Source organism: Pseudomonas sp. KH_024_B2, from assembly GCF_057839965.1.
Genome location: NZ_CM174502.1, coordinates 4,797,293 through 4,854,963, shown reverse-complemented (window position 1 = coordinate 4,854,963; position 57,671 = coordinate 4,797,293). Strand labels below are relative to the sequence as shown.

The window sequence follows — 57,671 nt, the reverse complement described above, 5'->3', positions numbered from 1 at the left end:
GGGATGCACCACCGCCCGAAGCTGGTCGAGCGTGACGTCACCATTGGCGGCGACGCTGACCGTAAACACCAGCAGGCTGGTCGTGGCCGTGCGGCCTTCGACCACGCCGCCGTTGAGCGACAGGTTTACTGCCTCGCCCGTGGCCGTGTCGGTCAGGCCGGAAGCTCCCGCGACCACGCCTAGCGCATAGGTCAGGGTGCCCGCGCCATCAGCGCCAAACGCCGAGTTGAAGTTGGCGGCAAAGTTCTCGGTGGCATCGGTCGTCAGGACTGTTTCATCCACCGTCAGCGTCGGCTCCTCGCCGGTGGTGCTAATGCTTGGCCCGTCGTCCTTGAACACCAGGTTCGAACCGATGTTGAGGGTTGCCTGAACGCTGTCGCCGTCCCCATCGGTTGTGGTCGCCGTCAGTGTCACCAGATCGTCCGAGGTCAGGCTCGTCGAGTCATCAGGGTTGGTGGCATCGGGATGCACCACTGCGCGCAGCTGATCGAGCGTGACGTCACCATTGGCGGCGACGCTGACCGTGAACACCAGCAGGCTGGTGGTGGCCGTGCGGCCTTCGACCACGGTGCCGTTGAGCGACAGGTTCACCGCCTCGCCGGTGGCCGTGTCGGTCAGTCCGGAGGCACCCGCCACCACGCCCAGCGCATAGGTCAGTGTGCCAGCGCCATCGGCGCCAAACGCCGAGCTGAAGTTGGCGGCAAAGCTCTTGGTATCGTTGGTCGCCAGCACCGTTTCGTCCACCGTCAGCGCCGGCTCCTCACCGGTGGTGCTGATGCTCGGCCCGTCGTCCTCGAAGATCATCTTGGAGCCGATTTCGGCGATCGTAGTAGAGGCTTGGCGCAGCGTGAAACCGCCGATATCAAAATCGGCGTGGTCATTGCCCCTGGCGTCGAGAGCCGCACCGTTCTCGACGAGTACGCGGTTGTGATCCGCCGTTGTGGTGTATTCAATCTGGTAGCCGGCTTTAACGCCGGTGATGGTTGCAACCCCATTAGCGAAGCTGATGCCAATGGCCGGATCATTCACCGATCCGTCTGAATTCTCGATCACCAGCCCGGTGCTGATGTTGATGACGCTAATATGGGTGATGGCAACCGGCGAATCGCCCGTATAGCCGTTGATGAAATTCACGCCAGGTTCAGCAGCGGTGCTGAATGCGCTGACTTTTACGACAGCACTCTTGCCGCTTTGCAACTGCACGACGTCGAAACTGGCCGACGTCGCATTGTAGACGCTGGTAAAGTCGATGTTGGACTCAACATCCGCTTCGTTTTGACTGAGGTTGGGAACGGTCACATCCTGCCTGGCACCCGTGACGAACGAAAAGCGGATGCCTTCCTGTTCCACAATCATCTGGTTGTTGGTGCCGATGGTGGTCGGGCCACCGCCCTGGCTGGTATTGATCGTGTCGCCAGTGTTTATATTGGCGCCGCTTGACTGGTCTGCGGGGTCCTTGCCGGTGGCGATGATGGTGGGATCCGTGATCCGCACGACACCATTGACCGTTTCAGTTGCCGGGTTCAATTTCGTGAACATCAGGAAGAGGTTCTGACCGGAGGGCGCACCGGCCAGACTGAATCCCAGGTCCTGATCGACTCCGATGAACACCTTATCCAGCAGATTGAGCGAATCATCGGGGTTCGTCATATCTGGATGCTTGAGCGGTTGGTACGCCACGGTCCAGATCTTGCCGCCCGTGACCGGTGATCCGGTTTCTTCAATAAAGGCAGCGAACACGATTGCGCCATCTGCGGCCCCGGCTCGGCCCACAAGGATGTTGTTGTTCGTATCGGTATAGAGAAGGATGCTGGTGCCATCGAGGGTATCCAGTCCGCTGTCCACGCCATCGAGTGGTGCACCAGCGCTGTCGACGAAGCTGATATCGGTAATGCCGGACGCGTCGGTGAGGGTGAACGCATTGCTGCCCGTGTCGCCCACCGCACCGGTATAGCCACTCAAGGCCGCACCCGTCGCGGTACCTGCCCCAAGTGCGGTCAAACGGGTAGCGAAGGTCGAGGGCAGGGACGCCACCAGAATGTCGTTGTCGTCAGCGTCTCCCGCAGGGCTTGGCGTGGCGGTGGCGTTCTGCAACCCGGCCGTTTCGTCCAGCGAAACGTCCTCGCCGGGCGTCACGGCGCTAAGAGCGCTGGCCGTAGCCGACGTTGTCATCATTGAGTCGAGGGTTGGAGTGTATAGGGGTCGGATCGCTCGTTAGCGATGAGTTTTTTTGGTGAGTAGTCATGACTTTCTCCCAATCAATTTCAGCACCGAAGCCGGACCGTGGACCTACAACTATGGATAAAGCGCCGGAGGTTGAACATTGGCCGATACTCCCAAGCGGGATGGGAGTTTCAGACTACTTGGGAGGGGGAAACGGGATGAGGACGCGAAGTGAACCCCCGAAGCTTGTCTGGCCTGGTTGGCTCAGGAACGAAGCGGCCCAAATGAAAACGGCCTGGCCCCTTGTGGGAGCCAGGCCGTGTGCCCGCAGCGGCGTTCAGACAATGTCAGTGCTGTCTATGTTGGTCACACCGACCAACTGGATGATGTTGGTGATACCATTGCCGTCGCCGTCGAATGCCAGGTAGCCGTCGCCTCCAACGACGCCGAAGTAGTAGTTTTTCGTGTCCAGCGCGATATCGGCGGCGGCTGTGAACGCCGCCAGGTTGGTGGCCGGTGCCAGCTCTTCGGTGTAGTTCGTCAGCGAACCCGCCGCCGTGAAGTTGAGCGTGTCAATGCCGGTGGCAAAGCCGCCATCGATGACAGTCAAGACCATGGAGAGCAGCCCATCGACGTCGGTGTCGCCGATCACGAACGTGTCCGCATCCGCCGCTGAGGCCGTCACGCCGTCGCCGCCAACAATCGTCACGTCCAGGGTTTGCGTAGCCGTCGCGTCACCGTCGGCATCCGCCAGCACCACATCGAAGGTCAGGTGGGCGTCCGGTGTCGTCGAGGCCACGAAACCGATGTTGACGATCTTGATGGGTTCGTTGTTCCCCTCAGTCGTGGCGCCGCCGAAAGCTATCTGGCCATCGGGTGTTGCGCCCTCAAAAACATTCGGAGTCGCGGGATTGTCGATGACCCCATTGAGCTGGTACCCGGTCCCGCTTGTGCCTTGGGTCGAGGTCACCACTTGCGCGCCCTGGATCGAGTAGTGTTCTCCGGTGAAGTTGTAGTCATTGCTCTCGAAGACCACGATGCCGTTTTGTGCCTGAGCCACGAATCCGTAGGCGGGCACATTGGCATTGAGAACGTCGTCATTACCGGCTGAGTTTCCAACAATGAAGGTCCGATTGATTGTAAGCGCGGGGTTATTGTCATCAACCAGCTTCAATACCACCAGCATGTCTTTGCCAGCGCCAGGGCCGGCCTGTGTGAACTCGATAAAGATCGCCTTGCTCGAGGCCCTGGTCAAGGTAGGATCATTGGTGAACCCTTTGGGATTTTCGGCGAAAAAGTCCAGATCAATCACCTCGTCCGATTGGAGCGTGTCGCTGGCAGCGCCAATCGAAGCCGATGAGACCGTGACATACCGTCGATCATTCGAGAACAAGCCTGTGGCGGTGTCGTAAGCGAAGGTTTGGGCCGTCCCGTTAATCACGCCGAATCCCTCGAACTGCACAAAGAAGTTGCTGGCAAGCGTCATCACCGAGACCGGCGGATTCGATCCAACGGTCGTGCCTAAGTTGAGCGCATAGCCCTGAAGGGGGTTACCAGGCGTCGAGGTGTTCAGGATGCTGAAGCTCTCAATCTCCTGAGCCAGTTTCAAGGTATAGGTGTCAGCCACCTTGTCAAAGGTCAGCGTGCCGGTGGCGTTGCTGGTCGCTCCCTGCGCCGGATTGTTGGACACGTAGGTGAAGCCCACGTTGAACACCGCCTGGCTATCCGTCTCCGAGACCCAAGTCACCACCTTGTTGGTGATGGCGTTCGCACCTACCGTGACGCCCGTGAGGGCCACGGACAGGAAGTCGGAGTTCGGCGTGAGACCCGCTGGATCACTGTAAGGCGCCACATGCTTGTCCGCGCCAATCGAGTAAGCGAAGACGCCCGTTCCACCGACATCCGTCACAGGCGGCGAGTTGCTGGTGTTCGCGTAGACCAGACTCGACTTGGCCGTCACGACCGGGGTGTCGTCATCGACGTTGATCCCCAGCGTGCCATCGGCCGTATCGCCATCACCATCGGTCACCCGGTAGTTGATGGTGAAGGCCTGGTTGTTCTCGGTCAGGCCCGCCGCATGGAGGATCGGGTTGTTTTGCACCACCGTGTAGGCGCCGGTTCCCGGAACCATCGTTAAGGTCAGGACCGTGGTCAGAACGCCGTTCTGGGTTTGCTTGACCAACAGACTGGTGCTATCGGCCACATAGCTGAAGCCTGTGGGCGCTCCGCTGGTCAGATAGGCCACTGTGCCGGCGCCGTCCGCGCCAAAGACGTGGCCCAGCGTGCCGTTCACGTTATCCGAGTCGGCATCGTCGTTCGTGCCGCCAGGATTACCCGTGAGCGCGTCGTCGTCCAGCAGCACCGTTGCATTGGCAGATACCGATGGCCCATCGTCGGCAAAGCGAACGTTGCCGCCCAGGTCCACGTCCTCGCTGTCGCTGGCGGTGTCGCCATCGCCGTCAGTGCTGAGCGCGGTGCCGGTGAGCTTGATCAGGTTGTTGGCCAATACCGCGAACTGGTCGTCAAAGGGTGCGGTGGTCGGGGTCTCCAGGGCGTGGTCAATCTCGGCGTACTGGGTCAGCGTGACGATGCCGGCATTGGCCCCGCTGGGCACCACCCCGATCGAGAAGATGGTATTGCCCGTGGTGATGCCGACTGCGCTGAGGGCGGTCGAACCGACGATCAGGCCGCTGACGTTGTACAGGTTGATCTGCACGCCGTTGCTGTCCAGCAAGGAGTCACTGCCATCCGCGCCGTACAGGCTCAGGACGTAGCTCTTGACGGTGGTGCCAGCTCCGTCGGCGCCATAGACCGGCAGGTTGCCGAAGACGCCGCTGAAGTCCACCGTGGTGGCGGCGCTGTCCTGGGCCGTGGGGTTGCCATCGGTCTCTGCGTCCTGGGTGGTCAGCAAGATTGCGCTTTCGTTGGTGGCGCTGACGGTCACGCTGGGGCCATCGTCGGCAAAGCGAACGTTGCCGCCCAGGTCCACGTCCTCGCTGTCGGTGGCGGTGTCGCCATCGCCGTCAGTGCTGAGCGCGGTGCCGGTGAGCTTGACCAGGTTGTTGGCCAATACCGCGAACTGGTCGTCAAAGGGGGCGGTGGTCGGGTTCTCCAGGGCGTGGTCAATCTCGGCGTACTGGGTCAGCGTGACGATGCCGGCATTGGCCCCGCTGGGCACCACCCCGATCGAGAAGATGGTATTGCCCGTGGTGATGCCGACTGCGCTGAGGGCGGTCGAACCGACGATCAGGCCGCTGACGTTGTACAGGTTGATCTGCACGCCGTTGCTGTCCAGCAAGGAGTCACTGCCATCCGCGCCGTACAGGCTCAGGACGTAGCTCTTGACGGTGGTGCCAGCTCCGTCGGCGCCATAGACCGGCAGGTTGCTGAAGACGCCGCTGAAGTCCAGCGTGGTGGCGGCGCTGTCCTGGGCCGTGGGGTTGCCATCGGTCTCTGCGTCCTGGGTGGTCAGCAAGATTGCGCTTTCGTTGGTGGCGCTGACGGTCACGCTGGGCCCGTCATCCTGGAACGTCAGCGCCGAGAACAGATTCGGTGTGACATTGGAATTGACCAGGGCGAAGCCGCCAATGTCGAAGGGGGCGTCGAAGTTGGTGTCGGTCGAACCGATGTTGTCGATCAGCACCCGGTTGTGTGGGACGTCGGTGTTGTAGGCGATCAGGTCGTCGGCTTCCAGGCCTTTGATCTCCACGGTTTTGTCGGAGAACGTGACCGTGATGCCGCTCAGCGTGGTGGGGTTCGTTCCGATATCGACCTTGTCAAACACCAGGGTCTCACCCGGAACCGCATTCTTGCCGTGCCCGCTGGGCTGGGTGGTGATGGTGACCTTGGTGACGGTAACCGCCGTGTTGTTGTGCAGGTTGTCGATGAAATCAGTACGTGGCATGTAAGGCGTTGTGTAGGCGCTGATCTTCAGCGTGGATTTATCGCCCGAGGACGATTGGACAACGGAAAAACTGGCCTCATTGCTCTCGTAGAGCGAGGCGAAGTCGATGTTGGCTTCCACGTCCGCGTCGCCCTGGCTCAGGTTGGGAACCGTGAAGTTGGTGTTGGCCCCCTTCGCGAAGGTGAAGTACAAGCCGGTGCCTTCCACGATTTGCTGGCTGTTGGTGCCCAGGGTGGTGGGGCCGCCGCCTTGGCCGGTGTTGACGGTGTCGCCGCTGGTGATGGCCGGAGCATTGGGCTCGGACTGGTTGATCGGGTTCTTGCCGGTGACGATGATCACCGCGTCGGCCAGGCTGGGGGTTCCATCACCGTACATCAGGAACAGGTTCTGGCCTGAAGGCGCGCCTGCCAGCGAGAAGTCGCTGCGATTGCTGACCGTGACATGGAGGTTGTACAGGCTCAAGGCGTCGTCGGGGTTGGTGGTAATCGGGTGCTTGATTTCCTCGTACTGCACCAGCCAGACCTTGGAGCCCACGGCGTTCAGATCGGAGGTCTGGGCGGCACCGGAAGCGTCCGTGGGTTGCAGGTATGCAGCGAATACGACGTCGCCGGAGGCGTTTGCCGTGCCGTCGGCATTGGCCTTGCGGCCGAACACGACGTTGTTCTCATCAATGCCCAGGTCGGCGCCTGTATAGCTGTAGAGGTAGATTTTGCGGCCGTCGACGGTCAGCAGGGAGACGCCAGGCGCAGACAGTGCCTCTTCCCCAAGCAGCGGACCCCCCGTGGAATTGGTGAAGGCCAGATCGGTGACATCGGCCCCGAAACCGCTGAGCATGGAACTGCCATCAGGGTCGGCGGAGGTGCCGTTGCTCACGGCTACGGTGACGTTGACCCCGGTGAGATTCTGCACCACCACGGCATTCAAAAGAGTGTCGAATGCAAGTACGCCGGTGTCGATGAAGCCCAGACCATCTTCAACGTCGTTGCCTGTGCTGTCGCTGCCGCCGGCCGTCGCGTTCTGCAAACCCGACGTCTCGTCGATGATCAGTGTTCCGGTGATGGTGATAGCCATGATTTACTCCCGAAAATTTCCGGTCATCGAGGCCTGACCGTGGACCTTTTTCTGCTATAGGCCGCAACTATGGATAAGCGCCGGGGATTGCGCATCGGCCGATACTCCCAGGCGGGGTGGGAGTTTCAGACTACTTGGGAGGGGGAAACGGGATGAGTGCGAAGTGAACCCCCCGAAGCTCGTCTGGCCTGGTTGGCTCGCCCAAATGAAAACGGCCGGGCCCCTTGTGGGAGCCAGGCCGTGTGCCCTCAGTGGTTTTCAGACAATGTCAGTGCTTGCGATGTCGGTCACACCGACCAACTGGATGATGGTGGTGATACCATTGCCGTCCCCGTCGAATGCCAGGTAGCCGTCGCCTCCAACGACGCCGAAGTAGTAGTCCGTCGTGCCGTCCAGCGCGGTATCGGCGGCGGCTGTGAACGCCGCCAGGTTGGTGGCCGCCGGTATCAGCACTTCGGTGTAGTTCGTCCCCGAACCCGGCGCCGTGAAGTTGAGCGTGTCAATACCGGTGGCAAAGCCGCCATCGATGACAGTCAAGACCATGGAGAGCAGCCCGTCGACGTCGGTGTCGGCGATCACGAACGTGTCCGCACCCGTTGAGGCCGTCACGCGGTCGTCGCCAACAATCGTCACGTCCAGGGTTTGCGTAGCCGTCGCGTCACCGTCGGCATCCGCCAGCACCACATCGAAGGTCAGGTGGGCGTCCGGTGTCGTCGAGGCCACGAAACCGATGTTGACGATCTTGATGGGTTCGTTGTTCCCCTCAGTCGTGGCGCCGCCGAAAGCTATCTGGCCATCGGGTGTTGCGCCCTCAAAAACATTCGGAGTCGCGGGATTGTCGATGACCCCATTGAGCTGGTACCCGGTCCCGCTTGTGCCTTGGGTCGAGGTCACCACTTGCGCGCCCTGGATCGAGTAGTGTTCTCCGGTGAAGTTGTAGTCATTGCTCTCGAAGACCACGATGCCGTTTTGTGCCTGAGCCACGAATCCGTAGGCGGGCACATTGGCATTGAGAACGTCGTCATTACCGGCTGAGTTTCCAACAATGAAGGTCCGATTGATTGTAAGCGCGGGGTTATTGTCATCAACCAGCTTCAATACCACCAGCATGTCTTTGCCAGCGCCAGGGCCGGCCTGTGTGAACTCGATAAAGATCGCCTTGCTCGAGGCCCTGGTCAAGGTAGGATCATTGGTGAACCCTTTGGGATTTTCGGCGAAAAAGTCCAGATCAATCACCTCGTCCGATTGGAGCGTGTCGCTGGCAGCGCCAATCGAAGCCGATGAGACCGTGACATACCGTCGATCATTCGAGAACAAGCCTGTGGCGGTGTCGTAAGCGAAGGTTTGGGCCGTCCCGTTAATCACGCCGAATCCCTCGAACTGCACAAAGAAGTTGCTGGCAAGCGTCATCACCGAGACCGGCGGATTCGATCCAACGGTCGTGCCTAAGTTGAGCGCATAGCCCTGAAGGGGGTTACCAGGCGTCGAGGTGTTCAGGATGCTGAAGCTCTCAATCTCCTGAGCCAGTTTCAAGGTATAGGTGTCAGCCACCTTGTCAAAGATCAGCGTGCCGGTGGCGTTGCTGGTCGCTCCCTGCGCCGGATTGTTGGACACGTAGGTGAAGCCCACGTTGAACACCGCCTGGCTATCCGTCTCCGAGACCCAAGTCACCACCTTGTTGGTGATGGCGTTCGCACCTACCGTGACGCCCGTGAGGGCCACGGACAGGAAGTCGGAGTTCGGCGTGAGACCCGCTGGATCACTGTAAGGCGCCACATGCTTGTCCGCGCCAATCGAGTAAGCGAAGACGCCCGTTCCACCGACATCCGTCACAGGCGGCGAGTTGCTGGTGTTCGCGTAGACCAGACTCGACTTGGCCGTCACGACCGGGGTGTCGTCATCGACGTTGATCCCCAGCGTGCCATCGGCCGTATCGCCATCACCATCGGTCACCCGGTAGTTGATGGTGAACGCCTGGTTGTTCTCGGTCAGGCCCGCCGCATGGAGGATCGGGTTGTTTTGCACCACCGTGTAGGCGCCGGATCCCGGAACCATCGTTAAGGTCAGGACCGTGGTCAGAACGCCGTTCTGGGTTTGCTTGACCAACAGACTGGTGCTATCGGCCACATAGCTGAAGCCTGTGGGCGCTCCGCTGGTCAGATAGGCCACCGTGCCGGCGCCGTCCGCGCCAAAGACGTGGCCCAGCGTGCCGTTCACGTTATCCGAGTCGGCATCGTCGTTCGTGCCGCCAGGATTACCCGTGAGCGCGTCGTCGTCCAGCAGCACCGTTGCATTGGCAGATACCGATGGCCCATCGTCGGCAAAGCGAACGTTGCCGCCCAGGTCCACGTCCTCGCTGTCGCTGGCGGTGTCGCCATCGCCGTCAGTGCTGAGCGCGGTGCCGGTGAGCTTGATCAGGTTGTTGGCCAATACCGCGAACTGGTCGTCAAAGGGTGCGGTGGTCGGGGTCTCCAGGGCGTGGTCAATCTCGGCGTACTGGGTCAGCGTGACGATGCCGGCATTGGCCCCGCTGGGCACCACCCCGATCGAGAAGATGGTATTGCCCGTGGTGATGCCGACTGCGCTGAGGGCGGTCGAACCGACGATCAGGCCGCTGACGTTGTACAGGTTGATCTGCACGCCGTTGCTGTCCAGCAAGGAGTCACTGCCATCCGCGCCGTACAGGCTCAGGACGTAGCTCTTGACGGTGGTGCCAGCTCCGTCGGCGCCATAGACCGGCAGGTTGCCGAAGACGCCGCTGAAGTCCACCGTGGTGGCGGCGCTGTCCTGGGCCGTGGGGTTGCCATCGGTCTCTGCGTCCTGGGTGGTCAGCAAGATTGTGCTTTCGTTGGTGGCGCTGACGGTCACGCTGGGGCCATCGTCGGCAAAGCGAACGTTGCCGCCCAGGTCCACGTCCTCGCTGTCGGTGGCGGTGTCGCCATCGCCGTCAGTGCTGAGCGCGGTGCCGGTGAGCTTGACCAGGTTGTTGGCCAATACCGCGAACTGGTCGTCAAAGGGGGCGGTGGTCGGGTTCTCCAGGGCGTGGTCAATCTCGGCGTACTGGGTCAGCGTGACGATGCCGGCATTGGCCCCGCTGGGCACCACCCCGATCGAGAAGATGGTATTGCCCGTGGTGATGCCGACTGCGCTGAGGGCGGTCGAACCGACGATCAGGCCGCTGACGTTGTACAGGTTGATCTGCACGCCGTTGCTGTCCAGCAAGGAGTCACTGCCATCCGCGCCGTACAGGCTCAGGACGTAGCTCTTGACGGTGGTGCCAGCTCCGTCGGCGCCATAGATCGGCAGGTTGCCGAAGACGCCGCTGAAGTCCAGCGTGGTGGCGGCGCTGTCCTGGGCCGTGGGGTTGCCATCGGTCTCTGCGTCCTGGGTGGTCAGCAAGATTGCGCTTTCGTTGGTGGCGCTGACGGTCACGCTGGGGCCATCGTCGGCAAAGCGAACGTTGCCGCCCAGGTCCACGTCCTCGCTGTCGCTGGCGGTGTCGCCATCGCCGTCAGTGCTGAGCGCGGTGCCGGTGAGCTTGATCAGGTTGTTGGCCAATACCGCGAACTGGTCGTCAAAGGGTGCGGTGGTCGGGGTCTCCAGGGCGTGGTCAATCTCGGCGTACTGGGTCAGCGTGACGATGCCGGCATTGGCCCCGCTGGGCACCACCCCGATCGAGAAGATGGTATTGCCCGTGGTGATGCCGACTGCGCTGAGGGCGGTCGAACCGACGATCAGGCCGCTGACGTTGTACAGGTTGATCTGCACGCCGTTGCTGTCCAGCAAGGAGTCACTGCCATCCGCGCCGTACAGGCTCAGGACGTAGCTCTTGACGGTGGTGCCAGCTCCGTCGGCGCCATAGACCGGCAGGTTGCCGAAGACGCCGCTGAAGTCCACCGTGGTGGCGGCGCTGTCCTGGGCCGTGGGGTTGCCATCGGTCTCTGCGTCCTGGGTGGTCAGCAAGATTGCGCTTTCGTTGGTGGCGCTGACGGTCACGCTGGGGCCATCGTCGGCAAAGCGAACGTTGCCGCCCAGGTCCACGTCCTCGCTGTCGGTGGCGGTGTCGCCATCGCCGTCAGTGCTGAGCGCGGTGCCGGTGAGCTTGACCAGGTTGTTGGCCAATACCGCGAACTGGTCGTCAAAGGGTGCGGTGGTCGGGGTCTCCAGGGCGTGGTCAATCTCGGCGTACTGGGTCAGCGTGACGATGCCGGCATTGGCCCCGCTGGGCACCACCCCGATCGAGAAGATGGTATTGCCCGTGGTGATGCCGACTGCGCTGAGGGCGGTCGAACCGACGATCAGGCCGCTGACGTTGTACAGGTTGATCTGCACGCCGTTGCTGTCCAGCAAGGAGTCACTGCCATCCGCGCCGTACAGGCTCAGGACGTAGCTCTTGACGGTGGTGCCAGCTCCGTCGGCGCCATAGACCGGCAGGTTGCCGAAGACGCCGCTGAAGTCCACCGTGGTGGCGGCGCTGTCCTGGGCCGTGGGGTTGCCATCGGTCTCTGCGTCCTGGGTGGTCAGCAAGATTGCGCTTTCGTTGGTGGCGCTGACGGTCACGCTGGGGCCATCGTCGGCAAAGCGAACGTTGCCGCCCAGGTCCACGTCCTCGCTGTCGGTGGCGGTGTCGCCATCGCCGTCAGTGCTGAGCGCGGTGCCGGTGAGCTTGACCAGGTTGTTGGCCAATACCGCGAACTGGTCGTCAAAGGGGGCGGTGGTCGGGTTCTCCAGGGCGTGGTCAATCTCGGCGTACTGGGTCAGCGTGACGATGCCGGCATTGGCCCCGCTGGGCACCACCCCGATCGAGAAGATGGTATTGCCCGTGGTGATGCCGACTGCGCTGAGGGCGGTCGAACCGACGATCAGGCCGCTGACGTTGTACAGGTTGATCTGCACGCCGTTGCTGTCCAGCAAGGAGTCACTGCCATCCGCGCCGTACAGGCTCAGGACGTAGCTCTTGACGGTGGTGCCAGCTCCGTCGGCGCCATAGATCGGCAGATTGCCGAAGACGCTGCTGAAGTCCAGCGTGGTGGCGGCGCTGTCCTGGGCCGTGGGGTTGCCATCGGTCTCTGCGTCCTGGGTGGTCAGCAAAACAGCGCTTTCGTTGGTGGCGCTGACGGTCACGCTGGGGCCATCGTCGGCAAAGCGAACGTTGCCGCCCAGGTCCACGTCCTCGCTGTCGGTGGCGGTGTCGCCATCGCCGTCAGTGCTGAGCGCGGTGCCGGTGAGCTTGACCAGGTTGTTGGCCAATATCGCGAACTGGTCGTCAAAGGGTGCGGTGGTCGGGTTCTCCAGGGCGTGGTCAATCTCGGCGTACTGGGTCAGCGTGACGATGCCGGCATTGGTCCCGCTGGGCACCACCCCGATCGAGAAGATGGTATTGCCCGTGGTGATGCCGACTGCGTTGAGGGCGGTCGAACCGACGATCAGGCCGCTGACGTTGTACAGGTTGATCTGCACGCCGTTGCTGTCCAGCAAGGAGTCACTGCCATCCGCGCCATACAGGCTCAGGGCGTAGCTCATGGTCGTGGGGTTGACCAGGGCAGGGCCGTCAGTACCATAGCTCGGCAGATTGCCGAAGACGCCGCTGAAGTCCACCGTGGTGGCGGCGCTGTCCTGGTCCGTGGGGTTGCCATCGGTCTCTGCGTCCTGGGTGGTCAGCAAAACAGCGCTTTCGTTGGTGGCGCTGACGGTCACGCTGGGCCCGTCATCCTGGAACGTCAGCGCCGAGAACAGATTCGGTGTGACATTGGAATTGACCAGGGCGAAGCCACCAATGTCGAAGGGGGCGTCGAAGTTGGTGTCGGTCGAACCGATGTTGTCGATCAGCACCCGGTTGTGTGGGACGTCGGTGTTGTAGGCGATCAGGTCGTCGGCTTCCAGGCCTTTGATCTCCACGGTCTTGTCGTCGGAGAACGTGACCGTGATGCCGCTCAGCGTGGTGGGGTTCGTTCCGATAACGACCTTGTCAAACACCAGGGTCTCACCCGGAACCGCATTCTTGCCGTGCCCGGTGGGCTGGGTGGTGATGGCGACCTTGTTGACTTCAACCGCCGTGTTGTTGTGCAGGTTGTCGATGAAAGCAGCACGTGGATTATAAGCCGTTGTGTAGGCGCTGATCTTCAGCGTGGATTTATCGCCCGAGGACGATTGGACAACGGAAAAACTGGCCCCATTGCTCTCGTAGAGCGAGGCGAAGTCGATTTTGGCCTCCACGTCCGCTTCGTTCTGGTCCAGGAATCCAACTGAGGTCATCGAATGGTCAGCGTTGACCGTGAAGTCCGGGTTCGCGCCCTTCGCGAAGGTGAAGTACAAGCCGGTGCCTGCCACGATTTGCTGGCTGTTGGTGCCCAGGGTGGTGGGGCCGCCGCCCTGGCCGGTGTTGACGGTGTCGCCGCTGGTGATGGCCGGAGCATTGGGCTCGGACTGGTTGATCGGGTTCTTGCCGGTGACGATGATCACCGCGTCGGCCAGGCTGGGGGTTCCATCACCGTACATCAGGAACAGGTTCTGGCCTGAAGGCGCGCCTGCCAGCGAGAAGTCGCTGCGATTGCTGACCGTGACATGGAGGTTGTACAGGCTCAAGGCGTCGTCGGGGTTGGTGGTAATCGGGTGCTTGATTTCCTCGTACTGCACCAGCCAGACCTTGGAGCCCACGGCGTTCAGATCGGAGGTCTGGGCGGCACCGGAAGCGTCCGTGGGTTGCAGGTATGCAGCGAATACGACGTCGCCGGAGGCGTTTGCCGTGCCGTCGGCATTGGCCTTGCGGCCGAACACGACGTTGTTCTCATCAATGCCCAGGTCGGCGCCTGTATAGCTGTAGAGGTAGATTTTGCGGCCGTCGACGGTCAGCAGGGAGACGCCAGGCGCAGACAGTGCCTCTTCCCCAAGCAGCGGACCCCCCGTGGAATTGGTGAAGGCCAGATCGGTGACATCGGCCCCGAAACCGCTGAGCATGGAACTGCCATCAGGGTCGGCGGAGGTGCCGTTGCTCACGGCTACGGTGACGTTGACCCCGGTGAGATTCTGCACCACCACGGCATTCAAAAGAGTGTCGAATGCAAGTACGCCGGTGTCGATGAAGCCCAGACCATCTTCAACGTCGTTGCCTGTGCTGTCGCTGCCGCCGGCCGTCGCGTTCTGCAAACCCGACGTCTCGTCGATGATCAGTGTTCCGGTGATGGTGATAGCCATGATTTACTCCCGAAAATTTCCGGTCATCGAGGCCTGACCGTGGACCTTTTTCTGCTATAGGCCGCAACTATGGATAAGCGCCGGGGATTGCGCATCGGCCGATACTCCCAGGCGGGGTGGGAGTTTCAGACTACTTGGGAGGGGGAAACGGGATGAGGACGCGAAGTGAACCCCCCGAAGCTCGTCTGGCCTGGTTGGCTCGCCCAAATGAAAACGGCCGGGCCCCTTGTGGGAGCCAGGCCGTGTGCCCTCAGTGGTTTTCAGACAATGTCAGTGCTTGCGATGTCGGTCACACCGACCAACTGGATGATGGTGGTGATACCATTGCCGTCCCCGTCGAATGCCAGGTAGCCGTCGCCTCCAACGACGCCGAAGTAGTAGTCCGTCGTGCCGTCCAGCGCGGTATCGGCGGCGGCTGTGAACGCCGCCAGGTTGGTGGCCGCCGGTATCAGCACTTCGGTGTAGTTCGTCCCCGAACCCGGCGCCGTGAAGTTGAGCGTGTCAATACCGGTGGCAAAGCCGCCATCGATGACAGTCAAGACCATGGAGAGCAGCCCGTCGACGTCGGTGTCGGCGATCACGAACGTGTCCGCACCCGTTGAGGCCGTCACGCGGTCGTCGCCAACAATCGTCACGTCCAGGGTTTGCGTAGCCGTCGCGTCACCGTCGGCATCCGCCAGCACCACATCGAAGGTCAGGTGGGCGTCCGGTGTCGTCGAGGCCACGAAACCGATGTTGACGATCTTGATGGGTTCGTTGTTCCCCTCAGTCGTGGCGCCGCCGAAAGCTATCTGGCCATCGGGTGTTGCGCCCTCAAAAACATTCGGAGTCGCGGGATTGTCGATGACCCCATTGAGCTGGTACCCGGTCCCGCTTGTGCCTTGGGTCGAGGTCACCACTTGCGCGCCCTGGATCGAGTAGTGTTCTCCGGTGAAGTTGTAGTCATTGCTCTCGAAGACCACGATGCCGTTTTGTGCCTGAGCCACGAATCCGTAGGCGGGCACATTGGCATTGAGAACGTCGTCATTACCGGCTGAGTTTCCAACAATGAAGGTCCGATTGATTGTAAGCGCGGGGTTATTGTCATCAACCAGCTTCAATACCACCAGCATGTCTTTGCCAGCGCCAGGGCCGGCCTGTGTGAACTCGATAAAGATCGCCTTGCTCGAGGCCCTGGTCAAGGTAGGATCATTGGTGAACCCTTTGGGATTTTCGGCGAAAAAGTCCAGATCAATCACCTCGTCCGATTGGAGCGTGTCGCTGGCAGCGCCAATCGAAGCCGATGAGACCGTGACATACCGTCGATCATTCGAGAACAAGCCTGTGGCGGTGTCGTAAGCGAAGGTTTGGGCCGTCCCGTTAATCACGCCGAATCCCTCGAACTGCACAAAGAAGTTGCTGGCAAGCGTCATCACCGAGACCGGCGGATTCGATCCAACGGTCGTGCCTAAGTTGAGCGCATAGCCCTGAAGGGGGTTACCAGGCGTCGAGGTGTTCAGGATGCTGAAGCTCTCAATCTCCTGAGCCAGTTTCAAGGTATAGGTGTCAGCCACCTTGTCAAAGGTCAGCGTGCCGGTGGCGTTGCTGGTCGCTCCCTGCGCCGGATTGTTGGACACGTAGGTGAAGCCCACGTTGAACACCGCCTGGCTATCCGTCTCCGAGACCCAAGTCACCACCTTGTTGGTGATGGCGTTCGCACCTACCGTGACGCCCGTGAGGGCCACGGACAGGAAGTCGGAGTTCGGCGTGAGACCCGCTGGATCACTGTAAGGCGCCACATGCTTGTCCGCGCCAATCGAGTAAGCGAAGACGCCCGTTCCACCGACATCCGTCACAGGCGGCGAGTTGCTGGTGTTCGCGTAGACCAGACTCGACTTGGCCGTCACGACCGGGGTGTCGTCATCGACGTTGATCCCCAGCGTGCCATCGGCCGTATCGCCATCACCATCGGTCACCCGGTAGTTGATGGTGAAGGCCTGGTTGTTCTCGGTCAGGCCCGGCGCATGGAGGATCGGGTTGTTTTGCACCACCGTGTAGGCGCCGGTTCCCGGAACCATCGTTAAGGTCAGGACCGTGGTCAGAACGCCGTTCTGGGTTTGCTTGACCAACAGACTGGTGCTATCGGCCACATAGCTGAAGCCTGTGGGCGCTCCGCTGGTCAGATAGGCCACTGTGCCGGCGCCGTCCGCGCCAAAGTCGTGGCCCAGAGTGCCGCTTACGTTAAGCGAGTCTGCATCGTCGTTCGTGCCGCCAGGATTGCCGCCCGTGAGTGCGTCGTCGTCGAGCAGCACCGTGTTGTTGGCTGAAGTCGCAGGCCCGTCATCCTGGAACGTCAGCTCCGAGAACAGATTCGGTGTGACATTGGAATTGACCAGGCGGAAGCCACCAATGTCGAAGGGGGCGTCGAAGTTGGTGTCGGTCGAACCGATGTTGTCGATCAGCACCCGGGTGTGTGGGCCGTCGGTGTTGTAGGCGATCAGGTCGTCGACTTCCAGGCCTTTGATCACCACGGTGTTGGCGGAGAACGTGACCGTGATGCCGCTCAGCGTGGTGGGGGTCGTTCCGATACTGCCCTTGTCAAACACCAGGGTCTCACCCGGAACCGTATTCTTGCCGTGCCCGGTGGGCTGGGTGGTGATGGAGACCTTGGTGACGGTAACCGCCGTGTTGTTGTGCAGGTTGTCGATGAAATCAACACCTGGCATTAAAGGCGTTGTGTAGGCGCTGATCTCCAGCGTGGATTTATCGCCCGAGGCCGATTGGACAACGGAAAAACTGGCCCCATTGCTGCCGTAGAGCGAGGTGAAGTCGATGTTGGCTTCCTCGTCCGCTTGGTTCTGGTCCAGGTTGGGAACCGTGAAGTTGGTGTTGGCCCCCTTCGCGAAGGTGAAGTACATGCCGCTGCCTTCCACGATTTGCTGGCTGTTGGTGCCCAGGGTGGTGGGGCCGCCGCCCTGGCCGGTGTTGACGGTGTCGCCGTCGGTGATGGCGGAGGGATCGCTGGACTGGTTGATCGGGTTCTTGCCGGTGACGATGATCACCGCGTCGGTCGCGCTGGGCGTTCCATCGCCGTACATCAGGAACAGGTTCTGGCCTGAAGGCGCGCCTGCCAGCGAGAAGTCACTTTGATTGCTGACCGAGACGTGGAGGTTGTACAGGCTCAAGGCGTCGTCGGGGTTGGTGGTAATCGGGTGCTTGATTTCCTCGTACTGCACCAGCCAGACCTTGGAGCCCACGGCGTTCAGATCGGAGGTCTGGACGGCACCGGAAGCGTCCGTGGGTTGCAGGTACGCGGCGAATACGACGTCGCCGGTGGCGTTTGCCGAGCCGTCGGCATTGGCCTTGCGGCCGAACACGACGTTGTTCTCATCAATGCCCAGGTCGGCGCCTGTATAGCTGTAGAGGTAGATTTTGCGGCCGTCGACGGTCAGCAGGGAGACGCCAGGCGCAGACAGTGCCTCTTCCCCAAGCAGCGGACCCCCCGTGGAATTGGTGAAGGCCAGATCGGTGACATCGGCCCCGAAACCGCTGAGCATGGAACTGCCATCAGGGTCGGCGGAGGTGCCGTTGCTCACGGCTACGGTGACGTTGACCCCGGTGAGATTCTGCACCACCACGGCATTCAAAAGAGTGTCGAATGCAGATACGCCGGTGTTGATGAAGCCCAGACCATCGTTAACGTCGTTGCCTGTGATGTCGCTGCCGCCGGCCGTCGCGTTCTGCAAACCCGACGTCTCGTCGACGATCAGTGTTCCGGTGATAGTGATAGCCATGATGTACTCCCGAAAAATTCCGGTCATCGAGGCCTGACCGTGGACCTTTTTCTGCTATAGGCCGCAACTATGGATAAGCGCCGGGGATTGCGCATCGGCCGATACTCCCAAGCGGGGTGGGAGTTTCAGACTACTTGGGAGGGGGAAACGGGATGAGGACGCGAAGGAGCGGCGCCGCCTATTCCGTTTGTGAATGAGGACATGGCGTCGGTGCTCAAGGCCGCCCGGGCTTTAACCGCCAGCGCGTCGAGCTGAATTTGAGCCAGCTCAGGCGGCCGGGTGCGGGGGGGCAACTGTGAGGATTGGGGAGGGGAAGCCGGGGCGACCCAACTCCCGACATTAACAGCGCTTTTGCCTGTTGTCCGGCTTTTTTTGTGAATGAAAATTTATCTTTTTTTAGGGGTTGAATTGTTCTGCGCGCAGCCCGACTCTGTAAGTAAGAGGTCACGGTCATTACGCCAACGGGCCAACCGGGGAACCTCTCGCGAGCTAGCTGAAATAAGGGATGAACTATGCAAATCCAAGTCAATAGCGATAACCATATTCAAAGCAGCATCCGACTGGAGGAGTGGGTACGTACTACCATTGAGAGCACGCTCGAACGTTACGAAGAAGACCTGACACGGGTCGAGGTTCACCTGCGGGACGAGAACGGTGACAAACCCGGTCCCCACGATATGCGTTGCCAACTTGAGGCACGCCCAAAAGGCCATCAACCGATTTCGGTCACCCATAAAGCCGAGAGCCTGGAGCTGGCCATCGAAGGGGCGGCGACCAAACTGGAACATGCGCTGGAACACCTGTACGGCAAATTGCGTGGTAAACCACGTGCCGCTGTGGTGCCGCTTGAGACAGGTGCTCATGCCGATGCGCTGCTTGAAGATGAATTTCTCGAGAACGAACAGGCTGCGCTCAACGGCTGAGGCCTGAGTCGGCTTTTACCTTCCAACTGAAAAACGGGCCTGCATTGCAGGCCCGTTCTTGTTTTCGGGGTTTAGTGATTCCTGTGTCCGGCTCTAGACGCCATTGAATCAGAACGCCACCGACGTCTGCACATACACCGTCCGTGGTTCCCCCACGTACTTGCCCTTGTTGTTGTCATCGAACGAGCGGGTGAAGTACTGGTGGTTGAGGATGTTTTTCACCCCCACCGCCACATTCAAGTCCGACAGTTTCGGCCCGAAGTCATACGTCGCGCGGCTACGAAACAGCATGTAGCCCGGAATCGTGCCGGTGCTGCCATCAGCGCTCTCGGCCGAGGTGTTGGCGTTGTCGGCGAACTGGTCGCTCTGGTAGCTGCTGTCCAGGTTCAGTTTCCACGCGCCTTCGGTATAACCGACACCGATCGTGCCTTTGTGAGCCGGTTCTTTGTGTCCATGGGGGATTCGCGGCAGGTGTCGGTGTCGAGCACCCTGGAGTTCTGAAGGTAGACCGCGTCATCGTTCATCGCGAGCAAGCTCGCTCCCACAGGGAATGTGTGTCGATCATAGAGATCTGGCTTGACACCTATCCTGTGTGGGAGCGAGCTTGCTCGCGATAGCGGCCTCCCAGACACCCACAACCTTACAGGGTCGCCGCACTAGCGCAAAAACGCCTGCCGATACTCCCCAGGCGTTCCACCCACCGCTTGCCGGAAGCGGTTGGTGAAATGACTGGCGCTGGCAAAACCACAGGCCAGCGCGATTTCGCCCAGCGGCTGCGACGTCGTGCGCAGTAATTGCCGCGCATGGGCCAGACGCCGGGCCAACACGTACTGATGAGGCGGCAGGCCAAAACTTTCACGAAACATCCGCGCGAAGTGGTATTCCGACAACGCACAGCACCCGGCCAGTTGCCCAAGGCTGATGGGCTCGGCCAATTGGCTGTCGATGTACTCCACCAGCTGCCGCCGTTGGTGCGCGGCCAACCCGCCCTTGAGCCGTAAACCCTGGCGCTGCCCGACCTGGCTGAGCAACGTATGGCTGAGCAGTTCGTGGGCCAGGCTGCTGGTCAGCAGACGCTCTGCGGGTTCGTTCCAGTTCAGCTGGATCAACTGCCGAAACCGTCGGGCTTGCAGCGGATCGTCGAGGAAGGTGCTTTCCTGCAATTGCAGTTCACGGGGTTCGCGGTCCAGCAGGGTGATGCAACCGAGGGCAAATTGCTCCGGGCTGAAGTACAGGTGGGCCAGGCGGATTTCGCCGTTGATCACCCAGGCTGACTGGTGCTCGGCGGGCAGAATGCAGAGTTTGTCCGGGCCACCCTTGGTGTCGGGGTGTTCACGGCGAAAGGTGCCGGTGCCGCCGGCGATGTAGCAGGACAAGGTGTGATGGCTCGGCGCTTCGTAGTCCTGGGCATCGTGATGGTTGCTCCACAAGGCTGCAGCCATGCCGTCACCGAGCTCGGCGCTGTGCTCGAGACGAGCATTGGGCGAGCGGTTCAGGGCTTGAAAGACTTGCAGGTTTTCCAGTGTGGGCATGGTCGTCCTCTCCAACGCTTTGCATCCTACTCCGTAGCCTTGGCGCTGTGAGTCGACGATCCGACAAAAGCGCAAGTTTATGCAAGCGCCTCGACGCATTGGGGCCTGAGACTGATCGCCATACTCAGGAGCCCTCACCATGAACATCACGTTATACCTGCTCACCGTGCTGATCTGGGGCACCACCTGGATCGCCCTCAAGCTGCAACTGGGTGTGGTGGCGATTCCAGTGTCGATCGTCTATCGCTTCGGTCTGGCGGCGCTGGTGCTGTTCGTCATATTGCTGCTCAGCCAGCGCCTGCAAGTCATGAATCGTCGCGGGCATCTGCTCTGCCTGGCCCAGGGCCTGTGCCTGTTCTGCGTCAACTTCATGTGCTTCTTGTACGCCAGCCAATGGATTCCCAGCGGCCTGGTCGCCGTGGTGTTTTCCACTGCGACGTTATGGAATGCCCTGAATGCTCGGGTGTTCTTCGGTCAGCAAATTGCCCGTAATGTGCTGATGGGCGGGGCGCTGGGCCTGCTGGGCCTGGGCTTTCTGTTCTGGCCAGAACTGGGCGACCACACCGCCAGCCCGCAAACCTTGCTCGGTCTGGGGTTGGCGCTGCTGGGAACCATGTGCTTCTCGGCCGGCAACATGCTCTCGAGCCTGCAACAGAAAGCCGGCCTCAAACCATTGACCACCAACGCCTGGGGCATGGCCTATGGCGCTGCGATGCTGTCGGTTTACTGCCTGGTCAATGGCATCCCCTTCGCAATGGAGTGGAACGCGCGCTACGTCGGTTCGTTGCTGTATCTGGTGATTCCAGGCTCGGTGATTGGCTTCACCGCCTACCTGACCCTGGTCGGGCGCATGGGCCCGGAGCGGGCCGCGTATTGCACGGTGTTGTTCCCGGTGGTGGCGCTGAATGTTTCGGCGTTTGCCGAGGGCTACCAGTGGACTGCACCAGCACTCGCCGGGTTGGTGCTGGTGATGCTGGGTAACGTGTTGGTGTTTCGCAAGCCCAGGCCGTTGCTGATCGGGACAAGCAAATTGGCGTGAGCCAACGCTTTATCGAATGACCGCCCGTGTAGCCGTTGGTCAAAACCCACGGGCGGTGCTTATTACTCGATCTTCAATACTAGAAAAACAAGCGCGAACATCAGGAAGTTCAGAACGCTCTGAGACCATTGCGTGACGTTCCACTGTGGGGATTCATCCATATCGAACCATTCAACGCCAATAAGCTGCAGGCAGACATAGTAAATAAAAATGCCAATCATCAGGCCGACAATTGAAAATTGTTTAGCCTCGTGAAACTCCAGGTGCGTTCCATTGATAGTTTTGTATAGTTGGTAAGTGCCGATCAGGCAACTCAGGGTAAATGTAACTTCAAGTGTTATGAACGCCCAATAAACCCGATGATGCAGAAGGGGCGAGGTAATCGCTCGATAACGCCGTGTATTGTTTTCCGAGACCGTGTCCATGCTCAGTACGTGTCCGACATATTCAAGGGCGGCCGCAAAAACTGAGTGCAACACCTGACCTTTCCGGTACGGTGTTGCCCCTATGTCCTATAACGAACTCAGCGTCGAAGAACGCGTCACCATCCAGCTCGGCCAAGCCCAAGGCTTTAGTCAGCGAAGGATCGCCCGTTTGATCAACCGAGCGCCCTCGACGGTAAGCCGGGAGCTGCGCCGCAACCGAGAAGCCTGTGGCCGCTATTCGGTACGTGCTGCCCAGCACTACATGCAGGTTCGCCGCCGCAGCTGTCGACCCAAACGTAAGCTGCTGCCGGGCAGCGAACGTTTCGAGTTAGTGACTCATATGCTGCGTGAGCGTTTGTCTCCCGAGCAAATTGCCGGCAAGCTACGCAGCATGAACATACCCAGCCTCAAAGAAGCCTACGTCTGCCGCGAGACGATCTACACCGCGATCTACGCCCTGCCGGTCGGTGAGCTTCGCAAGGAGCTGATCATCTGCCTGCGCCAAGGCAAAACGGCCCGTAGGCCTCGCTCTGGTGGAGTGGATCGGCGAGGCCAGATCCCCGAAATGGTCAGCATTCACGTGCGCCCACCCGAGATTGAAGACCGGTTGATGCCGGGACATTGGGAAGGCGATCTGATCAAGGGCAAAGCCAACGCCTCGTCTGTAGGCACCCTGGTGGAACGTACCAGTGGTTACTTGATGCTGGTGAAAATGAATGATGCGACGGCGACCTCTGCGATGGAGGGCTTCAGTGCGGCGCTCAATCGCATGCCGCTGGCGATGCGTAAAAGCATGACCTACGACCAGGGCCGGGAGATGGCGCGGCACGTCGAAATTACCCAGAAGACCGGTGTGGCCATCTATTTCTGTGACCCGCACAGCCCTTGGCAGCGCGGCAGCAACGAAAATATCAACGGGCTGATCCGCCAGTACTTGCCCAAGGGGACTGACTTGTCAGTCCACAGCCAGGAAGAGCTCGATGCCATAGCGCTGCAACTGAACATGCGCCCACGTAAGCGTTTCGATTTCAAATGTCCAATCGAAGTGATGGGCCAAGTGATGCAAGAGGCCATGGCTATGCGGCATGATGCCCCGGCTTCAATTCAATAACCGTGTTGCACTCAGCTCCTGCATCCGCCAAGGTTGGATGAGTAGTCTGTCAGGTTGCTGAATATGAGCAGTAGGCCGAAAAACCCCACGAACGACATGATCAGTACTTTGCTGTATCTGATTGCGTGGGCTGTTGTGACAATCCTCATGGTGTGCACTCTCCGCTGTTAGTCCCTTGGGGGCTTATACAGTGCAAGCTTAGAGCGCGAAGGCGTTGCATATAAGAGGAGTGAGTTTCAACGTGTGTAGTTGATGTGCGGGAGTGCGGTAAAGATTATGTGTGAGGCTCTTTAACAGGCACGCCCAGGCAGGCGTGCCTGTTTGCGCGTTAACCCTTCCACACCTGCGGATTGACCAGATCCCGCGGTCGTTCACCGAGCAATGCGCTGCGCAGATTGTCCAGGGCGCGGTTGGCCATGGCTTCGCGGGTTTCATGGGTGGCCGAGCCAATGTGCGGCAAGGTCACGGCGTTTTTCAGCTGGAACAGTGGCGATTCGGCCAGCGGTTCTTTCTCGTAGACATCCAGCCCGGCACCGCGAATCCGGTTGTTTTGCAGGGCGTCGATCAGCGCTGGTTCGTCGACCACCGGGCCCCGGGAAATATTCACCAGAATTGCGCTCGACTTCATCAGCGCCAGTTCGCGATGGCTGATCAAGTGTCTGGTTTTTTCACTGAGGGGCACCACCAGACAGACGAAATCCGCCTCGGCCAGCAACTGATCGAGGCTGCGCAACCGGGCGCCGAGTTCCTGTTCCAGGTCAATCTTGCGGCTGTTGCCGCTGTAGATCACCGGCATGTTGAAACCCAGACGCCCACGACGGGCGATGGCCGCGCCGATGTTGCCCATGCCGACGATGCCCAGGGTTTTTCCGTGCACATCGCAGCCAAACAACGGCGCGCCGACGGTGGCCTGCCACTGGCCGGCTTTGGTCCAGGCATCCAGTTCGGCGACACGCCGGGCGCTGCTCATCAACAGCGCGAAGGCCAGGTCGGCGGTGCTTTCGGTGAGTACGTCCGGGGTGTTGGTGAGCATGATCCCGCGCTCGTTGAAGTAGGCCAGATCGTAATTGTCATAGCCGACCGAAACGCTGGAAACCACTTCCAGTCTGGCGGCGTTCTCGAGCTGCGCCCGACCGAGCTTGCGACCGACGCCGATCAGACCGTGAGCGGTGGGCAGGGCTTCGTTGAATTGGGCATTGATGTCGCCGAGCTTGGGGTTCGGCACGATCACGTCGAAGTCCTGTTGCAGACGCTCGACCATTTCGGGCGTGACACGGCTGAAGGCGAGTACGGTTTTTTTCATTGGAGAAGGGCTCGTCGGGCGGAGGAGAATGCCAAGCAAGCTATCATTCTTGGCGGGGTTGTGGCGAGGCTTCCACATTCTTTAGCCAACACAAAACCTGTGGCGAGGGAGCTTGCTCCCGCTGGACGGCGCAGCCGTCCCAAAACCTGCAGTTGTGTTCCAACAGGTAAAAATGCATTGCCCGATTTACGACTGCTGCGCAGCCGAGCGGGAGCAAGCTCCCTCGCCACATTCGATCGCATACATCCTTGAGATCAATTCGCCAACCGTGCCCCACTCATGCTCCCGCTCAACTCATACGCCGCCAGCTCCGCCTGATGCGCCGCGAGGATCTCCGGCAGTGAACCGCGCAGGTACTCGACCCAGGTCTTGATCTTCGCATCCAGGTACTGGCGCGACGGGTAGATGGCGTACAGGTTCAGCTCTTGCGAGCGGTAGTTCGGCATTACCCGCACCAGGGTCCCATTGCGCAGGCCTTCGATGGCCGCGTAGACCGGCAGCACGCCAACGCCCATGCCGCTGGTGATGGCGGTTTTCATCGCGTCGGCCGAGTTCACCAGAAACGGTGAACTGTTGATGGTGACCATTTCCTGGCCTTCCGGGCCGTCGAACAGCCACTTATCCAGTGCAATCACCGGGCTCACCAGGCGCAGGCAGGCGTGGTTCAGCAGGTCGCTGGGTTTGTGCGCGCAGCCGTTGGCTTTGACGTAGGCCGGTGAGGCGCAAACGATGCTGTAGGTGATGCCCAGGCGTTGCGAGACGAAACCCGAGTCCGGCAGCTCGCTGGCGAGCACGATGGACACGTCGTAACCCTCGTTCAGCAGATCCGGCACGCGGTTGGCCATGGTCAGGTCGAAGGTGACGTCCGGGTGAGTCTTGCGATAGCGGGCGATGGCGTCGATCACGAAATGCTGACCGATGCCGGTCATGGTGTGCACCTTGAGCTGCCCGGCCGGGCGCGCGTGGGCGTCGCTGGCCTCGGCTTCGGCCTCTTCGACGTAAGCCAGGATCTGCTCGCAGCGCAGCAGGTAACGTTTGCCGGCTTCGGTCAGGGCGATGCGTCGAGTCGTTCGATTGAGCAGGCGGGTTTGCAGGTGGGCTTCCAGGTTGGACACCGCGCGCGAGACGTTGGCCGTCGTGGTATCCAGTTGCACGGCAGCGGCAGTGAAGCTGCCGGCCTCGGCCACACAACTGAAGGCCCGCATGTTTTGCAAAGTGTCCATGGGATGCTCTCAAGGCAGATGGCAAATTGTGACACGAAGTTACGGGGTGACGTGACCTCGACTAACGGATTATCGCGTTAACGGTAACAAAGATTCACAGGAATCCCGGCTTATCGCCATTCGGGCCGCCCCCTAGAATTGCGCCGTTACTGGTGTGTGGGAGCGAGCCTGCTCGCGATGCAAACAACTCGGTGCATCAGGTACACCGCGCCGATGCCATCGCGAGCAGGCTCGCTCCCACAGATAAGTCAGTGTCCACAGAATCTCGATTCTCTCCCACCTCAGGAATTCGCAGCAGTGCCGCGTCGTATCAGCAGAGAGCTGAAGACTCTCAGTGTTTGGGCTTTATCGTTAGCAATCAGCGGCTGCATCGGAACCGGAGGAATTGCCCCCCAAGGCAAGACACTCACCGCCAATTCATTGGCTACCGACCAGGCGATCCAGAGCGCCGCGCAGGACGCTCACTGGCCGACCGTCCAGTGGTGGCAGGCCTATGGCGACCCGCAATTGAACCGCTGGATCGACCTCGCCGTGCAAGGCAGTCCGAGCATGGCCATGGCCACCGCAAGAGTGCGCCAGGCCCGGGCGATGGCCGGGATTGCCGAATCGGCCGAGTCGTTGCAGATCAATGGCGACTCCACACTCAAACGCCACAACTGGCCCACCGACCCGTTCTATGGCCCTGGTGAACTGGCCAATAGCACTACCTGGGACAACAATGCCGCGCTGGGTTTCAGCTACGCCCTCGACCTCTGGGGTCGCGAAAGCAACGCCACCGAGCGTGCCGTGGACCTGGCCCACATGAGCGCCGCCGAAGCGCGCATGGCCCGACTCGAACTGCAGAACAACGTCGTTCGCGCCTATATCCAGCTGTCCCTGCATTACGCTCAGCGGGACATCGTCAACGCGACCCTCAAGCAGCAACAGCAGATCCTCGACCTGGCTTCGAGGCGTCTGGACGGTGGCATCGGCACGCACTTCGAAGTCAGTCAGGCACAAACACCCTTGCCGGAAACCCATCGGCAACTGGATGCACTGGACGAAGAAATCGCCCTGAGTCGCAACCAGCTCGCCGCGCTCGCAGGCAAAGGTCCGGGGGAGGGTGCGCAGTTGCAACGGCCGAGCCTGTCGCTGGGCGCTGCATTGAAGTTGCCGTCAGCCTTGCCCGCCGAACTGCTCGGTCAACGTCCCGACGTGGTCGCCAGTCGTTGGCAAGTGGCGGCTCAAGCGCGAGGCATTGATGTCGCTCACGCCGGTTTCTATCCCAACGTCGATCTGCTGGGCAGCCTTGGTTTCATGGCCACCGGTGGTGGCGCGCTGGAGTTCCTGACGGGCAAGAAGCTCACCTACAGCGTCGGCCCGGCGATCTCCCTGCCGATTTTTGACGGGGGGCGTCTGCGCTCGGCGCTGGGTGAAGCCTCGGCCGGTTATGACATCGCCGTGGCCAACTACAACCAGACCCTGGTCAACGCGCTGAAGAGCATTTCCGATCAGTTGATCCGTCGCGAGTCCATGGACCAGCAGCAAGGCTTCGCCGCCGAGTCGGTGGCCTCGGCGCAGAAGACCTATGACATCGCAATGATCGCGTATCAGCGCGGGCTGACCGACTACCTCAACGTGCTTAACGCCCAGACCCTGCTGTTCAAACAGCAGCAAGTGCAGCAGCAGGTTCAGGCGGCGCGCTTAAGTGCCCATGCCGATCTGGTGACAGCGCTCGGCGGCGGACTCGGTGCGGGCAACGACGTGCCGACCGCCGAGCAGACCCAGGTCCCGAAAACCCCGAGTATTTTGAAGTGAGCGCGATGTTTCAGGCACACCCACATTTGTGGCGAGGGAGCTTGCTCCCGCTTGAGTGCGTAGCACTCATAAAACCGGCATTGGTTACCAGAATTTTGGGGCCGCTACGCAGCCCAGCGCGAGCAAGCTCGCTCGCCACAAAGTTCTCGCTCGCCTTAAGCAGCATTTTGGCCCTTCTTCAAGCCCTCGACCATTGAGCAGGATTTCATGACTCCCTTGCCCGCACCTTTGCGCTGGCTGTATTCCCTCGAATGGCGGCGTGGTTTTTTCGACTGGGCACGCAGCGATGGCGTGACCTGGGTTTATATCTTCAAGGTGTTGATCGCGGCTTTTCTGACTCTTTGGCTGGCCATGCGTCTGGAATTGCCGCAACCGCGCACGGCGATGATCACGGTGTTTATCGTGATGCAGCCGCAGAGCGGGCAGGTGTTCGCCAAGAGCTTCTATCGTTTCCTCGGCACCCTGGCCGGGTCGGCGGTGATGGTCGCGCTGATCGCCCTGTTTGCGCAGAACACCGAACTGTTCCTCGGCTCGCTGGCGATCTGGGTCGGTATCTGCTCGGCTGGCGCGGCGCGTTATCGCAACTTTCGCGCCTATGGTTTTGTGCTGGCCGGTTACACCGCGGCGATGATCGGTTTGCCGGCGCTGGCCCACCCTGATAGCGCTTTTATGGCCGCGGTGTGGCGGGTGCTGGAAATCTCTTTGGGGATTCTCTGCGCGACGCTGGTCAGCGCTTCGATCCTCCCGCAAACCGCCAGTGCGGCGATGCGCGACGCACTGGATCAACGCTTCGGCGTGTTCGCGCTGTTCGTCAGCGATGGCCTGCGCGGCCGCAGTCAGCGCGATACGTTCGAAAACAGCAACGTGCGCTTTATCGCTGAAGCGCTCGGTCTGGAAGGGCTGCGCAGTGTCACCGTATTCGAAGACCCGCACATGCGGCGGCGCAATGGTCGGCTCAGTCGGCTCAATAGCGAATTCATGGGTATCACCACGCGCTTCAACGCCTTGCACCAATTGCTCGAGCGTTTGCGCAGCAGTGGCACCGAGCCGGTGGTGGCGGCAATCAAACCCGGCTTGCAGGATCTGGCTGAAATGCTCGACGGCTTTTCCGGGCGGGCGCTGACCAGCGCCGATGCGGCACGCCTGGCCATGCAGCTGGCGACTTTTAAAGAAGGTTTGCCGGCTCGGGTGCGCAGCCTGCGGGCGATCTTTCAGGAGAATGATCCGGGCGATGCCGAGCAGCTGGATTTTCACACCGCATATGAGTTGCTCTATCGCTTCGTCGACGACCTGCACAGTTATGCACAGACCCACGCTTCGCTGGCCGAACACAGCCACGAACGCGAGCAATGGGATGAACCCTTTACGCCGCAAACCAACTGGCTGGTCTCGGCGGCTTCGGGGATTCGGGCGGCGTTCATTCTGGTGCTACTCGGCAGTTATTGGGTAGCGACGGCCTGGCCCGGCGGCGCCACCATGACCCTGATCGCGGCGGCCACCGTCGGCCTGTCCGCCGCCACACCCAACCCCAAGCGCATGGCGTTTCAGATGGCCTGCGGCACTTTGATCGGTGCGTCGGTGGGCTTCGTCGAGATGTTCTTCGTCTTTCCCTGGATCGACGGTTTTCCGTTGCTCTGTGTGATGCTGGCACCGGTAATCGTGTTCGGTTCGTTTCTCTCGTCACGGCCGCAATACGCAGGGGTTGGCCTGGGTTTGCTGATCTTTTTCAGCACCGGTTCCGTGCCGGACAACCCGACCGTCTATAACCCCTACGCCTTCATCAACGACTACATCGCCATGGTCATCGGCATGCTGGTCTGCGCCGCCGCCGGGGCGATCATTCTGCCGCCCAACAGCCGCTGGTTGTGGCGTCGGCTGGAACAGGATTTGCGCGAGCAGGTGGTGTACGCCATCAGCGGAAAACTCAAGGGGCTCGGTTCGAGCTTCGAAAGTCGCACTCGGGATTTGCTGCATCAGGCCTATGGCCTGGCCGCCGGGCAACCGCAGGTGCAACGTGATCTGCTGCGCTGGATGTTGGTGGTGCTGGAAGTCGGTCACGCGATCATCGAGTTGCGCAAAGAACAGGCGATCCTCCCGGTGCACCCGGCCTACGCCGAATCCCAACCATGGCGTCAGGCGATTCGGCGGATGGGTCGTTCGTTGGTGCGGCTGTTTATTCAACCGAGCCAAAACAATCTCGAACGCGGCCTGATCGCCGTCGACCACGCCATCAGTCAGGTGCAAGCCACCGACGAGCCTTTCGCACCGCACTTCGATACCTCGGCACTACGTCGAGTGAAGAGCTACCTGCATTTCATCCGCACCTCGTTACTCGACCCGCAATCACCGCTGGCGGCATTCGCTGCACCCCAAGGACTAGAACATGCCTCGTGAGATCGCTTTCCACGGCGTGTACATGCCGACCATGACCCTGATGTTTTTTATCGCAGCGCTGCTTGCCTGGGCGCTGGACCGGTTTCTGGCAGGCCTGGATCTGTACCGTTTTTTCTGGCACCCGGCGCTGCTGCGCCTGAGCCTGTTCACCTGCATCTTCGGCGCCCTGGCGCTCACTGTTTACCGTTGAGAATGACCTGATGAAGAAGCTTTTCAGCCTGCTCGCCACCTTGCTGGTGCTGGCCCTCGCCTTATGGATCGGCCGGACCCTTTGGGTGCATTACATGAACACCCCCTGGACTCGCGACGGTCGGGTGCGCGCCGACATCATCAACGTGGCAGCCGACGTCACCGGCGAAGTGGTCAACGTCCCGGTGCGCGACAACCAGTTGGTGAAAAAGGGCGACTTGCTGATGCAGATCGACCCCGAGCACTACCAGATCGCGGTGAAACAGGCGCATTCGCTGGTGGCTTCACGCAAGGCCACCTGGGAGATGCGCAAGGTCAACGCCCATCGCCGCGCCGACATGGACAGCCTGGTGATCTCCAAAGAAAACCGCGACGACGCCAGCAACATCGCCGACTCGGCCCTGGCCGATTACCAACACGCCCAGGCGCAACTGGAAGCGGCGCAGCTGAATCTTAAACGTACCCAGGTACTGGCGGCGGTGGATGGCTATGTCACTAACCTCAACGTCCATCGCGGCGACTACGCGCGCATCGGCGAAGCGAAAATGGCCGTGGTCGACATGAATTCGTTCTGGGTTTACGGATTCTTCGAGGAGACCAAACTGCCCCATGTACGGGTCGGTGACAAAGCCGATATGCAGCTCATGAGCGGCGAAGTGCTCAAGGGCCATGTGGAAAGCATTTCCCGCGGCATCTACGACCGCGACAACCCCGAAAGCCGCGAACTGATCGCCGACGTCAACCCGACCTTCAACTGGGTACGCCTGGCACAACGAGTGCCGGTGCGCATCCACATCGATCAAGTGCCGGACGGCGTGCTGCTGGCGGCGGGGATTACTTGTACGGTGGTGGTGAAGCAGGAGGGCGAGCAATAGCAGTCAGACCGAGTCGCTCCCTTCGCGGGCAAGCCCGCTCCCACATGGATCACCGCGAATCTGTGGGAGCGGGCTTGCCCGCGAAGAAGGCGCTGCGGTCTATCAGGTAAAACACAACCCTCTTACAACCGCCCACCCAACCCAAACCGCTTCATCAACCCTGACTCCAACACGCCCTTGGGCAGCAATGCTGCCAACAATGGCATTGCCCGGCTGCCGTTACCCAAACGCAACAAACGCGGTGGTTTGCTCTGCTGCACAGCCTTGAGCAAATCAGCCGCAAATTCACTGGCCGGCGTCGGATTGTCCTGGGAGGCTTTGGCCCGGGCGCGAATGCCTTCGCGTAGCGGCCACCAGGGTGATTGCTCGGTGATCAACTGTTCGGCTTCATGCCCGGCATTTTTGGCGAAGCTGGAGGCGATGGCGCCGGGCTGGACTTCCATCACGCGGATACCGAACGGCGCCAGCTCCATGCGCAGGGCATCGCTCAAGGCATGCACGGCGGCTTTCGAGGCGCAATAAGCGCCGGCGAATGGCGTCACCAACACGCCGGACACGCTGCCGATATTCACCACCAAACCCTTGCTGCGGCGCAGTACCGGGAATAGCGCACGGGTCACCCCGACCACCGCGAACACATTGGTTTCGAACTGACGTTGCATCGCCTCCACGCCACCGTCGAGCAGCGGCCCCATGGCGCCATAACCGGCGTTGTTGATCAACACATCCAGGCCGCCGTGTTGCTGGTTGATGCGCTCGCTCAAGGCCTGCAGTGCCGGACCATCGTTAACGTCCAATTGCACCGCAGTGAACCCGGCGGCGGCCAATACCGCGACATCCTCAGCCTTGCGCGCAGTCGCCCAGACCTCGTAACCGGCAGTTTTGAAAACGTCAGCCAGCGCACGGCCGATGCCGCTGGAACAACCGGTGATTAACGCGAGAGGCATGGCGCGGTCCTTGTGCAAGAGGTGGAGAAATGATGGATCAGTCAGAGAAACTACCCTGCAAACGCTCGGCGCGAAACTCCAGAGATTGCGGGCGATAACCGGGGCGCAGCGGCGGCAGGGGCAAGCAGTCTGCCCACGAGGCGCCGGCCTGCAATTCGCCGGGACCACGGTAGCGCGGGGCGGCGTAGATACTTTCCGCGAGGTTCACTGTATCGCCGGGCGCATAAGCGGCGATCCGCCAACGCAACTCGGTCAGCGGCACGTCATTGCCGTTGTTCATTTTCAGTTGCAGCGGACGATCCGCCGGACAGTGCTCGGGCGCATAACTGATGCGCAACTCCAGCCGTGCCAGCTGCTTGACCTCGCGGTTGTCCAGCCAGATCACCCACACCGCCACCAGACCCAGGCCAATCGCCGCCGCCAGCGATACCGGCAAGGCCTTGTCCGGATAACGCAGCAGCAGGATCAGCCAGGTAATGACCAGCAGGACGCCGATGAACATGAGGCAAACCTCGGGTAGTGAAGAGACCATCCTACCCAAGCGTAGGTGTGATTGACCATGGGCGAGAATCAGCGGTGAATTCTCGGGCCTCATCGCGAGCAAGCTCGCTCCCACACTCGACCGCGTGTGGTCACAGATCTTGTGTACGCCAACGATCTAATGTGGGAGCAGCCGGTCGACGCTCGATTGCTCGCGATGGGGGCCTAATAGCCAACACAATTATCCAGTATGGAATTCTGAAATAAAAAAGCCCCCGCCCAACCCACTGCGGATAGGGGACGCAGTCGGCTGGACGGGGGCTTCTTGTTTAGCGGTATTACCGATCAATCACTGGGCGATGGTTTTCACCGATACGCCGCGTTCGATCGGGTTGGAGCGACCGTAGATATCTTCAAAACGCTCGATATCGTCTTCGCCCAGGTAGCTGCCCGATTGCACTTCGATGATTTCCAGGGCGATCTTGCCCGGGTTGCGCAAGCGGTGGACCGAGGCGATCGGGATGTAGGTGGACTGGTTTTCAGTGAGCAGGAACACGTTCTCGTCGCAGGTCACTTCGGCGGTGCCGCTGACCACGATCCAGTGTTCGGCGCGGTGGTGGTGCATCTGCAAGGACAGGCACGCGCCCGGCTTGACCGAGATGCGCTTGACCTGGAAGCGTCCGCCCATGTCCACCGAGTCATAGGAACCCCATGGCCGGTAGACCTCGCAGTGGTTTTGGGTTTCGCTGCGGCCCTGTTCGTTGAGGGTGTTGACCATCTGTTTGACGCCCTGGACCTTGTCCTTGTGGGCGATCATCATGGCGTCCTTGGTCTCGACCACGACGATGTTTTCCAGACCGATGATCGACACCAGTTTGCCATTGCCATGGACCATGCAATTGCGGCTGTCCTGGATCACCACGTCGCCTTTGGTGACGTTGCCATTGGCGTCTTTTTCGTTGACTTCCCACAACGACGACCAGCAGCCGACGTCGCTCCAGCCAGCGGTCAGCGGCACGACGCAGGCGCGCTGGGTTTTTTCCATCACGGCGTAGTCGATGGAGTTGTCCGGGCAGCAGGCGAAGGTGGCTGCGTCGATGTCGACGGTGTCGGCATCCTGCACGCTGCGTTCCAGGGTCAGCAGGCAGGTGTCGTAGATGTCCGGATCATGTTTTTTCAACTCTTCCAGGAAGCGGCTGGCGCGGAACAGGAACATGCCGCTGTTCCAGAAATAGCCGCCGGCTTCGACGAACTCGGTAGCGCGTTTTACGTCAGGTTTTTCGACGAAGTGCGACACGCGACTGACACCTTCGGGTAGCAGCGAATCGTTGGTCGACTTGATGTAGCCGTAGCCGGTTTCCGGTTTGGTCGCCGGCACGCCGAACAGCACCATCTCGCCATTCTCGGCCGCCACGGTGGCCAGGGCCAGGGCGCGCTGCAGGGCTTTCTGGTCTTCAAGCACGTGGTCGGCCGGCAGCACCAGCATCAACTCGTCGCGGCCTTCGTTGACCAGCATCATCGCGGTCAGGGCCACGGCCGGTGCAGTGTTGCGGCCGAACGGTTCCATCAGGATGCGTTGGGTGTCGAGGTTGCGGCTGCTCAGCTGCTCGTTGACGATGAAGCGGTGTTCCTTGTTGCAGACCACGATCGGCGTGTCCATACCGTCGAACACCAGGCGTTCGAGGGTTTGCTGGAACAGCGTCTGCTCGCCGGTCAGGGCGAGAAACTGCTTGGGGAATTGCTTGCGCGAAAGCGGCCAAAGACGTGAGCCACTACCACCTGACAAGATTACCGGAATCATGTTGTTTCTCCTTGAATCGAAATAGGTTAGAGCTACTGCGTTCTGTCGTTTCACTCTTGTTTTTGTTCCGTGTCCGATTGACACCTCGGTTCATTGTGGGAGCGAGCTTGCTCGCGAAAGCGGTGGGTCAGCCAACATCATCGTTGAATGTGAAACCGTATTCGCGAGCAAGCTCGCTCCCACAAGGGGAACTGGGTCAATCCGGCAAATTGATTAGCGCGTCGAGACCGGGCGTTTTACCCAGACTGGCGACAAGCTGCTGCCGCTGCCAGTGACGTAGAGCACTGCCGCTTCACCGCGCTCCATGGCGACCGGTTTCACGTCGCCGACTTTTTTGTCGCCTTCATAGAGGGCGAGGCTGACTTTCACCGGGTTGATTTCACGCTCGCCACGGCCCTTGGCGGCCACGGTCGGGATCACTTCGGTCTTGCCATCGGCGGTTTTCAGGGTCAGTGGTTTGTCGCTGAGGTTCTGTACGCGAACCAGGGCTTTCTGCTTGTTCTTGAACGGCGGTTCTTCGATCAATTGTGGCTGGCCGCTGGCGTTGTTGACCAGAGTGTAATAGTGATCAGCCGCGAGTTTCACCGGCAGGCTCTGGCTGCCGACCTTGGCGCTGTAGTCGCCGCCGGGCATGAAGCTGAAGTCACTGCTGCCCAGCGGTGCGACGTCGCTGAGGTTGGCGGTGCCAACGGTGGCACTGACTTCCTGGTTGCTGGCGTTATAGATACGCACGAAGCTCGAGCCTTTTGGTGCGGTCGGGCCGTAAAGGGCGGCGTCGCCGGCCCAGGCTTGCATCGACAGCAGGCTGACGCCGGCAACGAGGGCGAAAGTCTTGGCGAGACGACGAGGAGTAGTAGTGAAAGTCATGTGTTGTACCTCTCTTTCAGTTTTGCGCCCGATCGGGCGTCTCGGATTGGGTGTTTGCTGCTAGGTTTTGTTGGTTTACGCCGGCTTCTTTGAGTTCTGCGACCCACTGTGGGTCGGCGTCGCCGATTTCGTTGTTCACAGGCAGATATCGTTCAGGGAACTCCCAGATCAGCACCTGTGGCGGGCTGTTCTTGAAAGCGTCGCTTTTCAGGTAGCTGAGCATCGGCAGAATCGGGCCGTGGCCGTCTTCGGCGTAATTGACCACGTCGCTTTGCAGGGCCTCTTTCAAGGCACCGACGAAGTTCCAGCTGGGGTTGGCGCTGTAGCTGGTGCCGATCAGTGCCACCGGAACTTCGCTGTCGGCGAACAAGGCGTCGTCACCGGCAGGCTGGTCTTCAGCCACGCGCGTGGTGCGCTTTTCCAGCGGCTCTTGCGGTGGCATCAGGTTGCTGAACAGCGGATCCAGCGGCAGGAACAGGGTCAGGTCGCCCTTGTGCTGTTCGGTTTTCTCGGCTTCGGTGACAAAGCGTTGCGGCGCGCTATTGAGCGGGGTTTTCTCGGCAATCACCTTGGCCAGTTGTTTGGCCGCGATCTCGGCGCCGGTCGGGGTCCAGTGGGTGTCGGTGCGCAGGAACACTTGCTGACCGTTTTGCTTGGCCTGTTGCAGCGGGCCGAGCAGGTCGGGAGCGAGGATCTTGTTGGCCGCTATACGGGCGTGGAAGTCCTTGTACAGATCGGCGTGGATGCTGGCCGGACGTACATCGCCCAGGTGTTCCGGGTACAGGCGAACCTTGGCCGGGACAATCGCCATCACCAGTTTCACGCCGCGCTTCTGCAAGGTCTGGCGCACGCCTTCGACCAGCGCGTAGTTGCCTTGCAGGTTCAGCTCTTCGTTGACGATCGGGTTGAATTCCTCATCGCTGTACAACCACTGATCGCGACCGAGCACGACGCCCGGACGACCTTCGTTGAACAGTTTGAAATCCAGCGCCGCCCAGAGATTGGTGCCCAGGCGCTTGATCGGGAACTCGTCGTCGTAGTGAGTCTCGACGGCTTTTGTCCAGCGACCGTTGAGCACGGTGGTCTCGGCAGTGGTGCTGAAGCCGAAGAAACTGCGCGTCGACCAGACGCCCAAAGCGAGCAGCAGGGCCATAAACAGCGCGATGTAGAGGATGCGTAATGAGCGGGTCATGGTCGGCTCCCTCAGAACTGGAAGTAAAGGAACGGCGAGAAGCTTTGCGCCGAAAGTTTGAGAATCGAAGCCACGAACAGCAGCAGTACCAGGGTGCGCATTGCATAGCGCGGCCAGTCCGCGACCCAGTAGGCCGCTTGGACCTGAGCTTCGGTACCGACGATGTAGCCCGGTTGGTGAATGCTGTTGCCGGCATCACCCGGTACGGCTTTGATCAGACCCGGTTGCGCGGTGGCAGGGCCATCGGCTGGGGTGTCAGCCGCCGGTTTGGCTTTTGGCCGATTGGCGTAGAAGTCCCGCAGGCCGAAGAACGCCAGCGTTGCGTAAGCCAGCACCAGGGTTGCCACTTGCAGGCCGGTGAGGCTGGCGGCGTTGAGTTCCGACAGCGACCACTCGTTGAAGCTGAACATGGCGCCGTACATGCGACCGGCGACGTGCAGGTTTTCCGCGCGGAAGATCACCCAGCCCATGACCACCAGCAGGAAGGTCAGCGCCCAGCGGATCGGGTTGAAGCTGTGTGGCGAGGTGTTCAGACCCAGGGCCTTTTCAATCGCCAGCCACATGCCGTGCCAGGCACCCCAGACGATGTAAGTGATGTTCGCGCCGTGCCACAGACCGCCGAGCAACATGGTCAGGAACAGGTTGCGGTAGGTGGTCAGCGTGCCTTTGCGGTTACCGCCCAGGGTGATGTACAGGTAGTCACGCAGCCAGGTGGAGAGGCTGATGTGCCAGCGCCGCCAGAACTCGGTGATCGACTGGCTGATGTACGGCTGCTTGAAGTTTTCCATGAAGCGGAAACCCATCATCAAGCCCAGGCCAATGGCCATGTCGCTGTAGCCGGAGAAGTCGAAGTACAGCTGCGCGGTGTAGGCCAGTGCGCCGAGCCAGGCATCGCCCGTGGTCGGGTTTTGCAGGGCAAAGCAATGGTCGGCCACGACCGCCAGGGTGTCGGCGATGAAAACCTTCTTGATGAAACCCTGCATGAACCGCGTGGCACCTTCGGAGAACTTGTCGAGGGTGTGGGTGCGGTTGTTGAACTGATCGGCCAGGTCGCGGAAACGCAACACAGGGCCGGCGATCAAGTGCGGGAAGATCGCCACGAACGCCGCGAAGTCGATCAGGTTGCGGGTCGCCGGGGTATCGCCACGGTAGACGTCGATGATGTAGCTGATGGACTCGAAAATGTAGAACGAGATCCCGATCGGCAACAGTACGTGGGTCAGGATGAACGGCGAAAGACCGACCGAAGTCATCATCGCGTTGATGCTGTCCACGCCGAAGTTGGCGTACTTGAAGTAGCCGAGGATGCACAGATCCACCACCACGCCGAGCAACAGCCAGCGTTGCGCAGGTTTGGTGCGAACCCCGGCGGCACCGACTTTCAGGCCGATCCAGTAGTTCCACAGGGTGACGGCCATGAACAGCGCCAGGAAGTCCACTCGCCACCAGGCGTAGAACATGTAGCTGGCAATCAGCAGCAGCAGATTGCGATAGCGTTGCCCGCTCAAATAGTACAAGCCGAGAAAGATCGGCAAGAACAGAAACAGGAACACATTGGATGAGAAAACCATCCCGACTCTCCGTGTTTATCCAACAGTTAAGGGCCAGAGCCCCCCCAACCCCCCCCAACAAAATTCGGGGGGGATGTATTGCATTCGAATCAGTCCACTATCCCCTGTGGGAGCGAGCTTGCTCGCGATTGCGGCCTGACATTCAGCATCGATGTCGACTGACACACCGTCATCGCGAGCAAGCTCGCTCCCACAAGGTTTCCTGCTTGGCAGGAAGTCATGCGTTAGCTGCCTTTGTTGCCTTTCTCATGCGATGGGTCATAGATCTTGGTCAGGTCGCCACCCAGGCGGAAGGTCTTGAACGGCTGCATCTCGCGTTTGCGTTCGAGCACATCCGGCGGGCAGGTGTAGAGGCTGCAGAAGGGTTCGAGCCAGGCGAATTTCGAGTCGACTTTCAGGTCGGTCATGTCCTGTTCTTCACCATTCTTTTCTTCGAACTCGTCAGGGTCTTTGACCCCGGCCAGCACCCGGTCGCCCAGGCGTTTCAGCGCGCCGTTGTTTTCCTGACGCAAGTCCACACCGTTGACCTGAGCGAAGCTGGCAATCATCGCCAGCGGCGGCAGGGCATAGTTGTGATAGGCGAGGGCGCGCTTCTTGCGTTTGAGCTCATTAGGCAAGAAGCCTTGCGCGTCGACCTGGTTGACGCCGACTTTGTATTCCTTCACCGCCCAATCGAACAGGTCGCGGCGATCGGTCGCCACGGCGGTGGCCATGACTGACCAGGCAGCCCAGTACGAGTGGTTGTTGGTTTGTTCCAGCGGCAGGTTGTCCCAATCGCTGACTACCTGATCGGCCATTTTGCTGAACCAGGCTTCGATCAATTGCGACTCTTGCTGGTGGTTCGCCAACGGGTGCGAGTCGGAGAACTTCAGGCGGATGTAGGACGAAGCCATACTGCCCAGCGCCCATTTGCGCATGGACTTGCCGGTGTGGTTGAAGTCCTTGGACATCAGCGCATCGGCCTTGGCCCAGGTGGTCAACCAGTTCAGGGTGCACTCGAGCTGTTCCGGACGACCGTCGCGCATGAATTGCATCACCTGTTTGCTGGTGCCGCGCTCCAGCTTGGTGATGTCGGCAGTGGCATCGCGGAAGGCTTTTTCCGATTTCTCATTGAGGGTCGAACGGGCCTTGTCGGAGCCTTCATATTTGCTGCGAAATTGCAGTTCCCGGGTGTACGGCGCGGGCATCGCGCCGCAGCTTTCGGCCTTGTCACCGGTCTTGATTTTTTCTATCGGCGCGTTGTAACCCTGAGGCGGGCGCAATGGCGCCGCGGCCTGTGCGGTGCCGGCGAAAATGGCCAGCCCCAGCAGAGTCGGCGCCAGCAGTTTTTTCATCGTCAGTGTTCGAGTTCTAGCGTGCATAGGTAACCTCATTGCCCGGTTTGAGCGGTACGTCGCTCAGCACCCGGGAACACGTTGCGTTTGCATACTTTCGCTTCGACCTTCTGCGCAGCGGCACCGGCTTGCGGACCCTGGACCTCTACGGCCAGCAGGGTCTGCGAGGCCCAATCTTCGTCAGTGCGCAGTTCAAAGGCGAAACGCCCGTCGGTGTCGGATGTTTCCGGTTTGTCGATCTTGATGTCCTCATGGCGCCCGTTCATGTACCAGAGGGTGGCTTGCAAGGTTTTCACCGATGGGTCGGCGAAGCGGATGTCGACCTGATGAGTGCTGTTACGCAAGTCCATGTTCTTGCTGTTGACCATCAGCTCGTTCTTGCCGGGCTTGAGGGTGGTGCTGCTGCTCATCAGTGCTTCTTTGCCTTCGCAGCCGTTGTCGAGCAGCGCCATCATCTGTCGATAAGTGGTTTCCTGATCGAGGCGATACAGCGGCGAGAATTCCCAGATGAGAATCTTCGGTGGATTTTTCTGGAACTCTTCGCTGCCCAGGTACTGCAGCATCGAGCCTTCCAGGCCACCGCCGGGGAAGGCAACGTTGAGGATGTCGGCGCCGATGGCTTCTTCCAGGAAGCCGGCGAAGTTGTAGTTCTTGCCGCTGTGGCTGGTGCCGACCAGGGTGATTTCCGGATTTCCGGATTCACCGAACAGATCGCCATCGGCCGCTTCGCCTTTTGGCTCGGTGGTGAATTGATCCATGTACTGGATCGCGTAGCTAGTGCCACAGAGTTGACCAGCCATATTGTGTAACGTTCCGGTCTTACCCATGCGCCCCGACTTGTGGGACTCGAATTCACGCTTGGGAATGTCGGCGAAGGCCGGAATTTGCTTGACCTTTTCACCGACGATTTTCGCCGTGCGCTGGGCGCCGTACGGGGTCCAGTGCTGGTCGCCGCGGAAGTAGAAATCGTGGGCCGACAGTTCGTCGCCTAATTGCTCATTGGTCAACGGCGACAGGTCCGGCACCACATAACCCATGGCGGCGAAACGTCCGAGCATGGCTTTGTAGTTGCTCAGGGCCTTGTCGAAATCGAATCGGGCTTTGTCTTCCGGGTTCAGCTTGCTGCGGTTCACCAGGCCACGGGTCGGCTGGTAAACCACCACCAGTTCCACGCCTTTGCTCTTGAACGCATCGTGCAGTTCTTTCATGCGTTTGTAGCCGGCGGGCGTGGTATTGAACTCGGTGCGCAAATCTTCCTGGGTCCGGAATAGCCAGTCGCCCTGGGCTTGTATCAGGGTGGTGAAGTTCTGCTGATAGCGAGTGGTGTAGTTCTTCGCGTCGTGAGCTGCCGGGCACAGGTTGCAGCACGGCTCGGCGGTGAAGCTCGGCGCTTTGGCGTCGTCGGCATTCGCGCCGCCGCTGGCGGCAAGAATCGCCGCAGTCAGGCCCGAGAGACTGAGTAGTTTGATCAAGTGTGGGTGCATAAAGATTATCCTCAGTCCCGCAGTTTGGTCTGGCGTTCGACAGGGTCGATCAGCACGGCTTTCTGCTGGCGCACCAGCAGGTCGAGAATTTCATCCTGGCGCTCGCCAAGAATCCCCGAGAAGCTGATGCCGCTGGATTTGGTTGGAGCGAGCATCGATACCCGGTACAGCTCGACGCTCAGCGGCGAGTCGATGGACAGCGGTCCGCTGCCGTTGGCGGCCAGTTCGCCACCGACCACGATCAGCGAGACCTGGGCATCGAATGGATCGAGCTTGATGTCACGGTCGGTGTCGCTCAGGTCCTTGATGTGGCCGTAGACACCGGTCAGGCCGTTGGCCATCGCGAGGTTTTCGTAGAGGCGAATGTTCACGCTGTTACGAATACGGATGCCGTGACGTTTGTTGCTGATCACCTTGTTGCCCCACAGCAGGTTGTCGGCACTCTCGTAGAGGGTGATGCCGTCGGTGTGGTTCTTGTAGATCTCGTTGTAGGCGATCAGGTTGTTGACGCTGTTTCGGTCAATCACCAGCCCCGACTTGTGGTTGTCGTAGCTGCGGTTGTTGAAGATGAAGCTGTTGTTCACTTCGCGGGAAATGATGATCCCGTGCTTCTTTTTGGTCCCGTACACCGTATTGTCGGCAATGATCAGACCGTGGGAACGGTCATGGGGGTCGATGCCGTAGACGATGTTGTCGCGGTAGGTACTGCCCTTGACCACGAAGCCCTGGGTTTCGTAGCAGTAGAAGCCGTACCACATGTCCGAGAACTCGGAGCCGACGATCCAGCCGGTAGGTTCCGCACGCTTGAGGACCTTGGCCATGTTCGGCGTGTACTGGGAAATACTCACACCGTAGGACTTACTGTTGGCGTAGCCGAAGCTGGCCATTTTGCTGTTGACGATGTAGGTCTCGGTGCCACCCCAGGCCAGCAGGAACGGACGGAATTCTTTCGGTGAACGGAAGGTCGCCGGGCCGTTTTCCTTTTCGCGCCAGCCGGTGATTTTGGTATCACGCACGAACAGCTGACCGTCGTTGACCAGGAACGAACCGGCCTCCTGGGACAGGCGCAACTCCTGGGTCTGCTTGTCGATTTCGAGGATGCCTTTGTTACCGACCACGATCGGCAGCCTGGCCAGGAACACACCCGGCGAGGTTTCGCTGAAGTATTGCTTGGGCAGGTGCCTGGTCAGGTCCTTGAGGTTCATGTAGCCATCGTCGATAAAGATCGCCTGGGGAATGCCGTGTTGACGCACCACCCATTCGGCCATCTTGTTATCGCCGCCGATGAAGTCCTTCAGTGCGTCTTCCTGCATCATCCGCCGCACGCTGACCTTGCCGGCTTTGCTGCGCACGATCTTCGCCGCTGCCGCCTCGGCGGTGTAGCCGGAGATGTCGGGCAGTTTCGGTGTGGCCAGCTCCAGCGGCCCGGTCGGCGCGCTGGTGACGGTGTAGGTTTTAGCCTGTTGCAGCCCCTTGGCCACCGTCGCCGGTTTGCTCACCGGTTCGACGCTGGCGAAGGCCGCCGCGCTGGCCAGCAGCAGCGCGCCGGCCAACAGGCTGATCGAGCCCTTGATGGCTAGACTATTCATCTCACGCACTCCCTTGGCCGCACGCATCAGAACTTCCAGACGACATCGACAAAGGCACGATGCATGTACGAGTCGACTTCCTTGCCATAGGCATCGCCCGGCTTGAACACGCCGCCGCGCAAGCGCACCAGCGCCGCCGGTTCATCGATCGACTGGCTCAACCCTGCTGGCAGCAGGCCTTGCTTGAAGTACTTGGTGACCACCAGATCCACTTCCTGACCGAGGTCTTTCTTGCCGTCTTCCAGCGGCGGCAGGGCCGTGGTGGAAAGCTCGTCGGTGGTGGGAGCGTTGATGCCGCTGCTGCCGACTTCCTTGTTGCCATCGACGCGCCAGAACTTGTGGTAGACCAGGCTGGCGTCGTACTCATCGTTGCGCATCCACGAGCCGAACAGGGTGGCGGACTGCATGTTTTTCATTTCGCCACGGAAGGCCTCGCCGAAACGGTGAACCCGTGAGCGGGTGCCGGTGTAGTTCGAGCGGTTGCTTTCCAGACCGTTCTGCTCGTAATCGGCACTGGCGCGGGCGTAGGCGCCACCGACTTGCCAGCTCGGATCCAGGCGCAGACGCAGGCCCATATCAGTGGCCCAGCCGTCGACGTTGCCGCTGGTTTTGGCTTGCTCCGGGCTGTTGCCCTCGGCAGTCAGCTTGTTGACGGTGTCGCGCTCGCCCGACATGCCGGTGACGCTGCCCCAGTAGTTGAGGGTGTTGGTATTGCGGTAGTTGTAGGCGTCGCTGTTGGCTTCCAGACCGAGCCAGGTCAGGTCGCCGTTCTTTTCCTTGTCCAGCGAGTCGGCGGCTACACCAGGAGTCGGATAGTCGAGCTTGCCGTCATCATGGGTGTGGTGGCCGCGCACGCCGACCCAATTGCCGGGTGTCCATTGAGTCGAGATATCGCCGAAGACGTGCAGGCGATCCTTGTCTTCGGGCGACAGCTCGGTCAGGTCGGTGCGGTATTCGCTGAAGCGTTCGGCGACACCGACGTTGGCTTTCAACAAGGTGGTGTCGAAGGTCCAGGCCAGGGCTTCGATATTGGTGTCGCGCCATTGTCCATCGTCGTTGTGCAAGCGTTGGCGGCCGAGTTTCAGTATCTCGCCGGGGTAAGGCGTCAGGCCGCCGTAGCCGACCCAGAATTCGCGCATCGCCAGGTAGTTCTTTTTGCTCTTGCGATCACCGTTGTCGGTGGTCTGGGTGCCGTCGCTGTCCGACTGTTGCAGGGTGTCGGTCTCGATAATGTCGGTCGAGGTCACGGCCTGGCCCATGGCATAGGCACTCCAGTTACCGCTTTCGCCGTAGACCCACGGACGCAGGTCGAGGCCGACACCATTGACGTCGCCGCCTTTGGCGGTGCCGAGGTCACGGTCATCTTCCGATTGACCGGTGATTTTCACGTCCAGACCGTAGTTCTTCTCGTCGGTCAGGGCAGCCAGTGTCGGGCAGGACCACAGCAGGGCGAAGCCCAGGCCAATGCCAGCTTTTACAAAGGGATTCAACTTCATAGGGATTCCTCGCCGTTTTCTTCTTGCAGGGCGTGCAGGTCCAGCGGGTTTTGGCTCAAGGTGCTACGCATGGCCTGTTCTTGTTGCAACAGGCGTTGGGCCTCGGCGCGCCGGGCAGGTGGCAGTTGGGCTTCAAGTGTTTGTGCAAGCTCATTGGCCTGCGGGGTGTTCTGGGCCTTGGCCAGTTGGCTGAAGACATAGGCATTGACCGGGTCGGGCCTGGTGCCTTTGCCTTGAGAGAACAACTGGGCGATCGCAAAGTCGGCGCTGTTCTGGCCATTGCGGGCGGCAGTCAGCAAGTGCTTCAGGGCTTTGTCCGGATAGACCTGGCCGAGGTAGCCACGGCGATAGATCTGGCCGAGGTAGTAATCGGCGGCAATTTCCCGGCCGACAGCTTTCTGGAAATGCGCTTGCGCCTGTTTGGCGTCGGCTGGCACCCATTTGCCGTCGTAGTAGAGCTTGCCCAGCAGCAGTTCGGCTCGCGGCAGGTCAGCGGCGCGGCCGTTGTCCAGATATTTCATCATCTTGTCGACGTCGCCCAATTCGGGGAAGTCGTAGAGCAATTGCGCCAGGCTGACCCAGGAAGCGGGGTAACCGGGGGCGATTTGCTCGAGCATGCTCTGCGCGGTTTTCTCGTCGGTCTTGCCGAGGGTGGCATCACCGAGTACGCGAGCGACGCTGTCCATCCGCTGAGCGGAAACCGTCCCGGCGGTGTAACCGGCTTGCAGCTGCTTGAGCAGTTCGGCCTGTTGCTCGGGCTGGGCGCGTTTCTGGTAGACAGTGGCCAGTTCGACGTAGCAGATGTCGGTGGTGTGGAGTGCCGCTTTGCAGATCTTTTCGACCTCGCCCAGGTTCTGGTCATAGCTGCCTTGGGTGCGATAGAGCAGCACCTGCGCCAGACCCGCTTCGGGGTAACCGGCAGCGCGCCATTTGCTGATCTCTTGCTGGGCGTTGACGTTCGGGAAGCTGTGCGGGAATTGCAGGTAGAGCATCGCCAGCGGAATCAGGGTGTTGCCTTCGCCATTGGCGGAGGCTTTTTTCAGCAGGCCTTCGGCTTCGTGCTGTTCGGCTTCGGTGGCGCCAGGTTTGGCCACCAACAGACGACCCAGACGTGCCTGAGCCCGCGGCGAGGTGGCGACGGCCGCGCGGTAAGTCGCTTCGGCCTGTTTGACCTGCGCCGGGTCGCGGCTGTCCACCTGGATATCGGCCAGACCGACCTGTGCTTCGCTGTAACCCAGCTCCGCCAGCTGCTTGTAGTTTTGCGCCGCCAGCGCGGTGTCGCCGCGCTTGAGGGCTTCATTGGCCAGGCGCTGGTCGGGCAGACCGGCGCAACCGGCCAGGCTGATGGCCAACGCTAGCGCGCAGACCGGGGGCAAGGTTCTTAAGTTCATCACAGGCATGTCCTCCGCTTAAAGACCAGCGGCTGTGGCTTTATCCAGCAGCCAGTTCAGGGATGGACCGCGATCGCTGCTCACAGCCACCGGGCGACCGGCAAAAGCGCTGTCCAGCGGCTCATCGGGCTTGATCTGCACGCGGATGTCGGACGACAGGTCGCTGCTTTTCAGGCTGGAGCTGCTGACGATCTTGCCGCGGCGCATGGAGTCTTCACCGGCGATCTGGAAGTTCACTGGCGTACCCGGACGCACGTCGGCGAACTGGCGATAGGAGAAGCGTGCTTCAACGTTGGCCTCGCTGTTGCGTGGCACCAGTTCGAAAATCACGTCGCCTTTGCTGGCGTACTGGCCGTCGGAGACTGCCTGTCGGGCCACGATGCAGTCGCATGGCGAGGTCAGGGTGCCGGTCATTTGCTTGCCGAACAGTTCTGCAACCTTGGCCGGTTGCAACTGGTCTTCGTCCAGATGGCCCTTGAGCACGTCGAGCATGCTGGTGCTGAAGGTCGCCAGCGGTGCGCCTTTGGCGGCGACGCCGTCGGCCTTGATCAGGCTCTGCACCATACCGTCGCGGGGCATGGTGACATTCATGCCGGACACGCTGACCAGACCGGCCTGAGCGTGGCTGACGAAGTACATGCCGTACACCGACTTGAAGATGAAACCGAAGGCCGCCAGGCCGACGAGGAAAATCGCAAAGCTGAAAGTCACTGCACGCAGTCGACCGATCGCGGTCATGCCGCTGCCGCCGTCCTTGACCTTGCGCGCCTTGGTGAAGTTGTCGCGCTGCAGGGTGGCCAGCACTTCACCCATGGTCACGAGGTCACCGCTCAGGTGCGAGGTGATCAAGTGGCGCAAGGTCGAGATGTCTTGTTGTTCCAGGTTCTGGAACTGGCAACCGGTGCGGCCGGACTGACGGTCGTAAGAGCGGACCTGCAATTCGACATCCATGGCAAGGCCGAGGTTGTCGATGACGAATTGCAGGCGACCTTTGTGTACGGCGCCGACAGTCAGGTTCTTTTGCGGCCCGGCGTTGAAGCACAGGCCACCGGCGGAAAGGTCTTCGACCCGCGCCACCAGAGGGGTGCCGGTGCTGTCGACAAAGCGCAGTCTGGCCGGGATTCTGACCCGGGCGTGTTGGCGCTGGGCTTCGGATTCATGCACCACGTTGGAGTTTTGAGCGTTCATTTGGCTGTTCATCGATGTAATTCCTAGTTAATTCAGGCGAGGCAGGTCAGACCATCATCATCAGCACGGCGACGAATATGCTGCCGGCGGAGAAGGTCATGGTCCGAGACGACCAGGTATTGAACCAACGTTGAAAGCTGGCGAGATCACGGGTCAGTTTGGTGTCCTGGCGGGTCCAGGACTGTTGATCGAGGCGGAAGAACACGTAGATCTTCACCAGCGCGCCGACGATCTGGTTGTAATAGAGAATCATCGGATAGGCCGGACCGATCTTGTGCCCCGAGCAGGCCAGCAACAGGGTCAGAAGCAACCGGGTGATGCCGATCCACAGCAGGTACACCAGGATGAAAGCGGTGCCGTATTTGACGCTGGCGATGATTGCGACCGTCAGGCCAAGCAGTGAGCTCCACATCGACACACGCTGATCGAACAGCACTACCGAGGTGAACAAGCCCAGACGTTTCATCCCCAGGCCCAGTGCGCGGGAGTTCTGCCGCAGGTTGTTGCCATACCAGCGGAACATCAGCTTGCGACTGGCCTTGATGAAGCTCTTTTCCGGCGGGTGTTCAACGGTGTTGATCGCGGCGTCCGGCACATAGAAAGTGTCGTAGCCCAGGCGCATCAGGCTGAACCAGCTGGACTTGTCGTCGCCGGTAAGAAACTTGAAGCGGCCCAGACGCCAGTGTTGCAGCGAGTCGCTTTCGACGTCGGCGATGAAGTCCGGGTCGGTGACCACGGTGGCGCGGAATACCGACATGCGTCCGGTCATGGTCAGCACGCGCTTGGACAACGCCATGGAGCACATGTTGATGTGACGCTGGGCAAAGCGCAGTTTGTGCCACTCGGCCATGATGTAGCCGCCGCGTACTTCGCAGAACTCGTTGGTGGTCAGGCCGCCGACGTTGCCGAACAGCTGGAACCAGGGCACGGTTTTGCGCACGACGCCTGGGGCCAGCACGGTGTCGCCATCGATCACTGCAACCACTGCGCGGTCATCCGGCAGGTGGCGGGAGATGGCGCGGAAACCGAAGGCCAGGCCGTCACGTTTGCCGGTACCGGCGATGCGCACGAAGTCGAGCTTCACATGAGCCGGCGGCTTCATTTTTTCCCAGAGGCTTTTGACCAGCAACTCATCGGACATTTCCACCAGCGAACAGACCACTGTGGTCGGGAAGCCGCATTCCATGGCTTCGCGGATCACCGAGCTGTAGACCTGTGCAGTGGTCAGCGCATCGATACGAAAGCTGGTGACCATCAGGAACACGTGGGACGGGTCAGCCGCTTTGCCGAGCTTGCGCACTTTGCGCCGCAGGTGCGGATAGACCACGTACAAAAACAGCATGCCGCGCAAAAAGTGCGTGGCACCCATGGAGTAGCGCCAGATGCCCACGACGCCAATCAGGAAGATGAAGTCCTTCGACTCGGAGTCGAATGTGGACGTAGGCAACGCAGTGGCGATGCCCAGCAATAAACTTAGATAAAACAGCCAACCGGCGGCCTGAAGTAGGCCGTGCTTTAGCCTGTGCATAATCTGCATCCGTCTCGATCTCGGGCGAGCCAGTAGGGTGGCCCGATGGGGTTAAGGCAGGCGAAAGTCCGGCCGGGGGCTTTGAACCCCCGGCCGGAATATTGACTTACCAGCAGATGCCTTCAGTCCGGCCACTCACGCTGGTGGCTTTGGACATGAACCCGACCAGGTCGATGACCTGTTTGCCGGCAGGTGCGTTCTCGGCCAGGGCGCGGAACTTCTCGTCACGGTTGCCGAGGATGATCACGTCGGAGTTGCCGATCACTGCGTCGAAGTCCGAGTTGAGCAAGGACGAGACGTGAGGGATCTTCGACTCGATGTAGTCCTTGTTCGCACCGTGGACGCGGGCGTATTCGACGTTGGCGTCGTAGATGCTCAGGTCGTAGCCTTTGCCGATCAGCATTTCCGCCAGCTCTACCAGCGGGCTTTCGCGCAGGTCATCGGTGCCGGCCTTGAAGCTCAAGCCGAGCAGGGCGACTTTGCGTTTGTCGTGGCTGGAGACGATGTCGAAGGCGTTCTGCACCTGGGACACGTTGCTGCGCATCAGCGAGTTGAGCAGCGGCGCGTCGACGTCCAGGGTACTGGCGCGATAGGTCAGGGCGCGGACGTCTTTTGGCAGGCAAGAGCCGCCGAAAGCAAAGCCCGGGCGCATGTAGTACTGGGACAGGTTGAGAGTCTTGTCCTGGCAGACCACTTCCATCACTTCGCGACCGTCGACACCGACCGCTTTGGCGATGTTGCCGATTTCGTTGGCGAAGGTCACTTTGGTCGCATGCCAGACGTTGCAGGTGTACTTGATCATCTCGGCGACTTCGATGTCCTTGCGGATGATCGGAGCGTCGAGCTCTTCGTACAGCGATTGCAGAACATCACCGGAGGCTGTGTCGAACTCGCCGATCACGGTCATCGGTGGCAGGTCGTAGTCCGCGATCGCGGTGCTTTCACGCAGGAACTCAGGGTTGACCGCGACACCGAAATCGACGCCGGCTTTCTTGCCGGAGCAGTCTTCGAGGATCGGGATCACCACGTTCTTCACGGTGCCTGGCAATACGGTGCTGCGGACCACGATGGTGTGGCGGGTGGTCTTGTCACGCAGGACAAAACCGATCTCGCGGCACACCGCTTCGATGTAGTTGAGTTCCAGATCGCCGTTCTTTTTGCTCGGGGTGCCGACGCAGATCATCGACAGGTCGGTATCGCGAATCGCTTCCGCGAAATTGGTGGTGCCGCGCAGACGACCGGTTTGAATACCTTGGGTCAGAAGTTCGCCCAGACCGGGTTCGACGATCGGTGATTTACCGGCGTTGATCAAGTCGATCTTGTCTTTGGAGATATCTACGCCAACGACCTCATGGCCCCGTGCAGACAGGCAACCGGCACATACTGCACCGACGTAACCCAAACCAAATATGCTGATGCGCATCGCATTTACCTCTGTATTTATGACGCCATTAGATGGCCGGAATTAATGATGTTCAACGGTCATAGTGCACTCGCAAGTGTGCGGTGCAGACACCATAGTGCCGTGTGCAGGCATACTAAGTTCCGAGTGTCTAAAGAGTGCACTCAAGGTGTGCGTAACGTGGCCTTATTGTAATGACCTGCCCTGTTATGCAGCCGGTCTTCCTCGGGAAGACATTCGTGCAAAGATTTTTCTCGCACTCGACAATCGACTTAAAGCCAGCAAAATCAAGTGGTTGTGCGCTCAGGTGAGCACAATTGTAGGGGCGCGGCCTTGGCCTTTTAGGGGATAGTTATGCTGCGTTATCTCCCATCCTTCATGTGTATTTCAAATGGGTGAGCAGAGTATCGTCATGTATATGACAACTTTGCTGTCTGTTCACCCCTCTGCGTAAGTTATCTCGTACAAGCCTCAAGATAATCGTTACGGAGGGTATGAACGACGCATCTGGACATAGTTCCGGGCCACTGATCCTGAAATCTGAAATTTCTTGAAATATTGCCAAAGATGGCACTGCTTTTATATTGATGGCACTTTCCGTTCAGCCCTTTGTTAATGGGGGCTTAACTGCGTTAGATGGTTTTGTGCCACTACCCACAAAAAAAATAAGTGCCACTACTGAAAAAAATTACATAGGTCGAGTGAACGAATAGTTATGAAAAGCTAAAGTGATATTTTTGACGCCATAATAATGGCGTATCAGGCGGGAGAAATCGTCAACGAAATACAGTCCGGCGCACCTGCAGGTGCGCCGAAAGAGTGCTTTATTCGGGGGCGTGGTCGCGCAGAAAAACCAGAGTATCGGGTTTGGACTGTTCGGCACTGAAGCGGTAACCCTGCACATCGAATTGCTTGAGTGCCTGCGGGTCGTTGATGCGCTCGGAAATAACGAAGCGGCTCATCATGCCGCGGGCCTTTTTCGCGTAGAAACTGATGATTTTGTACTGGCCGTTCTTCAGGTCCTTGAACTCGGTATTGATGATCCGCGCGTTCAGGGCCGAGCGTTTGACCGCCGAGAAGTATTCGTTGGAGGCCAGGTTGAGCAACACATCGTCGCCCTGGTCAGCCAGGGCTTCGTTCAGCCACTCGCTTATCCTGGTGCCCCAGAAGGCGTACAGGTCCTTGCCACGGGCGTTGGCCAGTTTGGTGCCCATCTCCAGCCGATAAGGCTGCATCAGGTCCAGTGGGCGGAGCAGGCCGTACAGGCCCGACAGCAGGCGCAAGTGTTGCTGGGCGTAATCGAAATCCGCCTCGCTGAAGGTTTCGGCATTCATGCCGGTATAAACATCACCTTTAAAGGCCAGCAGCGCCTGCTTGGCGTTGGCCTGGGTGAAGGCCGGAGTCCAGCTGCCGAAACGTGCGGCGTTGAGCCCGCCGATCTTGTCGGAAACGTGCATCAACTCACTGATCTGCGCCGGGCTCAGCTCGCGTAACTGCTGGATCAACTCCTGGGAGTGATCGAGGTATTGCGGCTGGGTGAAGCGCTGGGTCACCGGCGGGGTTTGGTAATCGAGGGTCTTGGCTGGGGAAATCACCATCAGCATGAAGTCGTCTCCTGAAATCGTGGGGGGATTCTAGGGGGTTGTATGAGTTGACTCCAGTTATGGAGGTTATAGAGGGATCGATGGTGGTCGCGGTCCTGTGGCGAGGGAGCTTGCTCCCGCTCGGGCGCGAAGCGGCCGTAAAGCCAACCGATGAGTTTTACCTGACAAAACGCGATTGCAGATTTCAGGACTGCTTCGCAGCCCAGCGGGAGCAAGCTCCCTCGCCACAATGAGTTCGCTGGAGAGACGGGGGAATACTTCAGATCAGCTATAGTGCCGCGCGGGTTTTGTTATGGAGACATCCTTTGCGTATCGCTTTGCTTTTCTCGGCCTGGTTGTTCAGCCTCGGCGCCATCGCTGCACCAAATGATGTTGCCACGCTGGATCGCAGCACCTGGCCGGAACAACTGACCAGTCCGACGTTGTTCGATGTGGCGTCGCGGGCAGAGATCCTCACCTTCGCTCGCGCCTTGCTCGCCAGCGAGGCGCTGGACGAGGCCGCATTAAAGCAGCGACTGGGGCTGCGGATGATCAATCTGGAGTCGATCAATCGCGTTCGTCAGCGGATGTGGCAGCGTCTGCTCGCCAACTACAACTTCGCCCAGCAAAGCTGTGATCAGGACGCCTCCTTCTGTTACCTGGTCGAAGACCTGGACAGCCTGCGCGAACAGGCCGGCAAGTTTCAGGTTGCGGCCGACTCCTACTACACACGCTGGGCCGAACCGAGCCGCAGCTTCCATGAGCGTTATCTGGACGAGCAACTGCGCAAGGCGGCGCTGTTTCCTCAAACCAGCAGCGAAATCGATCGTTTTGGCGACTACGAGCGCAACGGCGACGAACTCAACGACCGGTTGTTTTTGCTGACCTTCGACAGCGCCGCTGCAGCCTCGCCGGATAACACCGCGTGGCTCACTGAATACCTGCGCAAATCGAACATGAGCGGGACCTTCTTTGTGCTGGGCAGCGAAATCCAGGCGCGCCTGGCCCAGCGTTCGGTGGCTGATTTACAGACGTTGTATTCAACGCAATGCGTCGGCGTGCAGGGCTGGGAGTACCGCTCCCATAGTCATTGGCAGGATTGGCAATACTCGATCGAGCGCAGCACCGAACTGCTGAAGGGCAAATTGCCGGAAAACTACGTGCCGCTGTTTCGTCCGCCCTACGGCCAGCGTCGCGCCGACGGCGAAGGGTTTTTCAAGGCTCAGGGGTTGCAGGTCGCTTTATGGGACATCGACCCTCAGGATGCCGGCGGCAAGCTCAAGGCTCAAGAGAGCGGCCAGCGGGTGTTGACGCTGATGCTGCTGTGGCGGCGCGGGGTAATCAATTTCAATGTCAAACAGGACGCGGTAAAAACCGCAATGCCTTGGCTGGTCAGGCAAACCGCGCAAAGCGGGATCGGCTGGGAGGATTGTCAGGACGCTTTTCGCTGAAAAGGCAAAAAACCAGCAATCATTGGGGGAAAGGGTAAGACCGGAAGGTTTTTTGCGAGATTTCGATGCAGGCGGACTTCTGACTTTAACGGGGTGATGGCAGTCCGCCAAGTGCTATTGGTCACTCTGAAAAATAAACTTCAAAAAAACGTCAAAGTGCTTTTTTCTGTCACAGGTTTTGGAGTATTACGAAGACAGACCGCCGAAACCTGCAACACAGGTGGCGTCTTCCAAGACCCAGCTTGTGTGCAATTCACTTGAGTCCCGACAGGTGAATTCGGTGGCCACTTCGAGGCGCAGAGTATTGCGTCGACTGGCTCCCACAAAGGTGACCGAGTATGGATGATCACGGACGTAGCTCTTCTTCCAACCAGCCAATCCTTTATGTACTCGATACCAACGTATTGATTCACGATCCAAACGCCCTGCTTAATTTCGAAGAACACCACGTCGCCATCCCGATGACCGTGCTTGAAGAACTGGACAAGCTCAAGAGCGGGCATCACAGCGTTGCCGCGGAATGCCGCCAGGCGATTCGCCTGATCGACAAGACCCTGGGCGATGCCAGCCCCGAAGACGTCGAGTTGGGTGTACCTATCCAGCGCGGCAAGAGTGGGCCCAAGGGCTTGCTGTCCATTCTGATGAGCAAGCGTGCCGAGCCGAACATCATTCTGCCCGAGCATCTGAACGACAACATCATCATCAACCAGTTGATCGACCTGCGCGCACGTGATCCAAAACTGCCCGTGGTGCTGGTCACCAAAGATATCAACATGCGCCTCAAGGCCCGGGCTTGCGGGATTGCGGCCGAGGACTACAGCACCGACCAACTGGTCGACGACGTTTCGTTGCTGCCCAACGGTTATCACAACATGACCGGTTCGTTCTGGGATCGGGTGAGCAAAGTCGAAACCCGGCAGGACCATGGTCGCACCTGGCACCAGGTGCAGCTGATCGACAACCTGCCCGCGGTACACGTCAACGAGTTCATCATCGACGAACAGGGCTTTGTCGGCTGGATCAAGGAAATCCAGGTCGACAAGTTGCTGATCCTCGATCTGCATCAGGAACCTCTGTTGCACCAGGAAGCCTGGGGCCTGAAACCGCGTGACATCTATCAAAGCCTGGCGCTGTACGCCTTGCTCGATCCGGACATCCACCTGGTCAACCTGTCGGGTGCTGCCGGTTCCGGGAAAACCATCCTGGCATTGGCCGCCGCCATTGAGCAAACCATGGTCAGCAAGCGCTACCGGCGCATCATCGCCACCCGTAGCGTGCAGGGGCTGGACCAGGAGATCGGCTTCCTGCCGGGCACCGAAGCGGAAAAAATGGAGCCTTGGCTGGGCGCCATCACCGACAACCTCGAAGCCTTGCACATGGATGACGAGAGCACCCATGGCAGCGTGGATTACATCCTCAGCAAAGTGCCGTTGCAGTTCAAATCCCTCAACTACATTCGAGGCCGCAGCTTCCAGCAGAGTCTGATCCTGATCGATGAATGCCAGAACCTCACCCCGCACCAGATGAAAACCATCATCACCCGTGCCGGTGCCGGTTCCAAAGTGGTGTGCCTGGGCAACCTGGCGCAGATCGACACCCCTTACCTGTCCGCGACCAGTTCCGGGCTGACCTACTTGACCGAACGCTTCAAAGACTTCCCCAACGGGGTGCACATCACCCTGCAAGGGGTGCCACGTTCGATTCTGGCCGAATACGCCGAAACTCATTTGTAACCCTGACGAACCGGGCGGCCCAAAGCCGCCCGGTTTTTTATGGGCGATTGATTACCTGTGGGAGCGAGCTTGCTCGCGATAGCGGTCTCATATTCAGCATTGATGTTGACTGACACTCCGTCATCGCGAGCAAGCTCGCTCCCACAGGATTCAAGGTGATCTTGTAATCTTGCGTGCGGAAAATTGACTCACAGGTTTACAATCGACGCTCCTGATCAGGAGTAACCCTGTGCTGACTCATCTCGATTCCCAAGGTCGCGCCAATATGGTCGACGTCACCGAAAAAGCCGTGACGTCACGTGAAGCCGTGGCCGAAGCGCGTGTGCGCATGCTTCCCGAAACCCTGCAGATGATCGTCAGCGGCGGTCACCCCAAGGGTGATGTATTCGCCGTGGCGCGGATCGCCGGCATTCAGGCAGCGAAGAAAACTTCCGATTTGATCCCGTTGTGCCATCCGCTGATGCTCACCAGCGTCAAGGTCGAGCTCAATGCCGAAGGCGAGGACGCGGTGCATATCGTTGCCCGCTGCAAGCTCGCCGGGCAGACCGGTGTCGAGATGGAAGCGCTGACCGCTGCCAGTATCGCCGCGCTGACCATCTACGACATGTGCAAGGCCGTGGACCGTGGCATGACCATCGAGAACGTGCGCCTGCTGGAGAAACTGGGCGGCAAGAGCGGCCACTATCAGGTGTCCGAATAATGAAAGTGACGGTGAAGTTTTTTGCCCGCTACCGTGAGGCGCTGGGTGTGGATTCGCTGAACGTTGAGGGGGATTTCGCCTCGGTCGATGATGTGCGTGCGCTTCTGGTGCAGCGCGACGGTGCCGAGGTGTTGAGTGAACAGAACCTGATGTGCGCCCGCAATGAAGACCTGTGTCAGCTCGATGAGCCATTGACCGACGGCGATGAAGTGGCGTTTTTCCCCACCGTGACCGGAGGCTGAACATGGCGATTCGCGTGCAGTCCGCGGCGTTCGACCCCGGCAGCGAAGTCAATGCGATGCACGCGGCGAATGTCGGCGTCGGCGCGGTGGTGAGTTTTGTCGGCTATGTGCGTGACTTCAATGATGGCCGTGAGGTCGCCGGGATGTTTCTTGAGCACTATCCCGGCATGACCGAAAAGGCCCTCGGCAAGATCGCGCTCGAAGCCGGGCAGCGCTGGCCGCTGCTCAAACTTGAAGTGCTGCACCGGATTGGCGCCCTGGAACCGGGCGAGCCGATTGTCTTCGTTGGCACCGCCAGCGCCCACCGCCAGGCGGCGTTCGACGCCTGCGCCTTTGTCATGGACTACCTGAAAACCCGCGCGCCGTTCTGGAAAAAAGAAAACACCAGCGCCGGGCCTCGCTGGGTGGAAGGGAAGGACAGTGATCATGCGGCGGTGGAGCGTTGGAAAGAGTAATCCCCTTCGTTCTCTATTGGCAGTGATGCCGTCTTCGCGGGCAAGCCCGCTCCCACAGGATATGCGCGAACCCTGTGGGAGCGGGCTTGCCCGCGAAGGGGCCATCAGCAGCACCGTACATCTTCCTGCTTTGCCCCAATTCATCCTCGCGACCAAAGGAAGGACAAAGTGTGGACAGTCGATTGACGGTAAATACATAAAAGTCCAGTATGGAATTATAAGTACAAAAAAGGCGCTTCACCTTTCACTTTTCCTTCTGTCTTGCAAAACCAACAACAACCCGCGAGAGAACGAACATGAAGAAACTCACCCTCATCGGTGGTCTGGCCCTCAGTCTGTTAGCGTGCAGCAGCCTGTTCGCCGCCGAGAAAACCCTGCGCATTGGCATAGAAGCGGCGTATCCGCCGTTTGCATTCAAAACGTCCGAAGGCAAAATCGGCGGCTTCGATTACGATATTGGCAATGCGCTGTGCGCGCAGATGCAGGTCAAGTGCGAGTGGATCGAGAGCGAGTTCGACGGCCTGATTCCATCGCTGAAAGTGAAGAAAATCGATGCCGCGCTGTCTTCGATGACCATCACCGCGGAGCGCAAGAACTCGGTCGACTTCACCCACAAGTACTACTTCACCTCGTCGCGGCTGGTGATGAAGCAAGGCGCTGTGGTTGACGATCAGTACGCCAGCCTCAAAGGCAAAACGGTTGGCGTGCAACGGGCCACCACCACTGATCGTTACGCTACTGAAGTCTTCGAACCCAAGGGGATCACGGTCAAGCGTTACGGCAACAATGAAGAAATCTACATGGACCTCGCGTCCGGTCGCCTGGACGCCATTTTCGCCGATACCATTCCTCTGGATGATTTCCTGTCGATGCCGCGTGGCGCCGGTTATGCCTTTGTCGGCCCGGAACTCAAAGACCCGAAATACGTCGGTGAGGGCGCCGGGATCGCCGTGCGCAAGGGCAATACCGAACTGGTGAGCCAGCTGAACAAGGCCATCGACGACATTCGTGCCAATGGCGAATATCAGAAGATCCAGGCCAAGTACTTCAAAACGGATATTTACGGCGACTGATCAATCGCCATCGCGAGCAAGCTCGCTCCCACAGTGGATCGTCGTCGAACACAAATACTCTGTGCACTGAAGATCAAATGTGGGAGCGAGCTTGCTCGCGATAGCGGCAGGACAGTCGACATGAATGTTGAATGTTAAACCTCAATCGCGAGCAAGCTCGCTCCCACAGGGTCAGTCCTTCAACTCCTTCAACTCCTTCAATTCCTTCAAATGCTTGTACACCGTGGCCCGGCCCATGTTCAGCACGTTCGCCACGTAGTTGGAGGCGCTTTTGCCCTTGAAGGCGCCTTCGGCGTACAGGGCCAGCACCAGTTCGCGTTTATGCTCGCGGGTCAGCAGGTTGAGGCTCAGCTGGCGTTCGCGCAGCCACGCGTGCAGGAAGGTGTTGATTCGCTCCTGCCAGTCATCCCGAAACAGTGAGTCCGGTTGGGCTATCAGCTTGCTTGGCGACAGGAACAAATCCAGCGCCGCCTTGGCATTTTCGAACAGCGAGATATTCAGGTTGATGCACAGCACAGCCAGTGGCTGGCCGTTGCCGTCGCGCAGCACGCTGCTCAGACTGCGGATTTTCTGACCGTCCCAGTTGAGCTTTTCGTAGGGGCCAATGTTCCGTTCGCTGACCTCTTCGCTGAGCATGTCTTCCAGCGCGGCATCGTCGCCGATTTCGCGCTTGGACAGGTTGTTGGCGATGTAATCGATTTTTTGCGTGCGCAAATCGTGCAGCACCACCTCGGCATGGGGGTAAAACAGCGTGGCGATGGCGTCGGCAATCGCCCGGAAGTTATCCAGGGCGGGATCTTGTCGAGGTGATGTCATAGGGTGTTGCTCCAGGCAGCGTCAGCGCCCTGGCGAAAAGGGCGCTGGGAGTTTGCCGCAATCGAGGCAGGTCGTCACCTCGGGGCATTTTAACCGAGGCGCGCGGGGGAGAGCATTGCGGCGTTCAGGCCAAAGCGCGTCAATTGTTCGGGCAAGGCTTCGCCGCGTGCCAGCGCGGCACTGGCCTGGCCCATGGCCGGCGAGGTCTGGATGCCGTAACCGCCCTGGGCTGCGACCCAGAACAGGCCTGGCACCTGCAGGTCGAAACCGCACAGCAGATCACCGTCGCTGACAAAGCTGCGCAGCCCGGCCCAGGTTCGGATCGGACGGCGAATAGTCAGCGTGGTGGCTTCTTCGATCTGGTAAATGCCCATGGCGATGTCCAGCTCTTCGGGCTGCACGTCGTGGGGTTCGACCGGGTCGGCGTTGGCC

Annotated in this window: 38 protein-coding genes and 1 pseudogene (2 of these 39 running past the window's edge); 13 read left to right on the top strand and 26 right to left on the bottom strand. The window is 60.0% G+C overall.

All coding sequences use genetic code 11. The annotated features are described in order from the left end of the window. The 4 genes from AC3I0A_RS22545 to AC3I0A_RS22530 all read right to left on the bottom strand — a co-directional run. Positions 1-2,172: the 5' portion of a DUF5801 repeats-in-toxin domain-containing protein gene (locus tag AC3I0A_RS22545; RefSeq protein ID WP_489374796.1), read on the bottom strand. 1,182 nt of this gene lie to the left of the window's left edge; 2,172 of the gene's 3,354 nt are visible here — the first part of the coding sequence; the start codon lies at positions 2,170-2,172; its stop codon lies beyond the left edge, outside the window. A 328-nt stretch (positions 2,173-2,500) separates the two neighbouring features. After that, a complete protein-coding gene (locus AC3I0A_RS22540; protein ID WP_489374795.1) occupies positions 2,501-7,138 on the bottom strand; it encodes a beta strand repeat-containing protein in 4,638 nt (1,545 codons plus the stop codon). Positions 7,139-7,396: 258 nt separating this feature from the next. Further along, entirely contained in the window at positions 7,397-14,332 is a 6,936-nt protein-coding gene (locus AC3I0A_RS22535; protein WP_489374794.1) for a beta strand repeat-containing protein, read from the bottom strand. Between the two features lie 260 nt (positions 14,333-14,592). Next, a complete protein-coding gene (locus AC3I0A_RS22530) occupies positions 14,593-18,105 on the bottom strand; it encodes a beta strand repeat-containing protein (RefSeq protein ID WP_489374793.1) in 3,513 nt (1,170 codons plus the stop codon). A 512-nt stretch (positions 18,106-18,617) separates the two neighbouring features. Here AC3I0A_RS22530 and AC3I0A_RS22525 point away from each other — a divergent pair. Beyond that, positions 18,618-19,028 (top strand): HPF/RaiA family ribosome-associated protein, encoded by a 411-nt coding sequence (locus tag AC3I0A_RS22525; protein WP_489374792.1) that lies wholly within the window; start codon positions 18,618-18,620, stop codon positions 19,026-19,028. A gap of 108 nt (positions 19,029-19,136) precedes the next feature. On the opposite strand, the pseudogene AC3I0A_RS22520 reads toward AC3I0A_RS22525, so the two are convergent. Continuing rightward, positions 19,137-19,463 (bottom strand): annotated as a pseudogene (locus AC3I0A_RS22520) (TonB-dependent Fe(3+) dicitrate receptor FecA); the annotation flags it as partial. 221 nt (positions 19,464-19,684) lie between these two features. Continuing rightward, positions 19,685-20,560 carry a helix-turn-helix domain-containing protein gene (locus AC3I0A_RS22515; RefSeq protein WP_489374791.1) on the bottom strand — a complete coding sequence of 292 codons (876 nt, stop codon included), beginning with the start codon at positions 20,558-20,560 and terminating at the stop codon, positions 19,685-19,687. Positions 20,561-20,699: 139 nt separating this feature from the next. Between AC3I0A_RS22515 and AC3I0A_RS22510 the strand changes: the two genes are divergently transcribed. Then, positions 20,700-21,599, top strand: a complete 900-nt coding sequence (locus AC3I0A_RS22510; protein ID WP_489374790.1) for a DMT family transporter — start codon at positions 20,700-20,702, stop codon at positions 21,597-21,599. Between the two features lie 62 nt (positions 21,600-21,661). Here the strand turns inward: AC3I0A_RS22510 and AC3I0A_RS22505 are convergent, their stop codons facing one another. Continuing rightward, entirely contained in the window at positions 21,662-22,078 is a 417-nt protein-coding gene (locus AC3I0A_RS22505; protein WP_489374789.1) for a DUF2165 family protein, read from the bottom strand. A gap of 28 nt (positions 22,079-22,106) precedes the next feature. On the opposite strand from AC3I0A_RS22505, the gene AC3I0A_RS22500 reads away from it, so the two are divergent. Then, positions 22,107-23,135 (top strand): IS30 family transposase, encoded by a 1,029-nt coding sequence (locus AC3I0A_RS22500; protein WP_489372379.1) that lies wholly within the window; start codon positions 22,107-22,109, stop codon positions 23,133-23,135. A 328-nt stretch (positions 23,136-23,463) separates the two neighbouring features. Here AC3I0A_RS22500 and AC3I0A_RS22495 read toward each other — a convergent pair whose 3' ends face one another. Both AC3I0A_RS22495 and AC3I0A_RS22490 read right to left on the bottom strand, forming a co-directional pair. Then, on the bottom strand, positions 23,464-24,438 hold the full coding sequence (locus AC3I0A_RS22495; protein ID WP_489374788.1) for a 2-hydroxyacid dehydrogenase: 975 nt from the start codon (positions 24,436-24,438) through the stop codon (positions 23,464-23,466). A gap of 254 nt (positions 24,439-24,692) precedes the next feature. Beyond that, positions 24,693-25,661: a LysR family transcriptional regulator gene (locus AC3I0A_RS22490; RefSeq protein WP_489374787.1), complete on the bottom strand. Its 969-nt coding sequence runs from the start codon at positions 25,659-25,661 to the stop codon at positions 24,693-24,695. 297 nt (positions 25,662-25,958) lie between these two features. Here AC3I0A_RS22490 and AC3I0A_RS22485 point away from each other — a divergent pair, with 297 nt between their 5' ends. The 4 genes from AC3I0A_RS22485 to AC3I0A_RS22470 all read left to right on the top strand — a co-directional run bounded on the left by AC3I0A_RS22485 (position 25,959) and on the right by AC3I0A_RS22470 (position 30,916). Then, a complete protein-coding gene (locus AC3I0A_RS22485; protein ID WP_489374786.1) occupies positions 25,959-27,458 on the top strand; it encodes an efflux transporter outer membrane subunit in 1,500 nt (499 codons plus the stop codon). A gap of 207 nt (positions 27,459-27,665) precedes the next feature. Then, on the top strand, positions 27,666-29,852 hold the full coding sequence (locus AC3I0A_RS22480; protein WP_489374785.1) for an FUSC family protein: 2,187 nt from the start codon (positions 27,666-27,668) through the stop codon (positions 29,850-29,852). After that, a complete protein-coding gene (locus AC3I0A_RS22475; RefSeq protein WP_489068449.1) occupies positions 29,842-30,042 on the top strand; it encodes a DUF1656 domain-containing protein in 201 nt (66 codons plus the stop codon). The genes AC3I0A_RS22480 and AC3I0A_RS22475 overlap by 11 nt, the downstream gene beginning before the upstream one ends. Positions 30,043-30,052: 10 nt before the next feature. After that, the gene (locus tag AC3I0A_RS22470) at positions 30,053-30,916 is read left to right on the top strand and encodes an efflux RND transporter periplasmic adaptor subunit (protein ID WP_489374784.1); all 864 of its coding nucleotides are present in this window, start codon (positions 30,053-30,055) and stop codon (positions 30,914-30,916) included. 122 nt (positions 30,917-31,038) lie between these two features. On the opposite strand, the gene AC3I0A_RS22465 is transcribed toward AC3I0A_RS22470, so the two are convergent. The 15 genes from AC3I0A_RS22465 to yaaA form a co-directional block, all read right to left on the bottom strand. Further along, positions 31,039-31,863: an SDR family oxidoreductase gene (locus AC3I0A_RS22465; RefSeq protein WP_489374783.1), complete on the bottom strand. Its 825-nt coding sequence runs from the start codon at positions 31,861-31,863 to the stop codon at positions 31,039-31,041. Positions 31,864-31,900: 37 nt separating this feature from the next. Continuing rightward, on the bottom strand, positions 31,901-32,365 hold the full coding sequence (locus AC3I0A_RS22460) for a multidrug transporter (RefSeq protein ID WP_489374782.1): 465 nt from the start codon (positions 32,363-32,365) through the stop codon (positions 31,901-31,903). Positions 32,366-32,692: 327 nt separating this feature from the next. Then, the gene (locus AC3I0A_RS22455) at positions 32,693-34,144 is read right to left on the bottom strand and encodes a mannose-1-phosphate guanylyltransferase/mannose-6-phosphate isomerase (protein ID WP_489374781.1); all 1,452 of its coding nucleotides are present in this window, start codon (positions 34,142-34,144) and stop codon (positions 32,693-32,695) included. Positions 34,145-34,357: 213 nt separating this feature from the next. Beyond that, on the bottom strand, positions 34,358-35,011 hold the full coding sequence (locus AC3I0A_RS22450) for an alginate O-acetyltransferase AlgF (protein WP_489374780.1): 654 nt from the start codon (positions 35,009-35,011) through the stop codon (positions 34,358-34,360). A gap of 16 nt (positions 35,012-35,027) precedes the next feature. After that, a complete protein-coding gene (locus tag AC3I0A_RS22445) occupies positions 35,028-36,203 on the bottom strand; it encodes an alginate O-acetyltransferase (protein WP_489374779.1) in 1,176 nt (391 codons plus the stop codon). A gap of 11 nt (positions 36,204-36,214) precedes the next feature. Beyond that, positions 36,215-37,774: an MBOAT family O-acyltransferase gene (locus AC3I0A_RS22440; protein WP_489374778.1), complete on the bottom strand. Its 1,560-nt coding sequence runs from the start codon at positions 37,772-37,774 to the stop codon at positions 36,215-36,217. Positions 37,775-37,998: 224 nt separating this feature from the next. Continuing rightward, complete coding sequence (locus AC3I0A_RS22435) at positions 37,999-39,135, bottom strand: mannuronate-specific alginate lyase (RefSeq protein ID WP_489374777.1); 1,137 nt, start codon at positions 39,133-39,135, stop codon at positions 37,999-38,001. A gap of 8 nt (positions 39,136-39,143) precedes the next feature. After that, positions 39,144-40,592, bottom strand: a complete 1,449-nt coding sequence (locus AC3I0A_RS22430) for an alginate O-acetyltransferase (RefSeq protein ID WP_489374776.1) — start codon at positions 40,590-40,592, stop codon at positions 39,144-39,146. Positions 40,593-40,603: 11 nt separating this feature from the next. Continuing rightward, positions 40,604-42,181, bottom strand: coding sequence for a mannuronan 5-epimerase AlgG (gene algG / locus AC3I0A_RS22425; protein ID WP_489374775.1), 1,578 nt, complete (start codon positions 42,179-42,181; stop codon positions 40,604-40,606). 26 nt (positions 42,182-42,207) lie between these two features. Beyond that, positions 42,208-43,677 (bottom strand): alginate export family protein, encoded by a 1,470-nt coding sequence (locus AC3I0A_RS22420; RefSeq protein ID WP_489374774.1) that lies wholly within the window; start codon positions 43,675-43,677, stop codon positions 42,208-42,210. Further along, on the bottom strand, positions 43,674-45,068 hold the full coding sequence (gene algK, locus AC3I0A_RS22415; RefSeq protein WP_489374773.1) for an alginate biosynthesis TPR repeat lipoprotein AlgK: 1,395 nt from the start codon (positions 45,066-45,068) through the stop codon (positions 43,674-43,676). The genes AC3I0A_RS22420 and algK overlap by 4 nt, the downstream gene beginning before the upstream one ends. An 18-nt stretch (positions 45,069-45,086) precedes the next feature. Continuing rightward, entirely contained in the window at positions 45,087-46,268 is a 1,182-nt protein-coding gene (locus AC3I0A_RS22410; RefSeq protein ID WP_489374772.1) for a PilZ domain-containing protein, read from the bottom strand. A 34-nt stretch (positions 46,269-46,302) separates the two neighbouring features. Further along, positions 46,303-47,784: a mannuronan synthase gene (gene alg8 / locus AC3I0A_RS22405; protein ID WP_489374771.1), complete on the bottom strand. Its 1,482-nt coding sequence runs from the start codon at positions 47,782-47,784 to the stop codon at positions 46,303-46,305. A gap of 106 nt (positions 47,785-47,890) precedes the next feature. Then, positions 47,891-49,207, bottom strand: a complete 1,317-nt coding sequence (locus AC3I0A_RS22400) for a nucleotide sugar dehydrogenase (RefSeq protein WP_489374770.1) — start codon at positions 49,205-49,207, stop codon at positions 47,891-47,893. Between the two features lie 803 nt (positions 49,208-50,010). Then, positions 50,011-50,790, bottom strand: coding sequence for a peroxide stress protein YaaA (gene yaaA, locus AC3I0A_RS22395; protein ID WP_489374769.1), 780 nt, complete (start codon positions 50,788-50,790; stop codon positions 50,011-50,013). Positions 50,791-51,095: 305 nt separating this feature from the next. Here yaaA and AC3I0A_RS22390 point away from each other — a divergent pair, with 305 nt between their 5' ends. The 6 genes from AC3I0A_RS22390 to AC3I0A_RS22365 all read left to right on the top strand — a co-directional run bounded on the left by AC3I0A_RS22390 (position 51,096) and on the right by AC3I0A_RS22365 (position 56,423). Then, a complete protein-coding gene (locus AC3I0A_RS22390; protein WP_489374768.1) occupies positions 51,096-52,220 on the top strand; it encodes a polysaccharide deacetylase family protein in 1,125 nt (374 codons plus the stop codon). Positions 52,221-52,558: 338 nt separating this feature from the next. Then, a complete protein-coding gene (locus AC3I0A_RS22385; protein WP_489374767.1) occupies positions 52,559-53,953 on the top strand; it encodes a PhoH family protein in 1,395 nt (464 codons plus the stop codon). A gap of 229 nt (positions 53,954-54,182) precedes the next feature. After that, positions 54,183-54,653 (top strand): cyclic pyranopterin monophosphate synthase MoaC, encoded by a 471-nt coding sequence (moaC, locus tag AC3I0A_RS22380; protein ID WP_489374765.1) that lies wholly within the window; start codon positions 54,183-54,185, stop codon positions 54,651-54,653. Continuing rightward, the gene (locus tag AC3I0A_RS22375) at positions 54,653-54,895 is read left to right on the top strand and encodes a MoaD/ThiS family protein (protein WP_489374763.1); all 243 of its coding nucleotides are present in this window, start codon (positions 54,653-54,655) and stop codon (positions 54,893-54,895) included. The genes moaC and AC3I0A_RS22375 overlap by 1 nt, the downstream gene beginning before the upstream one ends. A 2-nt stretch (positions 54,896-54,897) precedes the next feature. Next, positions 54,898-55,350, top strand: coding sequence for a molybdopterin synthase catalytic subunit MoaE (gene moaE / locus AC3I0A_RS22370; protein ID WP_489374761.1), 453 nt, complete (start codon positions 54,898-54,900; stop codon positions 55,348-55,350). A 296-nt stretch (positions 55,351-55,646) separates the two neighbouring features. Continuing rightward, positions 55,647-56,423, top strand: coding sequence for an ABC transporter substrate-binding protein (locus tag AC3I0A_RS22365; RefSeq protein WP_489374759.1), 777 nt, complete (start codon positions 55,647-55,649; stop codon positions 56,421-56,423). A gap of 171 nt (positions 56,424-56,594) precedes the next feature. Here the strand turns inward: AC3I0A_RS22365 and AC3I0A_RS22360 are convergent, their stop codons facing one another. Continuing rightward, positions 56,595-57,239 (bottom strand): helix-turn-helix transcriptional regulator, encoded by a 645-nt coding sequence (locus tag AC3I0A_RS22360; protein ID WP_489374757.1) that lies wholly within the window; start codon positions 57,237-57,239, stop codon positions 56,595-56,597. A gap of 89 nt (positions 57,240-57,328) precedes the next feature. Then, positions 57,329-57,671, bottom strand: partial view of an NAD(P)/FAD-dependent oxidoreductase gene (locus AC3I0A_RS22355; protein ID WP_489374756.1) — the end only. The gene runs 785 nt beyond the window's last position; only the last 343 of its 1,128 coding nucleotides appear in the window; its start codon lies beyond the right edge, outside the window; it ends in the stop codon at positions 57,329-57,331.

What these genes read in the sequence shown, in the direction of transcription:
- AC3I0A_RS22540 (WP_489374795.1), bottom strand. Translation starts at nt 7,138, where the DNA reads ATGGCTATCACCATCACCGGAACACTGATCATCGACGAGACGTCGGGT.
- AC3I0A_RS22535 (WP_489374794.1), bottom strand. Translation starts at nt 14,332, where the DNA reads ATGGCTATCACCATCACCGGAACACTGATCATCGACGAGACGTCGGGT.
- AC3I0A_RS22530 (WP_489374793.1), bottom strand. Translation starts at nt 18,105, where the DNA reads ATGGCTATCACTATCACCGGAACACTGATCGTCGACGAGACGTCGGGT.
- AC3I0A_RS22525 (WP_489374792.1), top strand. Translation starts at nt 18,618, where the DNA reads ATGCAAATCCAAGTCAATAGCGATAACCATATTCAAAGCAGCATCCGA.
- AC3I0A_RS22515 (WP_489374791.1), bottom strand. Translation starts at nt 20,560, where the DNA reads ATGCCCACACTGGAAAACCTGCAAGTCTTTCAAGCCCTGAACCGCTCG.
- AC3I0A_RS22510 (WP_489374790.1), top strand. Translation starts at nt 20,700, where the DNA reads ATGAACATCACGTTATACCTGCTCACCGTGCTGATCTGGGGCACCACC.
- AC3I0A_RS22500 (WP_489372379.1), top strand. Translation starts at nt 22,107, where the DNA reads ATGTCCTATAACGAACTCAGCGTCGAAGAACGCGTCACCATCCAGCTC.
- AC3I0A_RS22495 (WP_489374788.1), bottom strand. Translation starts at nt 24,438, where the DNA reads ATGAAAAAAACCGTACTCGCCTTCAGCCGTGTCACGCCCGAAATGGTC.
- AC3I0A_RS22490 (WP_489374787.1), bottom strand. Translation starts at nt 25,661, where the DNA reads ATGGACACTTTGCAAAACATGCGGGCCTTCAGTTGTGTGGCCGAGGCC.
- AC3I0A_RS22480 (WP_489374785.1), top strand. Translation starts at nt 27,666, where the DNA reads ATGACTCCCTTGCCCGCACCTTTGCGCTGGCTGTATTCCCTCGAATGG.
- AC3I0A_RS22475 (WP_489068449.1), top strand. Translation starts at nt 29,842, where the DNA reads ATGCCTCGTGAGATCGCTTTCCACGGCGTGTACATGCCGACCATGACC.
- AC3I0A_RS22470 (WP_489374784.1), top strand. Translation starts at nt 30,053, where the DNA reads ATGAAGAAGCTTTTCAGCCTGCTCGCCACCTTGCTGGTGCTGGCCCTC.
- AC3I0A_RS22465 (WP_489374783.1), bottom strand. Translation starts at nt 31,863, where the DNA reads ATGCCTCTCGCGTTAATCACCGGTTGTTCCAGCGGCATCGGCCGTGCG.
- AC3I0A_RS22460 (WP_489374782.1), bottom strand. Translation starts at nt 32,365, where the DNA reads ATGTTCATCGGCGTCCTGCTGGTCATTACCTGGCTGATCCTGCTGCTG.
- AC3I0A_RS22455 (WP_489374781.1), bottom strand. Translation starts at nt 34,144, where the DNA reads ATGATTCCGGTAATCTTGTCAGGTGGTAGTGGCTCACGTCTTTGGCCG.
- AC3I0A_RS22450 (WP_489374780.1), bottom strand. Translation starts at nt 35,011, where the DNA reads ATGACTTTCACTACTACTCCTCGTCGTCTCGCCAAGACTTTCGCCCTC.
- AC3I0A_RS22445 (WP_489374779.1), bottom strand. Translation starts at nt 36,203, where the DNA reads ATGACCCGCTCATTACGCATCCTCTACATCGCGCTGTTTATGGCCCTG.
- AC3I0A_RS22440 (WP_489374778.1), bottom strand. Translation starts at nt 37,774, where the DNA reads ATGGTTTTCTCATCCAATGTGTTCCTGTTTCTGTTCTTGCCGATCTTT.
- AC3I0A_RS22435 (WP_489374777.1), bottom strand. Translation starts at nt 39,135, where the DNA reads ATGCACGCTAGAACTCGAACACTGACGATGAAAAAACTGCTGGCGCCG.
- AC3I0A_RS22430 (WP_489374776.1), bottom strand. Translation starts at nt 40,592, where the DNA reads ATGCACCCACACTTGATCAAACTACTCAGTCTCTCGGGCCTGACTGCG.
- algG (WP_489374775.1), bottom strand. Translation starts at nt 42,181, where the DNA reads ATGAATAGTCTAGCCATCAAGGGCTCGATCAGCCTGTTGGCCGGCGCG.
- AC3I0A_RS22420 (WP_489374774.1), bottom strand. Translation starts at nt 43,677, where the DNA reads ATGAAGTTGAATCCCTTTGTAAAAGCTGGCATTGGCCTGGGCTTCGCC.
- algK (WP_489374773.1), bottom strand. Translation starts at nt 45,068, where the DNA reads ATGAACTTAAGAACCTTGCCCCCGGTCTGCGCGCTAGCGTTGGCCATC.
- AC3I0A_RS22410 (WP_489374772.1), bottom strand. Translation starts at nt 46,268, where the DNA reads ATGAACAGCCAAATGAACGCTCAAAACTCCAACGTGGTGCATGAATCC.
- alg8 (WP_489374771.1), bottom strand. Translation starts at nt 47,784, where the DNA reads ATGCACAGGCTAAAGCACGGCCTACTTCAGGCCGCCGGTTGGCTGTTT.
- AC3I0A_RS22400 (WP_489374770.1), bottom strand. Translation starts at nt 49,207, where the DNA reads ATGCGCATCAGCATATTTGGTTTGGGTTACGTCGGTGCAGTATGTGCC.
- yaaA (WP_489374769.1), bottom strand. Translation starts at nt 50,790, where the DNA reads ATGCTGATGGTGATTTCCCCAGCCAAGACCCTCGATTACCAAACCCCG.
- AC3I0A_RS22385 (WP_489374767.1), top strand. Translation starts at nt 52,559, where the DNA reads ATGGATGATCACGGACGTAGCTCTTCTTCCAACCAGCCAATCCTTTAT.
- AC3I0A_RS22375 (WP_489374763.1), top strand. Translation starts at nt 54,653, where the DNA reads ATGAAAGTGACGGTGAAGTTTTTTGCCCGCTACCGTGAGGCGCTGGGT.
- moaE (WP_489374761.1), top strand. Translation starts at nt 54,898, where the DNA reads ATGGCGATTCGCGTGCAGTCCGCGGCGTTCGACCCCGGCAGCGAAGTC.
- AC3I0A_RS22365 (WP_489374759.1), top strand. Translation starts at nt 55,647, where the DNA reads ATGAAGAAACTCACCCTCATCGGTGGTCTGGCCCTCAGTCTGTTAGCG.
- AC3I0A_RS22360 (WP_489374757.1), bottom strand. Translation starts at nt 57,239, where the DNA reads ATGACATCACCTCGACAAGATCCCGCCCTGGATAACTTCCGGGCGATT.